Raw genomic sequence first — 57,540 nt, 5'->3', positions numbered from 1 at the left:
GATTTTATTCGTAAAAAAAATACCCATACCAATTAATGCACCTAGTATCGTTAGTACTGTTGTAAAAATACGTTTCATACCTTACCTCATCCTCCAAAGAACTTTTACATATGATACACTTATATTGTATCATAGTAGTTTAAAAAGGTGGGAGCAGGGAATGGTTCAAATACAAAAAATTACAGATGAGATGAGAGGTACGATTCGCAATATTATGTGTGAAAATTGGGGCAGCACAATGATGGTTTCCAAAGAAAGAGCCCATCAATTAGATGAATTACCAGGATTCGTTGCAATTGAAAATGACAGAATAGTAGGAATTATAACGTTTGAATTAAAAGAAAGTATGTGTGAAATTGTATCATTAGATAGTTTTACTGAAAGGAAAGGGATTGGCACGAGACTTGTAGAAAGCGTGATTACATTAGCTCGAGAGAACATGTGTAACAAAGTATGGCTAATTACGACAAATGATAATACAAATGCACTTCGATTTTATCAGAAACGCGGTTTTATCATGACAAATTTGTACGTGGATGCCGTGGAGAAGGCAAGGAAAATAAAAAAAGAAATACCGTTTTTTGGCTATGATGATATTCGTATTTTGCATGAAATTCAACTCGAATATAGATTGTAAACGGTCGTTCATGTAACAATTTTCAGAAATATAAAACAACAAACTTGACGGTATGTATTTTTTAGATTACTTTTTAGTTGTAAACTATTACCATATTAAGGGGTGACGATGTGGCAACAATACGTGATGTTGCAAAAGTAGCTGGTGTTTCAGTCGCAACCGTTTCACGAGTCATGAATGAAAAAGGATATGTTCATGAAGATACAGTGAAACAAGTGAAACAAGCAATTGAAGAATTAAACTATAGGCCTAATGCAGTAGCGAAAGCTTTATTTACAAAATCTTCAACAATTATTGCTATACTTGTGCCGAATTTACGAAATCCATCATACATAACTTTACTTCGTTTTATAGAAGAATCAGCATATCAAGAGGGGTATCAAGTTATTGTTTGCAGTGTGGAAAATAAAAGAAATTATATAGATATATTATCTCGAAATCATATAGCTGGAATTCTTATGACGGAGGAAGTCTTTCAGGAAGTAGGAGAAGTTTCAGTTCCATTTTCTGTAATAGATATGAAAATGCCGCTTTCCAAATATTATCAAAGTGCCAAAAAGGCCGTTACTATGCTTAAAGAAAAAGGATGCCATTTTCTAGCGTATATTGGAGAAAAGGATCATCGTGAAGAGATGGAGGAGCATATATCTGGCTTTTTAGATGCAGTTTGGGAAGAGAAAATACCATATCGAGTGGAATCTTTAGAAGAGGATACGGAAAAGCGATATCGAGAAGTATTACAAAAGTATCCATACGTAGACGGTATTGTCGCTTCAAGTGATAAGGATGCCATTTCTATTATTCGTGCAGCAAATTCTCTTGGCATTCATATACCGAATGAATTACAAGTTATTGGATTTCAAGGGAGTATGCAAGGAGAATGGGTAACCCCATCATTATCAACGATAGAAAACTGTTATGAAAAAAAAGTAGTGCATACCTTGCAACAATTAGTTGGAAAAATAAAGAAGAAACAAGTGAAACATGAAGTTGTGGAAACAGAGTTTGTATTTATAGAAAGAGAATCAACGAAGTGAAAAAGGTGCGCTTGAACAGCGCACCTTTTTATAGTGTAATTGCGGCAATAAATCCGAATAGAAGTAATGGAATATTGTAGTGCAGAAAAGTTGGCACACATGTATCCCATATATGGTGGTGCTGCCCATCTGCATTTAATCCTGAAGTAGGTCCGAGTGTACTATCGGATGCTGGAGAGCCTGCATCACCTAATGCCCCCGCTGTACCAATAATAGCAATTGTGGCCATTGGGCTAAATCCAAGTTGGATACAAAGCGGAACGAAAATTGTTGTTAAAATGGGAATGGTAGAAAAAGAGGATCCAATTCCCATTGTGACGAGTAATCCAATAATAAGCATGAGAAACGCTGCAAGCGGTTTGCTATTTCCGATTAAATGAGCGCTCGCTTGTACAAGTGATTCAACATGTCCTGTCTTTCTTAAGACAGCGCCGAAACCAGCAGCAGAAATCATAACAAACCCAATGAAAGACATCATCCTCATGCCGCTTGTTAAAATAGCATCTGCCTCTTTAAGAGGCAGACTTCCACTAATGGATAATACGATAATTCCCGCTAAGGCACCAAAAATCATCGACTCTGTTGTTAATTGAACAGTTAACGTTGCCAGAATAGATAATAATCCAAATATAATGCTTCTTTTTGTATAAGAACTATCTTCATTCGCTGTACCTTGAATCGTTTTCGTTTCATACGTACGTGGTTTGCGATAAGTAATGAATATAGCTATGCATAATCCGGTTATCATACCCATTGCTGGGATAGTCATCGCCTTAGGGATAAGAGATACATCAAATGTAAGTCCACTTTGCTGAGCATTTGTTTGTAATACATCATGATAAATTTTTCCAAATCCGGCTGGTATCCACATATAAGGTGTAATTAACCCAAAAGTAATGAGACATGTCACCAATCTGCGATCTATTTTCAGCTCATTTAACACTTTTAAAAGTGCTGGAATTAAAATTGGGATGAAAGCGATATGAACCGGAATCACATTTTGTGAAAAACAGGCCATTGCAAGAATAATAAATAAAATGAGTATTTTGGAATACATTTGTTTTTTTGTGTCTTTATCATTTCCAATTATGTTTAGTGCCGCGTGAATCATGGCATCAGGTAGTCCAGTCTTCGAAAGGGAAATAGCAAATCCACCGAGCATTGCATAGCTTAAAGCAATTGGTGCACTGTTTCCAAGACCAGTAGTAAATACGTTAATTGTTTCTGAAATACTAAGGCCACCGATTAGCCCACCTGTTAAAGCACCAACAATAATGGCGACAATGACTTGGACACGTAATAAACTAAGCAATAGCATGACGGCTACTGCGATAAGTACAGCATTCATAATCAATATAATCTCCTAAACTTTATTCTGTTTATACCATTTTTTACCGTAAAGAATGCGTTCGAAGCATTTAAAGTTGCGACATACCATTATAAAATGTTTTCACAAAAATGTAAAAGGGTACAAAAATGATTAATATGAAATGGACAATTCTTGTTTAATGGAATGTAAAGCGTGAGCAAATCGTTCTGGCTCTTCCAAATTCGGAGAATGTGCGGAATTTGGAAACCAAATCATTTTCTTGATTGGTGCTCGAATCCTATCACAATATTGTTGTACAAGTGTATAAGGAGTTTGATAATCGAAACGACCGGAACAAAAATAAACTGGGACCGACAATTCTACAATAGTTGAGAAAAAATCAATGGTTAGCATCTCTTCCCATAATGTTCCTGACTTTACATGACCGGCGAGAAATTTCAACCAATCAAGCCAAGTATATTCTGATGAAAAGAAGCCTTTTCGAATAAAGGAAAACGAAGAACCGTTTTGAATGGCGCCTCCAAATGTGCCAAGCCACCTTCTTTGAATCATAAGCCGTTTCATATCTAAGAAAGGTGGATTCCCTAATTTTGCAAGCGAGGTCAATGCGCGTGTATGTCCATGTTTTTGGGCGGAATGAATTAAGTGTTGAAATAAAAGTTCTTCGTTTTGTTTCATGTGTACAATTTGTCCAATACCAATATAAGCTTTGATATATTCTGGATATGCATGTGCGACGTTTAATCCAATAATGCTGCCCCATGAATGTCCAGCTAAAAATAAGTTTTTTCGGTTAAAGCGAGATAGAAGATACCGAATGACTTCTAGTGTATCTGAAACGAACTGTTCAATGGTGAAGGGAGTTTGAATATCTCGCCATGAAAAAGACTTTCCTGCCCCGCGCTGATCCCAATTGACAACGATAAAACTCTTTTCTAACTCTTTTTGAAAATGGCGAATAAATCCGATTTGCGCCATACCAGGCCCACCGTGGCACCATAATAAGATAGGGTTTGTTACGGCTCGTCCGCGTATAAGTAAAGATTGTTTTCGGTTGTTAATCATTACGCTTTCAATCGTAGCGATACTACCAGGGATGAGCTGTTTATTTTCAGTATAAAACGATGGAGTGTGGCTACGAAAAAGCATGTGAAAAACCTCTCTTTCTTCAAGCGTATATGTATCGCACAAGCTGGAAAATGTGCATATACTGTTAGAAAATCATTGTATCATAACTTACTATCTGTATTTCAAGTATGTGAGCTCTAGAGGGGGGAGAAAAAAGTGACAATTGGAGAAATTATAGATCGCTTAAATAAACGGGAACCGATTGCAATTCTTGCAAAACGCCTCGAAATGAGCCCCTATACATTGTCAAAAAAATTAAGAATGCTCGGATATGAATATGACAGTGAGCAGAAGAAACGAATATTTACTGGAGAGGGAGAAGAACCTCGACATTTATACCTCCAAGAGGCCATGGCATTGCAGTACGTCAAGACGGATTATCAAGTATTAATTTATGAGCAATTGCAGAGCATATATGAATTATTACAAAGAAGAGAGGAACGCTTTCTTCTAAAGAAAAAAGGTTGCAAGAAAAAAAAGAAACGCACGTTTTCTATATGTACGGAAGTGCTAGAGCAATTAGATGATCTATGTAGCACGAAAGGGATGCATAAATCTCAAGCAGTAGAAGAGGCGTTACAAGAATTTCTAAAAAAATATGAGGTATATGATGATTGAACGGCGAACAAGATAGCTATTTACTTTTTGAGTGGCAACTATTCTGTTATTTCCTTAAAAGAGACCTTTTCTTGGTAATGATATTACAATGCGGAGAAATCGAAAACATTTGTACGTAGTGAGACTTTCATCTTTAACGAAAGAATACACAATCAATAAAAAACCCCCTATTTTTAATAGAATAGAGGGTTTGGGAAGTTAGTTCATCCGTTGTATTCTTCCGTCAATCGTTGGTTGGATTGGTTCTTTCATTTGTTTGACGTAATCAACTAACGCTTCAAAATCAGTTGGGCCCGTTTCAGCATTTTGTCCATTTTTAAAGCTAATAAATCCATCTCCACCTGAAGCTAAAAAAGCGTTGGCAACAACACTGTATGTTTTGGAAGGGTCGAGGTCCTCTCCGTTTGCTAAACGAATCGTTGTTACTTTTTCACCATTTGGCTTATTAGCATCCCAACTATATTGAATACCAGAGATTTGTAGCATCCTTGTGATTTCTTTTTGCCATTGTTGATTTAACAGGTCACGGATATCTTGCCCTGTTAAATGTACTTTGATTAATTGGTTTCCGAACGGTTGAACTCCGTATAATTCACCCCATGTAATATCGCCTGCGTCTAAGTCGTTACGAATACCACCTGGATTCATTAGGGCAATATCAGCTTGCATAGTTGCACGCTGAGCGTCAGCAATGAAATTTCCAAGAGTAGATTCTCCAGCAGCATTTTGTTTCCGATCTAATGGGGCGTTCGTTCTTCCGACAACTTCATTGACAAGAGGCGCAATCTTTTCTTTATATTGATCAAGCTTTCGTTTCACTTGCTTATCAGGTTCTATCCCTTCATGATAGGTGGTTACAATCTCTGCTTTTTTGGAAACAATGTCTTTTGTTTTTCGATCAATTTGTATATCTACATCAGCAAAAGCTGTGCCGTATGAATGAGCTTGTACAAGCAGTTTATTGTTAACTGTTCCATTTACATAAGTGTGACTATGCCCACCGAAAATAACATCGATTTCTGGATCAGTTTCCATTGCTAAGCGAACAAGATCTCCGTTTGTTACATCATCATGATTCGTTGTACCTCCAACATGAGCGAGAACAACGATGGATTTGACCCCTAGTCTTTTTAGTTGTTTTGCAGCTTTATTAACCGCTTCAACTTCATCTGTAATTTGAACATTTTTGAGCATGGTAGGTATGACAATATTAGGGGTATCTGTTGTGACCACACCTATGAAGCCAACGGGTACTCCTTGCACCATTTTTACAGTAAATGGTGGGAGAAATAAACGACCAGTAGATTTGTTGTAGAAGTTGGCAGCGATATATGGAAATTTCGCTCCTTTAAAGTTTCCAGTCTTCTCATGATAACCGCCATAAATAAGGCGGTGCATTTCGTTGACCCCTTCATCAAATTCATGATTCCCAACTGTTCCAACATCAAAACCTAAATCATTTAAAAATTCAATCGTTGGCTCATCCTGTAATAAAGCGGAAAGAGGCGGGCTTGCTCCAACAATATCACCAGCATGTACCATTAATGTATTTGGGTTTTGTTTTTCACGGTCACGTAAATAGGTAGCTAAGTATTCAGCGCCACCTGCTTCCTTGTTATTTATTTTTTTTACCGTATCTAATTGACCATGAAAATCATTGATACCAAGCAGTTGCACATCTATGTAGCGATTTTGTTCTGAAGGTGTTTGAGAGAGAGGTGCAGCAAAGGCAGTTGAGCATGTGACCATACTAAAAATAGCAAGTGCAGGAATTATTTTTTTCCACATCATTGATTACTCCTTTTTATCATTTGACATCATACGGCATAATTTTAATAGATTAAGAGAGTTATTTCTACAAAAATAGCGAATTTTTTAATAATTAACATAGAATTATTAGTAGATTTACATTTTTACAAATTTTATATGATGTATGAAGAGAGGACCTGCTCATACGTAGAAACAATTAGGCTTTTTTAAAGCAATTTGGAAAGAGAAAATGCATCGATATAGCTTTTTTATTGTTTAGAGTAGCGCACTTACCCTATAATGAAGAAAAAAGTAAAAGGTGAGCAAGACATGAAGAAAAAGAAACAAAGACAAAATCAAATGAATCAAAAAGAAAAAGATTCTATTACAATTGGAGATCAGCTGAATGCATCATTAATGGAGCAGTTAAAAAGTAAAAAGAAAGAACTGCGAGCAAGAGTGGAAGAAAGAGAATTAAAAGAGCAAGAAAGAAAACGCCGAGAACAAAAAGAGCGTGAAAAAAATAAGTCGTTTGAAGAACTATTAAGTGAAAGTAACCTAAGTTGGAAAGACTTTAAATAGTATGAAGAAATCATCAGTAGCTTTACGCTGATGATTTTTTCCAAGTCTAGAGGAAAAAGGGGAATGAGGATGAGGAAAATTGTAGTCGTTCCATATGAAAATCATTGGGGGGAGAAGTTTCAAGCGGAGGCAAAAAGGTTAAAAGAGGCGATGCCAGAACGTGTGAAAATACATCATATTGGTAGTACATCTGTACCGGGACTCGCTGCCAAGCCAATTGTAGATATGATTATGGAAGTGGAAAATATTGAAAGAGTGGACGAGTGGAATAAGTTGTTTGAAAAGCTTGGTTATATTGTAAAAGGAGAAAATGGTATTAGTGGTCGCCGTTTCTTCATTCATGGAACAGAAGAAAAACGTTCCTATCATTTACATGTCTTTGAAAGAGGAAATCCAGAAATTATAAGGCATCTAGCATTTCGTGACTATATGATTGCACACTGCGAAGAAGCAGAAGCTTATGCAACTTTAAAAAACGAATTAGCTACAAAGTATACATATGATGGCGGAAAGTATACAGAAGGAAAAACGAAATTTATACGGAATATTGATAAAAAAGCAAAAGAATGGTTAGAAAATAACGCAAGTGAGTAGGTTTACGTTATTTTACAGGGAAGAGGAAAGAAAAAATTATGTAAACTGTGTGTATGTTTTGACTTTTTTCGTAAATCTTGTTCAAATGAAGTGAAGGTTATAAAAATGATAGAACTTGTTGATTAAGTTTTTATATTGCAGGGATAAAGAAGGAGGAGCAAGCATGTATATTCCAACAACGACACTTCATAACGGTGTGAAAATGCCAATGCTTGGTTTAGGGGTATATAAAGCCAAAGAGGGAGAGGAAGTAAAACGAGCGGTAAAAACGGCTTTAGAAATTGGGTATCGTTCTATTGATACAGCGGCAGTATATGAAAATGAAAGCGGTGTCGGTGAAGCGGTTCGTAACTCGGGTATTCCGCGTGAAGAGTTATTTATTACAACAAAAGTATGGAATGATCATCAAGGATATGAAGAGACGCTTCAAGCGTTTGAAAAAAGTTTGGAAAAGTTACAAATGGATTATGTAGATTTATATTTAATTCACTGGCCAGTTAGAGGAAAGTATATCGATACATACCGAGCTCTAGAGAAGTTATATAAAGAAGGGAAAGTGCGAGCGATTGGAGTTTCTAATTTCCATCAACATCATTTAGAATATCTTTTAGCCAACTGTCATGTGAAGCCGATGGTAAACCAAGTGGAGTTGCATCCAATGCTTGCGCAGTTTGAGTTGCGTGACTTTTGTCAAAACAAACAAATTCAAATGGAAGCGTGGAGCCCGTTAATGAGGGGGAGAGAAATATTTGAGCATCGGATTATTCAAGAGATTGCTAGTAAGTATAACAAAACACCTGCCCAAATTATTTTACGCTGGGATATTCAAAGTGGCATTGTAACCATTCCAAAGTCCGTTACACCATCTCGTATTAAAGAGAACTTTACGATCTTTGATTTTTCATTAACAGAAGATGAAATGAAACAAATTGATACATTAGATTGTAATGTACGTATTGGGACAAATCCTGATAAGTACGATACAATGTAAAAAAAGCTACCATTTGGTAGCTTTTTTATCGATGTAGTGCATATGTATCACATTTTACAGCAGCTTGGATTTGTTTATATTCTTCATTCGTTAATGAACTTTTTGAATAGGCTTGTACATTTTCTCGCAATTGTTGAATAGAGCTTGCACCAGGAATGGCAGCTGCTACAATCGGATTGTGTAAACAATATTGAAGAGCAGTTTCAGTTAATGAACGTTCTTTCGTAACTTCTTTTATCGTAGTTAAAGTGCGAGTTAATTCAGGATAAGAATAAGAAAGGTACTCTTTTTCCTTCACTTTTTCTACTTTTCTCTCATTGTCATCTGTCAATAATCCTTTTGCAAGTGAACCTCTTGCAATAACGCTAATTTGATGTTCTTGAAGCAGTGGAAACCATTCTTCAGGTCGGCGATTTAATAAGCTATATTCCATCAATACACTCACGATATTAGAGCGTTTTATATATTCGCGAATCACATTTGGACGAATAGAAGAGATACCGTAATGACGGATGATTCCTTCTTGTTTTAACTCTTCAAACGCTTCAATTATTTCTTCAATCGGATCTTCTATCGTTCCTCCATGCAGTTGATATAAATCAATATAATCGGTTTGGAGGCGTCTTAGGCTTTCTTTTACTTCTGTTTTTATATAAGTTTTAGAAGGATCCCAAGACCATCCATTTTTTTCGGATGTCCAGCGATTTCCGACTTTTGTTGTTAAAATAACTTGATCACGTTTTCCTTTCAAAGCTTTTCCGACAAATTCTTCATTTAGTCCATAATGATATAAGTCTGCTGTATCAAAAAAGTTTATTCCTAAATCGATTGCTTCATGAATAATAGAAATGGCTTGCTTTTCTTCTGTACCAAGAGACATGCAGCCAAGTCCCATCTCAGTCACATATAAATCTGAATGTCCTAATTGGCGTTTTTTCATTTGTCAACCTCCTTACTTATATTGTACGGAAGCGAAAGAAGGTTGACAAATGTTTACCTTTTTGTTTTCGTAATCCAATCTTGTACCGTTTCGTATTCTTTTCCGTATTGCTTTAATTTATTGCGAATTTGCCAAGCTTTACCGACTAATGTGACTCGATTAGGCAAAATGTATATTTTCATTTTTATCAAGCTCCTTTCATTGTGGTAAAATATATGAAGAACGAATAGGAAATAGAATTAGGGAGATGGATAAGTGTGAGTAATCTTGCAGAAAGAACGGTTGCAACGGAACCCATTTTTGATGGGAAAGTCATTAAAGTTCGCGTTGATGAAGTAGTATTGCCAAATGGCGAAATGAGTAAACGTGAGATTGTCAATCATCCTGGAGCGGTTGCGATTATTGCAATAACGGACGAAGGAAAAATCGTTCTTGTTGAGCAATATCGTAAAGCGCTAGAGAAAGAGATTGTGGAGATTCCTGCTGGAAAATTGGAGCCAGGAGAGAAACCTGAAGTAACGGCTGTTCGTGAATTGGAAGAAGAAACTGGATATGTATGTGAAAAAATGGAATTTGTTACATCCTTTTATACATCGCCAGGTTTTGCCGACGAAATTTTGTATGTATATAAAGCAACAAGGTTAAAAAGAAAAGAAGATAAAGCGGCTTTAGATGAAGATGAATTTGTAGAGCTTATGGAAGTATCATTAGAAGAAGCGATTTCACTTATGAAAAGTCAACGTATTCATGATGCAAAGACAATGTTTGCTGTGCAATATTTACAATTACAAAAATAAACACTCGCCTTAGGCGAGTGTTTTAGTTGATTTTCGCATAGACGCGTGTATCACGTAATGTACCGTCTGGAGCGAGAAAATCATTTTCATGTGTACCTTCTAAAATAAACTCAAGTCGCTCTGCTACAGCACATGCATTTGCATTTGTTGCATCGCAGCGAATTTCAAGTCTTCTAGCGCCAAGTTTATCAAATGCGAATTGAACAGCGCCTTTCACAGCTTCTGTCATATATCCTTGTTTTGTATAAGCGCTATGTAACCAGAAATGAAGCGAAAACTTTGGAATATCCCAGTTTTCTGGCTGAAGAGTAAGAGCTCCGATAAAAGTACTAGAGGCTTTATCATATAAGTGAAAGGCTAATGTTTCACGAAGTAGAAATTGTCCGTGAGCTTCTCGGACGATTTCTTCAGCCTTGTCTTCGGTGTCGATTGTAACGGGAATCCACGGTTGCAAATCTTCTAAAGAAGCTTGAATTGCTTCATAGACCTCGGATCCGTCGCCTGGAAATGGCTTGCGTACTTGTAAACGCTCCGTCTGAAATAATGTTGGAAAATCTAATAATAATGGTTTCAAAGGAAATCCCTCCTATTCTCTACTTTTAAGTTTAGCAAAGTAGGACGGAATTTCAATCTTAATTAATCATACTTTTTTTCTCTTGTTCATACATTTTTAGTAAGAGTATGAACGGAGGGAAGAAGAATGTTGCGAAAAACTTGGCAAGATCGTGTAATAGCTCATCTACAAGAAAACTCATCGCTTTATATATTTGTTTCAGTGTTACTATTGATGGGCGTCGTGTTTGGAGCAATACTTGTAAATAGCTTACAGGTGAATCAAAAGCAAGATTTATCATTTTACTTAAGTCGTTTTTTTGGACAAGTCTCAAAAGGGGAATTTGCACTTGCGAGTGAAATGTTTCGTGAGAGTTACGTTTCCCAATTGAAATATATTGGATTTATTTGGATACTAGGAATTTCTATTATTGGGTTACCACTTATTTTTATTTTATTATTTTTAAAAGGAGTCGTGATTGGGTTTACAGTTGGTTTTTTAGTAAGTCAACATGGCTGGAACGGACTATTATTAGCCTTTGTCTCCGTTTTACCGCAAAATTTAATTATTATTCCAGCATTTCTTATCATGACAACGATTGCTGCTAGTTTTTCCTTACGTATGATTAAGCATCAATTTATTCGAAAGATCAACGAGCCACTATTACCGTTATTAATTCGTTATACTTGTTTTTTTCTTATTATTGGGGCTGTACTAGCAATCGCTTCCAGTATTGAAGCATATGCGTCACCAATACTTATGAAAGAAGTCGTTGAAGTTATTAATAAAAAATAAATACTACATGAGAATAATTATCAACTTATTTTGATTGTTTTTTCTTTTGACAGAAGCCTTTCTTCTGATATAATGGTGTAAGAGTGGCGAGGAGGGAGTAGTACCGAATGGAAGAAAGAATAGAACGAATTAAGAAACAATTACATGCAGCGAGCTACAAATTAACACCACAACGTGAAGCAACGGTTCGTGTGCTGCTGGAAAATGAAGAAGATCATTTAAGTGCAGAAGATGTTTACCTCCTTGTAAAAGAAAAGTCGCCAGAAATCGGATTAGCAACCGTCTATCGAACTTTAGAGTTATTATCTGAGTTGAAAGTTGTTGATAAAATCAACTTTGGAGACGGTGTTTCACGCTATGACTTACGCCAAGAAGGTGCACAGCGTTTCCATCATCATTTAATTTGCACAAAATGTGGTGCTGTCCAAGAAATCCAAGAAGATTTGCTTGGAGAAGTGGAGGAAAAAGTAGAGCGAGATTGGAACTTTAAGGTGAAAGATCATCGTTTAACTTTCCATGGGATTTGTGAAAACTGTCAAGAAAATGAAACGAATGAAAAATAGCCTTTTCCTATCTAGCTAGGAAGAGGTTTTTTATTTGAGTGAGGTATAAATGATAGAAAGCTTGGCATATGTTGTAATAACATATAATTTGGAGGAGTTTATCATGCGCCGAGCTTTGAAATTCACTTATGATGGAATGAAAGTATTTTTATTGTTTACAAGTTGTACGATTTTGTTTTATTTCGCTATACTATGGATAAATGAAGAATATGAAAGTTATCATCGTTATGAAAAGCCAAAAGAAGAGACAGTAGAAAAAGTATCAGGGAATGAGGAACCAGCAAAAGATGCTTTCGTAAATAGAATGATTTTTTTCTATGAAAATGGGGAGTAGTGTAGATTGGAAGATCAATTAAAAGATTTTATTCATTATATGGTTGTGGAAAAAGGATTGGCCAAAAATACGGTTGTATCTTATGAAAGAGATTTAAAAAGTTATGTAAAGTATTTGCAAAAGGTGGAACAAATGAAAACTTTTCATGAAGTGACTCGTATGCAAATCGTTAACTTTTTGCAGCATTTAAGAGAGAATGGAAAATCTTCAAAAACATTAGCGCGTCATATTGCATCGATTCGTTCATTTCATCAATTTTTACTTCGTGAACGAGCTGTAGAACATGATCCGTCAGTACATATTGAAACACCACAAGGGGAGCGAAAACTGCCGAAAGTTTTATCGGTAAGTGAGGTTGAAGCATTATTACAAACACCAAAGACGACGAGTGCTTACGGTATTCGAGATAAAGCAATGTTGGAGTTATTGTATGCAACAGGACTGCGTGTTTCGGAATTAATTGCACTCAACTTAGAGGATGTTCATTTAACAATGGGCTTTGTTCGCTGCGTCGGAAAAGGAAATAAGGAAAGAATTATTCCACTTGGAAGTTTAGCTACAGAAGCAATTCAGCGTTATATTGAAAAAGGAAGAAAAGAATTGATGGGAAAAAAGGCAGTGGATGCATTATTTTTAAATCACCACGGTAATCGATTATCTCGTCAAGGCTTTTGGAAGATTTTAAAACGTTTAGCAAAAGAAGCAAATATTGAGAAAGAGCTTACACCACATACATTGCGCCATTCTTTTGCTACACACCTGTTAGAAAATGGAGCAGACTTACGTGCTGTACAGGAAATGTTAGGACATGCAGATATTTCTACAACACAAATTTATACACATGTTTCAAAAACGAGATTAAAAGACGTATATAAGCAGTTTCACCCAAGAGCATAAGATGACTTATGCTCTTTTTCGTGCCATTTCGAATCAAAACGCTTTTAAGTAGGCAGAAAGTTCCATATAGAATTTTACAAGCATTGTTTGTACGGTTGTTTTTGTTAGATTCGAAATATAGCACGTATAGAAAAGAAAGGTATTTCACAAAAACTTCACAAACATTTCGTACATTGTTTTCAGCAGAAGGCTAGAATATAACTAGTGATTTCCTCTATACTAAATAAAGTACGAAGGAGGAAAATACAATGAAAAAATTTATAATTACTTTATTTATCGCAATGCTAGCTTTGGCTGGTTGCAATACAAATAAGGAAGAATCTCCAAAAAAAGAGAAACTTGAAGAAGTGAAGGTAGCAGTTCAAACAAATCCAAAAGAAGTGAAGCCAAATGAGAAAACAGAAGTGCAAGCACTTGTCACACAAGGAAAAGAGAAAGTAACAGATGCTGACGATGTGAAGTTTGAAATTTGGAAAGATGGCGATGAAAAGCATGAAATGTTAAATGGGAAGCATAAAGGAAAAGGGGTTTATGCTGTTGAAAAAACATTCCCTTCCGATGGTGTGTACCATATTATTGCTCATACAAATGCACGTGAAATGCATGTAATGCCAGAAGTAAAAGTGGCTGTAGGAAATGCGAAAGTTGAAGATGCAAAAAAAGAACATGATGCTCATGAAGCAGGACATGGTGACCATAAAAGTGATACAATGATTCACTTTATGGCTGGTGATGTGAAAGCAAATGCTGAATCTACACTGAAAGCTCATGTGAAACAAAAAGAAGAAGCGCTAACTAAAGCAGAAGTGCAATTTGAAATTTGGAAAGATGGTGTAGAGAAACATACATTCATCACAGCAAAAGAGGATAACAAAGGTGAATATGTAGGCAAATATACATTTAAAGAATCCGGTAAATATAAAGTGAAAGTTCATGTAAGAAAAGGTGATCTTCACGAACATAAAGAAGAAACAGTAGAAGTAAAATAAAAAACAGCTCATTAGGGCTGTTTTTTTATTATTATAGTACGAAATAAGTCATAATTTTATTAGCGCTTTGCACCAGAATAGATTACAATAGAAATGTGAGGAAAATAAGAATTTCTACGAAAATGTATTAAAAAGAAAGCGCAAACATGTTATGATGTAAGTGCAAGAAGTCTGACATCTGACTTAGAAAAAACAGGAAAGTTTCTGTTTCATTTTATATCAGATGAGCAGAGTGAGAGAATGACTGAAAAATATGAGTTATATTCTTGAGCAAATGAGAGAATTCTCATTCGTAACAGTTTCACTTTACAGCGTTTTGAACATACTACAAGAAGTAGAACTGAACATATAGGAGGTTGTCATGATGCATAAATATAAACGTATTTTCCTAGTCGTAATGGATTCAGTGGGAATCGGAGAAGCACCAGATGCTGAAAAGTTTGGCGATGTAGGAGCTGATACATTAGGACATATTGCGGAGCATATGAATGGATTGAATATGCCAAATATGGTGAAGTTAGGACTTGGAAATATTCGTGAAATGAAAGGAATTTCTAAAGTAGAAAATCCACTTGGCTACTATACAAAAATGCAAGAAAAGTCCACCGGGAAAGATACAATGACAGGTCATTGGGAAATTATGGGCCTTTACATTGATAAACCATTCCAAGTATTCCCTGAAGGATTCCCAAAAGAATTAATTGATGAATTAGAGGCGAGAACAGGACGCAAAATTATTGGCAATAAGCCTGCTTCTGGAACTGCTATTCTTGATGAACTTGGCAAAGAACAAATGGAAACAGGCTCTTTAATTGTATATACTTCTGCCGACAGCGTATTACAAATTGCGGCTCATGAAGAAGTAGTACCGCTTGAAGAATTGTACAACATTTGTAAAATTGCACGTGAATTAACATTGGATGAAAAGTATATGGTAGGCCGCGTTATTGCACGTCCGTTCGTTGGTGAACCAGGAAACTTTACACGTACACCAAATCGTCATGACTATGCGTTAAAACCATTTGGTCGTACAGTTATGAATGAATTGCAAGATAATAATTATGATGTAATTGCGATTGGAAAGATTTCTGATATTTACGATGGTGAAGGAGTAACAGAAGCGCTTCGTACAAAATCTAATATGGACGGAATGGATAAACTTATAGATACATTGAATATGGATTTTACAGGTCTTAGCTTCTTAAATTTAGTTGATTTTGATGCAATGTTTGGCCATCGCCGTGATCCAAAAGGGTATGGAGAAGCATTACAAGAATACGATGCACGCCTTCCAGAAGTATTTGAAAAATTAAAAGAAGATGATTTATTAATCATTACAGCAGACCATGGTAACGATCCAATTCACCACGGTACAGATCATACACGTGAATATGTACCATTATTAGTGTATAGCCCAAGCATGAAAGATGGCGGACAGAAATTACCACTTCGCCAAACATTCGCTGATATTGGTGCAACTGTAGCAGAAAACTTCGGTGTAAACATGCCAGAATACGGAACAAGTTTCTTAAAGGAATTAAAGAAATAGGAGGATATATTTATGAATCGTGAACTTATTACAAAATCAGCAACATACTTAAAAGAGAAATTTCAAGAAACACCAAAGGTTGGATTAATCCTTGGGTCTGGACTAGGTGTACTAGCAGATGAAATTGAAAATGCAGTGAAAGTACCATATAGTGAAATTCCTGAATTTCCTGTATCAACGGTAGAGGGACATGCAGGACAACTTGTATTTGGTACACTTCAAGGTGTTACAGTAGTTGCAATGCAAGGGCGTTTCCATTATTACGAAGGATATGACATGCAAAAAGTAACGTTCCCAGTTCGTGTGATGAAAGAACTAGGTGTAGAAACAGTCGTTGTAACAAATGCAGCAGGCGGTGTAAATACATCATTTGAACCTGGCGATCTTATGTTAATTTCAGATCATATTAACTTTATGGGACATAACCCATTAATTGGACCAAATGACGCTGAAATGGGTGTGCGATTCCCAGATATGTCTGAGTCTTACACAAAAGAACTACGTGTAATGGCGAAACAAGTTGCCGAAGAGTTAAATATTAAAGTACAAGAAGGTGTATATGTTGCGATGACAGGTCCAGTATATGAAACACCTGCTGAGATTCGTATGCTTCGTACATTAGGCGGAGATGCAGTAGGAATGTCAACTGTGCCAGAAGTTATTGTAGCGCGTCATGCTGGTATGAAAGTACTTGGAATTTCTTGTATTTCAAATATGGCAGCTGGTATTTTAGATCAGCCACTTCATCATGATGAAGTGATTGAAACAACAGAACGTGTGAAAGCAAACTTCTTAGCATTGGTAAAAGCGATTGTAAAACAAATGAAGGGGTGAGCTCACTATGAGAATGGTGGACCTAATTGCCAAAAAACGTGATGGACATGCGCTAACAACAGAAGAAATTAATTTTATTGTTGAAGGATTTACAAACGGTGATATTCCTGATTATCAAATGAGCTCTTTTGCAATGGCGATTTTCTTTCAAGATATGAATGAACAAGAGCGTGCTGATTTAACAATGGCAATGGTAAATAGCGGTGATACAATTGATCTCTCAGCAATTGAAGGGATAAAGGTAGATAAGCATTCTACAGGTGGCGTTGGGGATACAACTACGCTTGTACTAGGTCCGTTAGTAGCTGCTTTAGGTGTACCAGTTGCAAAAATGTCTGGACGTGGTTTAGGACATACCGGTGGTACAATTGATAAATTAGAAGCTGTGCCAGGATTCCATGTGGAAATTGAAAATGAAGAGTTTATTCGCCTTGTAAATGAAAATAAAATTGCTGTTATTGGACAAAGTGGGAACTTAACACCTGCTGATAAGAAGTTATACGCACTTCGTGATGTAACAGCGACGGTAAACTCTATACCACTTATCGCAAGTTCTATTATGAGTAAAAAAATTGCTGCAGGTGCAGATGCGATCGTTCTAGATGTAAAAACTGGTGCGGGTGCATTTATGAAAACGGATGAAGATGCAAAACGTCTTGCAGAAGCAATGGTGCGCATTGGAAATAATGTAGGCCGTAAGACAATGGCAGTTATTTCGGATATGAGTCAACCGCTTGGTGAAGCAATCGGTAACGCGTTGGAAGTACAAGAAGCAATTGATACATTGCAAGGTAAAGGTCCAAAAGATTTAGAAGAGCTATGTTTAACACTTGGAAGTCAAATGGTATACCTTGCTGGTAAAGCATCTTCTTTAGAAGATGCACGTAATAAACTTATTGAAGTAATGAATAATGGAAAAGCGTTAGACACATTTAAATTATTTTTAGCAGCGCAAGGCGGAGATGCTTCAGTTATTGATGACCCTTCTAAATTGCCGCAAGCTAAATATAAAATTGAAGTTGAAGCAAAAGAAGACGGATATGTGTCTGAGATTGTGGCAGATGAAATCGGGACAGCAGCAATGCTTTTAGGTGCTGGACGTGCAACGAAAGAATCTGAGATTGATTTAGCGGTCGGCCTTATGCTTCGGAAAAAAGTTGGCGATAGCGTAAAACAAGGTGAATCGCTTGTAACAATTTATGCAAACCGTGAAAATGTAGAAGATGTGAAGACGAAGATTTATGAGAATATAAAAATTACAAAAAATCATGTCAAAGCACCTACATTAGTACATGGTATTGTAACGAAATAATAAGCGAAAAGCTGAGGAGAGTTCTCCTTGGCTTTTTTTATTACTTTTTGTTTATAATAGTAATGGGTGAAATTATGATTAGAATTTGTGCAATAACGAAAAAAGAAGAGATTTTATATGATGTTTCACTAGAGGAAACATCTGGTGAAGATATTATGTGGTATTGGCTTGATCTATATAAACCAACGAAAGAGGAATATACATATATTTTACAAGAGTATTTTAAATTCCATCCCCTTGCGATTGAAGATTGCCTTGAATATGTACAGAGGCCAAAAGTTGATTTTTATGATGGATATAATTTTTTAGTTCTTCATGCATTTGGAGAAGAAGGATTAGAACCGCATGAAATCGACTTGTTTGTTGGAGATCATTATATTGTTTCATTTCATTTCTCACATAATAACGCCATTGAAAGAGTGTGGAAAACACTTGGTGAAAGAAAGCGTATTAAGAAAAGTCCCCTCCATGTAGCACATACAATTATTGACCAAATCGTTGATGATTACTTCCCACCTGTATATTATATTGAGGATCATTTAAATGCAATCGATGATAATTTAACAGGGGATACAGCAGGATGTGTATTAGAAGAAGTATTTGAAATTCGTGCGGACTTATCGAAATTAAGGCGAACCATTATCCCAATGCGAGATTTATTATATCGCATTTTAAATTCAACTGGCTTTTACGGTATAAGCGATCATGAAATTTATTTTAAAGATATACATGATCATTTGCTTAAACTTACGGAAATGATTGAGACGAGCCGTGAATTAACAGCAGATATTCGAGATAGTTATTTTTCATTAAATTCACATCATATGAATAACATTATGAAAACATTAACAGTATTCTCAACAATCTTTATGCCATTAACATTTATTGCAGGAGTATATGGAATGAACTTTACACATATGCCTGAATTAGAGGGGAAGTATAGCTATTTTATTTGTTTAGCTATTATGGCATTGATAGGTGGCGGAATGATGGCTTGGTTTTATAAAAAAGGATGGTTTAAATAAAAACCACAGCTGGAAACTCCAGCTGTGGTTTTTAGCCGATAGCATGCAATACGAACATGGCTAAGAATAAACATGTAATGATGTACATAGACGGTGCGATGTCTTTACGCTTTCCAAGAGCAACTTTTAAGATAGGGTAAGCGATAAATCCGAACGCAATGCCATCGGCGATACTATATGTGAGCGGGATCATAACAATGATCAAAAACGCTGGAAATCCTTCTGAAAAATCATTCAGAGGAATTTCTTGAATGCTTGTAATCATCAGACCACCAATAATAATTAAGATAGGTGCAATGGCACTATCAGGAATGAGTTGGACAAACGGAAGAGCAAACAGCGATGCGAAGAATAACACCCCTGTAACGATAGACGTCAGACCTGTCTTTCCGCCTGCTGTAATACCTGCGGCACCTTCTACTGTTGAAACGGTTGGACTTGTACCAAATAGACCACATGTCATTGCGGAAATGGCATTCGCTTGATAAGCACGTGGGAATTTACGATTATCTTCCAATAATCCATGCAATAGTCCCATATTTTCAAAAATGAGCACCATGCTTAAAGAGAATGTTGCAATCCAAAATGGTAAGGACGAAAGCTTTCCAAATGACATGGCTCCAAATATATTACTGTAATTCGTAAATGAAAATGAGCTATTGCCTACCTCACTCGTATCAACAAGGCCGAATAGCCATGCAATGCCAGTTCCAATTGCAATTGTCCATAAAAAATTCCCACGTACGTTTCGAATAAATAGAACAAGAGCTACAATGAGAGTAAGCAGTGTAGCAAGAACAATTGGACTGCTCAATTTACCTAATGCAACAGTAGTATTCGCATTCGAAACGACTAAACCACCTTTTTGTAATCCAATAAACGCAAGAAATAAACCAATCCCAACAGTGATGGATTCTTTTAATGATTTTGGAATTGATAAAGATAGTACACGAGCAATTGGTGTAAACGCAGCTACGGCAAAAATTAGACCAGCAATGAAAACGGCTGCCAACGCTTCTTGCCAAGTTAATCCAAGCGTATGAACAGTGGTATACGTAAAGAATGCATTTACCCCCATACCTGGTACAAGAATTGCAGGTGCGTTTGCCCAAAAGGCCATCATAAGACATCCGACAAATGAACTAAAAACAGTTGCCAAAATCCCCGCTTCAAGTGGGATGCCGGCATCTGATAAAATAGATGCATTTACAATCACAATGTAAACGATTGTAAAAAATGATGTCACGCCAGCTAACATTTCTTGTTTTGGTGATGTGTGGTGTAGGTCTAATTTAAATGTTCTTTCAAGTATTCCTTTCATGTTAAACCTTCTTTTTTATATCCCTCTCCCACCCGTGATATCCCTTTTATTCAGGGCTCACCATCCTTTATTATATCAGAACATCATGTTTTTACAACAAATAAAATGAGAACGTTTACTTAAAAGTGAAATCCATTTATAAATAAGTAAAAATAGCACGAACAGAAGAAATGATTTCTAATTGTCCTGTTTGAATTGGAGGTGCTGCCTGCGCGTGTAAGGAAGTGTGAGACACCATTTCACGCGGTAGTTGTGCGGATTCTTCTGTAAGCGAGAGTGGGACGGGATTAATAGTTAAGTTATAGGTACTCGCAATGGCGCGAGCTTTTTCTACTGCACGTTGCAGAGCTTGCAGCAATGCTTGTTGATAATATTGATGTGGATGAGAAAGTTGAAAACGTAATCCTTTTGCTACATTTGCTCCGTTTGTTACAGCTATATCATATACTTCCCCAGCTTTTTGTACATTTAAAACGGTAATTTCATACAAATGTTCTACGCGGTATCCTTGTAGCAAAGCTTTATCATTTACATATTCATATTGGGGTGTAATGGTATAGGAAATTGTTTCGATGTCTTGATCTGCAATGCCAAGTGCTTTAAGGGCATCAAGGAGCTGTCTAGATTGCGTGGCATTTTCTTCTTGTGCTTGTTTTACATTTTTATGCTCAGTTCGAACGCCAATTGTTAACGTAACAATATTTGGTCTCACGCTAACAATCCCTTCACCTTGTACAGTAATTGTTGCTTTTTTATCATCATTATGGTGGCGAAGATTAGGTACATAATGGTTCATTCCACTTTGCATTTCTTTTCACCGTCCTTTTTATATGTATATGAAGGAAGGTATCTAAAAATTGTATGTAAAAAGTTACAGAAGGAAGCAGAGGTAGAAAGAAATCGTATACAATATAGGTGTTTATAGATTATAATTATGTATAAATATAATGAAAAAGGGTCGAGGATAGTGAACGAACAAAGAGAAGCGTTGATTTTAGATTTATCAGTATCATTTCGAAAGATGATACGTTTATTACAAACCGATATTAATACACGTTTTTCAGAGCATATGCCATATAATGAATTCTCTGTATTACGTGCATTATTTTTGAAGAGTCCACAAATGGCTTCGCAAATTGCGAATGAGGTAAATGTAACATCCAGCCATATTACAGCGGTAACAGATCGTCTTGTGCGAAAAGGATTTGTAATGAGAAAACGTTCGAATTCAGATCGTCGTATTGTATATTTAGAGATTACAGAACATGGACGAGAAGTAACGGAAGAACTCGAAGCGATACGTAAAGAATACTATAGAGATAAATTTAAAGATTGGAGCGACCAAGAAATAGAGATGGTATTAGAACTATTTGATCGCATATTATAATCAATTGAGGATAGGGAGCAGAAGCTTTCCTATTCTTTTTTTGAATAAAAATATTTTGAAATTCCGATACTTTAATTAAAAAGTATCGGAGGAAAAATGATGAAGCAAATGATGTCGTTTGCCATTGTGATCGGAAGTTTTTTCTGCTTTCCCCCATTGTTGTATGCGGATACTCCTCTTCAAGTTATGCAAAAAGGAACAAAGTACATCGCAGATGATAATCCGGTGTTATATTCAAAATTATGGGTTCGCTCTATGCAAAATGCGGTATTATTTCATCATAGCGACAATATTCGTCATCAAGACACACTGCACAATGTAACAAGTTCAAGTCTAGTGAAAGCAAAGAAATTATCATTTCAGAAAGCAGCAGCATATATCCCAAGATTATCTCAATATGTTTCAAAGGTTGGAAAGGAAAATATTGCGGTATACTATATCGCCGTACGTTACAAGGTGAAAAAAGAAAATCCATATCAATTAAATGGCATGAATTATTTCCTACAAGTTTTTGTCAAAGAGCAAGGGAAATGGAAAATTGCTGAAAGTGTAGTCGCGCCAACAGAGCAAATCATACGTAATGGTGATGGATTTAGGATGAAAGAGGAAAAAGAGTATGGGAATCGGAGGGAGAATGTGAAATAGACTCTTAATATATATTGAAAAAGGCATTGTACGCAAACAATGCCTTTTTATTTCGTGCATATAAGAATTAAATAATTTATAACATATTTTTTGTCATGATATCATTTTTTCAGCAACTGCTATTTAATAAATAATTTTTTATTTTACGTATAAAGAAAGTTTATGTTTTAACAGTCGATGTAACATAACATATGCTAATAGACCAGATCCTATAAAATACATATAGTAAGACGGTGGAGATTCACTGCCAAAAGCATCAGCACCAAGAAGCGCAAAACAAAGAGAAGTACAGATTAAGAAATATTTATGAAGCTTTGGATATAGGAGTATTTTTCCGTTATGTTCGTTTGGAGCACGTCTATATAAATAAACACCTAATGGAAGACAAATAAGTATATAGATAGCAGGGCTTAAAAGTGTCCAAACGGGCGGGATTTGATGATAAGTAGGTCCCGTTTGTCTGTTTCCGAATCCATCTTCAAAAGAATCTCTCTGTGAATCATAGTCGTATTCAATATGAAAATATTCTAGAGGAGCTATTATACTCGTATTTTTTGTATACGTTGCATATTTAGCATAAATATCATTAAATTCCTTTGGTGATAAATTTACATGTAATGCAAAGAAAGGAAACACTAACTGAAAGATACATAAAGGAAAAATAATCATAATACAACTTAAAACACTCTGTGAAATCACATTTCCTGTAATCGTCCCAATAAAGAGCGTAAACGTATAAATTGCAATTAGCGTCATAATTACATAAGAAAAGTATACATGAAATGGTGAAAAGGATTGATAGTGAGCATGTATCGTGTTCTTGTATATAATATACATAAGAAGCCAACTAAAGATTAGCGCACCTACAATATGCACAATACCTAGCAACCATTTTGATAAAAATAAGTGTGAGCGCTTAAAGGGCATAGACCAAAGGAAATCAATTGTTTGATTGTTTCGTTCCCAGCCTATTAAGAGAATGGCTAATCCTATTAATAGAAGCGCCGGAAACAGTATAGGCTCAGCTCCATGTAAAGAATACATATAATAAGGATCAGATTTTTTTAAATGTAAATATTTGGCTATCTGTTCTGCACGTATATAATATTTATAAGGAAATATGTATAAAGTACTGAGCCAAAATAGCCAGATTACATATTTTCCTTGTTTGTAATTTCGTATCCATAATGCTTTTTGAAACATATATTTCACCTCAATTCATCTTTATCACACTATGTTAAGATAGTAAGACAGGGATACAAGGAAGAAGCATTGATGCTTGTACTCGTCCGATTGGTGAGGGCTGTTAATCAGTAAAGATGAAGAAAAAATTCACTGATTAAATTTTTACTTTATTTTCCATTGAGGGAAAACTTCCATTTTAATAGACGAGTAAAAAGAACATAGCTTATAATAGCAGCTAGGAGAAAACCAATATAATAGGAAAGAAGTGCATCTCGCCCTCCTAATATTCTGCCCCCAAGCAGTCCAAAACATAGAACGGTACAAAGGACGAACCATTTTTGTAAGTTAGGAAATAATAGTATTTTTCCATTTTGTTCGTTCGGCGAGTACGTATATAGAACAACTGCCATTGATAAAAAGATAATCATGTATGCAAGTGGTGTTAATAATGTCCAAAGAGAAGGTATGGAAATATATTCTATAGGATTGTTCTGTTGTACACTAGAAACTTTATTTCCTTCGTCATCAAATATTTCAATCGGATGGTAATCATAATTAATAGAAAAAGGCTCTAATGGAGAAACGATACTCATATGTCGTAAATATGTGTGAGTCTGAGATTCGATTTCTCCTAATGCTTCTACTGCTCCTTGTGTATGTGTGTAAATAAATCCAGAAATCAATAAACTTAAACCATAAGGTAAAAATAATAAAATGGCAGTTAAACTACTTTGAGCAAAAATATTTCCAGTAATGGTTCCGATAAATAGAGTGAACGTATAAATAGCAATGAGTACAACTGTAGCATATAAAAAATAACTATGAAACGGAGTGAAAGTTTGATATTCGTTATGAAACGATAGATGTTTGATTCCATACATAGCTAGCCAACAAATAATATGTACGATAATAATATGCAAAACGCCAAACAACCATTTTGTTAAAAAGATATTTTTTCGCTTAAAAGGCATGGAGAATAGAAAATCAGTGGATTGATTGTTTCGTTCCCATCCAATTAATAGACATGCCAGTATACTGATAATGATTCCTTGTTTAAAGAGGGTATCAAAAGTGTCAAAATAGTAAGAGTAATAATAAATATGGTCATTGATTTTTGCTTTTGAAAGGCGGAATTCTAGTTGTGCTGCCTTATAATATCCGTATGGTAGCAGATACAAACTACTTAACCAAAACAATAGAACAACATATTTCCCTTGCTTCCAATTTCGCATCCATAAAGCTTTATGAAACATAAACATCCTCCTCAAATGTCGTAACAAATATATCTTCAAGCGACATGGCCAATTCTTCAATAAGAAGTGGCTGCTCTTTATAAAATTTCTCAAGAGTTGCAGCTACGTTTCCCTCTATTAAAATGGTATATACCTTTCCGGTTTGATTTAATATTTTAATATTGCTTAAGTTTTCTAGTTTTTGAGGAAGGGATCGCTCATAAGCAACTTGGATTTTCGCATATCGTGCTTTTGCATCATCTAATGCGGTAATCGAAGAAATGGTATGATTTTTTAAGATGATAATTGTATCAGCAATTTTTTCAACTTCATCTAAATGGTGAGTAGAAATCAAAATCGTCATTTCTTTCTCTGCCACTTCTTCAACAAGAAATTGTAAAATTTGTTTTTTTACAATAGGATCCAGTCCATTTGTTGGTTCATCTAAAATGATATAGTCAACTTTTGAAGCAAAAGCTAAAATGATAGCTAGTAAAGCTTTCATTCCTTTTGAATAACTGCGAATCCGTTTGTTTGGCAAGTGAAAGCGCTCTAATAGTTCGTAGAAATATTGTTCATCAAATGCTTTATAGACTGCTTTGTAAAACTTCACAATTTCTTTTACTGTATATCCGTTTAAAATATTCGTTGAATCAGGTACATAGGCCACTTTTTGTTTGATTTCTGGTTGTTTATGAACATCTACTTTTTCATATGTAACGGTTCCTTCGTCAGGGTTTAAAATTCCAACTAACATTCGAAGTAAAGTTGTTTTCCCTACTCCGTTTCGGCCGAGTAATCCAACGATACTTCCTTTTGATAAAGTAAAAGATATATTCTCTAAAATAACTTGATTATCAATTGTTTTTTTCACATTTTTCACTGTTAACATTTGTATTTCCTCCTAACTCCTTATAATAAGCATCAATCCAATCATGAATTTTTTCTTTCGTAATCCCAAGGTAAGAAGCCTCTAATAATAATTGTTGGAATTGCTTTTCAACCATAGTGAGTTTCCTTTCGTCTAATGTTGGTGTAATCGATTGGGAGACAAATGTTCCTTTTCCACGTAATGTTTCAATAATTCCTTGTCGCTCTAAGTCTTGGTATGCTTTACTCACTGTATTTGGGTTCACAATAAGTAAAGAAGCGAGTTCGCGTACAGAAGGGAGTTTCTCGTTTGGAGATAATATGTTTTTTAATATGAGTTCTTTTATATTTTGAACAATTTGTTCCCATATCGGAGTGCTGCTTCTTGGATCAAGTTGAATATGCAAGAGCAATGTCTCCTTCCTGATGAGTGTCTAGTGTACTAGTTTGTGTAGTACACTTAATACAATATATACAATAAAATAATTTGTCAACAGAAAATGATAGAAAAATATGGTATGAAACATATGTAAACTGGAAAAAATAGGCTTGATATAGAATGGAGGGTTAGTCATGAAGCGAGTTTTTGGAATACTTGTTTGTTGTATGTTATTGCTTTCTCATACTTCAGTTAGTTTTGCAAAATCGGAGAAAGCAATAGAAGAAACAAAGCCGAAGTTAGCAGAGCAAGCCTCGTCAGCGATCGTAATTGAGCAAGATACAGGTAAAGTTTTATTTGAAAAGAACCCAAATGAAAAATTACCACCTGCTAGTATGACAAAGATTATGACAATGTTACTTATTATGGAACAAGTAGAAAAAGGAAAATTAAAGCTAGAAGATAAAGTAAGAACGAGTGAGCATGCGGCTTCAATGGGAGGATCGCAAATTTTTCTTGAACCTGGTGAAGAAATGACAGTAAATGAGATGCTAAAAGGTATTGCAATTGCATCAGGAAATGATGCTTCTGTTGCAGTTGCTGAGCATATTGCTGGGTCAGAAGAAGGATTTGTCAACATGATGAATAAAAGAGCGAAGGAACTAGGTTTAAAAAATACACATTTTCAAAATCCAACAGGCCTTCCTGCAAAGAATCATTATTCGACAGCAATTGATATGGCAATTATAGCGAAAGAATTAATGAAATATCCGCTTATTCGTAAATATACCGGAAAGTATGAGGATTATTTACGTGAAAACACGGATAAAAAGTTTTGGCTTGTTAATACAAATAAATTAGTTCGTTTTTACCCAGGAGTAGATGGAGTGAAAACTGGATTTACGACAGAAGCGAAGTATTGTTTAACAGCATCGGCAGAAAAAAATGGCATGCGTGTTATTTCTGTTGTAATGGGAGCACCTACATCGAAAGAGAGAAATAGTCAAGTGACAAAGCTTCTTGATTATGCTTTTGGACAATATACAACGAAGAAGTTATATAAGCGCGGGGAAAAGATTCAGACCGTACAAGTAGGAAAAGGAAAAAAAGAAAAAGTGGATTTAGTTGCAGCTGATAATGTTTCCCTTCTGATGAAAAAGGGCGAAGATATGGACAAGATCAAGAAAGAAATTATTGCTGAAAAGAAAGTGAAAGCGCCGATTAAAAAAGGGGATGCACTTGGTACGCTTGTAATTACAAAAGATAGAGAAGTGTTATTAAAACAGACCATTGTGGCAAAAGAAGATGTCGACGCAGCAAGTTGGTGGGAACTTTTTAAAAGAAGTTTTGGGATATTTTCAACATCAAAATAGTAGTCAATCTTTTGTGTGATTCGATCAGAATAGAGGAAATACGTAGAATAATGGCACAAAATCTACACATTATGGCGAAATAGTACTTCTTTTGTCATGAGGAAGGATTCTTATTTCTATTCACGAAAATCTTATGTAAATGAGTAAAGTTTGAGCATAAGGAGGAAATTGTGTGAGTCTTTCCGTGCATTTAGAAGTAAAGCGTGACGTTTTATGTGTTAGATTAGCAGGCGAGTTAGACCATCATACTGCTGAAGAGTTGCGAGCGAGAGTAACCGATAAGATTGAAACACATAACGTCCATCATATTGTATTGAACTTAGAAGAATTATCATTTATGGATAGTTCTGGATTGGGCGTTATATTAGGGAGATATAAACATGTAAAAAGTTTAGGAGGGGAAATGGTTGTTTGTGCAATTTCACCTTCTGTCAAACGTTTATTTGAAATGTCAGGTTTATTTAAAATCGTTCGTTTAGAAGAAAGTGAAGCGCATGCGCTTGCGACATTGGGGGTGGCGTAGATGAGAAATGAAATGAACCTTCAATTTTCAGCATTAAGTCAAAATGAGTCGTTTGCTCGCGTTACAGTGGCTGCTTTTATTGCACAACTAGATCCAACAATGGAAGAATTAACAGAAATTAAAACAGTCGTATCTGAGGCGGTCACAAATGCCATTATCCATGGATATGAAGGGAATCCAGAAGGGATTGTTTACATTTCTGTTATTTTGGAAGAAGCCATGGTGAAACTTACGATTCGAGATGAAGGGGTTGGTATTTTTAATCTCGATGAAGCGCGGCAGCCCCTTTTTACAACGAAACCTGAATTAGAGCGTTCCGGAATGGGATTTACTATCATGGAAAATTTTATGGATGAAGTAGAAATTATTTCAAACGAATCTTTCGGGACAACAATCCATTTGACAAAATATTTATCAAATAGTAACGCTCTATGCAATTAAGGAGAATTGCCTATGGACATAGAGGTCAGAAATGAGAAGAAGAAGCCTCAGTTAAAGGACCACGAGTTAAAAGCGTTAATTCAAAAAAGTCAAGATGGAGATCAAGGGGCGAGAGATACGATTGTTCAAAGTAATATGCGCCTTGTATGGTCAGTTGTACAACGTTTTCTCAATCGAGGATATGAACCCGACGACTTATTTCAAATTGGCTGTATTGGCCTCTTGAAATCAGTAGACAAATTTGATTTATCTTTTGATGTGAAGTTTTCAACTTACGCAGTTCCAATGATTATTGGTGAAATTCAACGTTTTTTACGTGATGACGGTTCAGTAAAAGTGAGCCGATCGTTAAAAGAAACGGGTAATAAGATTCGAAAGATGAAAGATGAGCTTTCGAAAGAATACGGAAGGGCACCAACCATTAATGAAGTTGCAGAGGCGCTTGAACTAACACCGGAAGAAGTTGTTCTGGCGCAAGAGGCAAGTCGTACGCCATCTTCTATACATGAAACTGTATATGAAAATGATGGTGATCCAATCACGATTTTGGATCAAATTGCGGATCAAGCGGAAACGAAATGGTTTGATAAGATTGCTTTAAAAGAAGCAATAAGAGAACTAGATGAGCGAGAACGCTTAATTGTATATTTGCGCTATTATAAAGATCAAACTCAATCGGAAGTAGCAGAGAGAATTGGAATTTCACAAGTGCAAGTTTCGAGGTTGGAAAAGAAAATATTGAAGCAGATGAAAGATCGGATAGATGAGTAGGTATCTATCCGATTTTTTTCTGTTATTTCAAGGTAGTGAGACTCCCGCATTAAGCTCATGTAGAGGGAAAGGAACGAGTTAAATAAATCGGATTTATAAAAAGTTTACAGAATTTATTGATAATTTAGTAAATTTAAAATATAATCCTAGTATAAACTTGTCATAAAGGGGGAAGAAAAACATGGAATCAAGGCAACAATGGGGCTCAAGAGCGGGTTTTATATTTGCGGCAATTGGTTCAGCTGTTGGATTAGGGAATATATGGCGCTTTCCATATACAGCTTATGAAAATGGAGGAGGAGCCTTTTTTTTACCGTACTTATTTGCATTATTAACAACAGGTATTTCATTGTTGGCTTTTGAATTTGCCCTTGGTCATCGGCATCGTGGGTCATCACCACTTACGTTTTTTCGCATTCATCCGCGTGCAGAGTTTATCGGTTGGTGGCAGATGGTGGTTACTTTTATTGTTTCAACCTATTATGCTGTTATTATTGCATGGTCGCTTTCCTATACATATTTCTCTATAAGTGGAGCGTGGGGAAAGGATACGGAAGCTTTTTTGTTTAAGGAATATTTGCATGTTGCTGATAAACCAGGTCAATTTGGCGGTCTTGTTCCCGAAGTGTTAGTTCCATTGGCACTCGTTTGGATTATCGTACTCGGTGTAGCGTTTAAAGGCGTTAAGAAAGGAATTGAAGTTGTCAATCGGATTTTCATTCCTTTACTTGTATGTATGTTTTTAATTATTGTTGTTCGTGCTGTGACGATGGAAGGGGCCATGCAAGGGCTTGATGCTTTTTTTAAGCCAGATTGGAACCGGATTTTGGATGGGAAAGTATGGCTTGCTGCATATGGACAAATCTTCTTTAGTTTATCGCTAGCGTTTGGAATTATGATCACATACTCTAGTTATTTGCCGAAAAATTCTGATACAACAAATAATGCTTTTATAACGGGATTTGCAAATTCAGGGTTTGAATTGTTAGCAGGTATTGGTGTATTTGCTGCCCTTGGTTTTATGGCAAACAATATGGGGGTATCGATTGATAAGGTAGCTAGTGCTGGTGTAGGGCTTGCATTTGTTGTATTTCCACAAATTATTAATCAATTGCCGATGTCACCATTTTTTGGTGTGCTATTTTTTCTTTCTTTAACGGTAGCTGGTATTACGTCGCTTATTTCACTAGCGGAAGTATGTTTTGCAGCTGTATCTGAAAAATTTAATTTAAGCCGGAAAAAAACAATTGGAATTATGGGTGCGCTTCTCGTATTGGTTTCGCTTGTATTTGCAACGCGTGGTGGGCTCATGTTCTTGGATCTTGTAGATTACTTTGCAAATAACTTTGGATTAATTTTAATTGCTTTAGCAGAAGTTACGACAGTGGGACTAATTCTGCGTCGCTTACCGGTGTATCAAAATCATGCCAATTTTGTATCAGATATTAAGTTAGGTGCATTTTGGAAGGTAAGTTTGCTTGTTATTACACCACTTATGTTAGGATACATGCTCATAGATGGCACGATACAAAATATTCAAAAGAACTACGGAGATTATCCGACGCAGTTTGTTGTGACATATGGATGGTCTTTGGCGGCGGCATTTATTATTGTAGCATTCATGATTAGCATTAAAAAATGGAGTGCGCAAATACATTTAGATTCTGCCAAGCTTGAAAAAGAATGGAAAGATCGGGGTGTTTCGTGATGAGTGCATCAGCAATCATGATGATGGTGATTGGAATTGTAGTGATTTGGGGCGGATTAGCATTAAGTATCGCAAACCTTTTTAAGAACAAGAAGGTGTGAGCAAAAACATCTGTACCGTTTTGGTACAGATGTTTTTTTCTGAAAAAAATTGTATTAGAAAATTTTTCAGAAACCATACTACAACTACGAGGATAGTAAAGAGGTGAATCGAGGTGGAACAAACAGTTTATCTCAAAATGCGAAATCGCCTGCAAGTGTCTCCTTCGTATGAATTGAAGATACATGATATTGCTCAAATTGTTGGGGACCCTAATGTAATAAGCAAGATAGGAAATGAGATTGTCTATAAAATAACAACTCGTGATAAAACACATGTTGTTATTGATGCGATGAAGGTAATCGATATTATCCAGAAAAAATTAGAGCAAGTACAGATTAATTTACTTGGTCCTGGACAAACACTTGTTGAAATTGTATATGGAAAAAAGAAGGTGAATCCTATTTTTTTCGGGCTTGTTTGGATTTTGCTATTTGTAGGAGCGGCGCTTGCAATTATTTATTTTCATGAAGATGTTAGCATGCAGCAAGTGCATAGCCGCTTATATTACATGGTTACGGGAGAGAGAAATAACCAACCGCTTTTATTTCAAATTCCATATTCGATAGGGCTTGGATTAGGGATGATTTTATTTTTCAATCATGTATTTCAAAAGAGAATTAATGAAGAACCAAGTCCATTAGAAGTTGAAATGTTCCAGTATCAACAGTCTCTCGATCAATATGTTGTAGTTCATGAAAATCAAGAAAGTAAAAAAGAAATTTCAGATGATTGAATATGCTTTCGTAATTATGATAGGGCTGGCTGGTGGCCTTGCAGTTGGTGGGGGGTATGTGGCATTTTTAGCAGTGCTTGGTGTAATTCCACGTTTAGTGCAATTAACAAAAAGTTGGAAGTATATTCAAGTTTTTGAATGGGCGGTTATTGGTGGAACGTTAGTAGGTGCTTGGTGCAGTTTAAGGAATATTACATTTCAAATATCTCAGTATTGGCTTATTGTATTAGGGATATTTTGCGGAACTTTTATCGGGATGTTGGCAGCGGCATTAACAGAAGTATTAAATGTTTTGCCTATACTGGCTAAGCGAATCAGAATAGATGAAAAAATCGTACTGTTACTTATAGCGTTAGTACTCGGAAAAGTAGTCGGATCATTGTTTCATTGGATTTATTTTGTGAAGTAGGAGGTGAGAGAAAGTGAAAAAGTTGAAAAACGATTACAAAAATAAAGTGAAAGATTATCATCCGAAGCCGAACTATATGATGAATTGCGTAAAGGCATTTCTTGTAGGAGGAGTCATTTGTACAGTAGGGGAAGTCTTGATGAAAATGTATATACATTATTTTCACTTGAGTGAACAGAATGCTGGGAATATAACCATTGTAATATTAGTGTTATTATCTTCCATTTTAACTGGTTTTGGAATATACGACAAAATAGGGCAATTTAGCGGTGCGGGATCTTTAGTTCCTGTAACAGGGTTTGCAAATTCTATGGTTAGTGCTGCAATGGAACATCGCAGTGAGGGAGTTGTCCTTGGTATTGCTACCAATATGTTTCGATTAGCAGGAAGTGTAATTGTTTTTGGCGTTGTAGGAGCTTATATTGTTGGCTTGATTCGGTACTCACTTAAAGTTTGGATATCTTAAAGGAGGATAGAAATGAGATTGACAGGGAAACAAACATGGGTATTCCAAAATCAAATATTTGTGAATGCAACAGGTACAGCTGTCGGTCCTAAAGAAGCTAAGGGTCCTCTTGGAAAATATTTTGATGTTTCATATGACGACTTACATTGCGGGGAACAAAATTGGGAACTTGCTGAAAGAAAATTGATGAAGAATTCTATTGAGAAAGTGGTGCAAAAAGGAAATATAATGAATTCTCAAATCGATTTTTTTTTAGCGGGGGATTTATTAAATCAAATGGTGACAGCTAATTATGTCGCTCGTGATATGGGAATTCCTTTTTTGGGAATGTTTAGTGCATGTGCAACATCGATGGAAACGTTAGCGATTGGATCAGCCTTTATTGATGGGGGATTTGCAAAGCGTATACTTGCGACGGTTAGTAGTCATAACGCTACTGCTGAAAGGCAATTCCGCTATCCGACAGAGTATGGTGGACAACGGCCGAGTACAGCGACTTCAACTGTTACCGGTGCTGGCTCCATTATGATTAGTACCGAAGAGAGCGACATTAAAATAACAGCTGCAACGATTGGAAGAGTACAAGATTTAGGGATAGCAAATCCTTTTGATATGGGATCCGCTATGGCCCCGGCAGCGGTTGATACCATTCAACAACATTTTGAGGATTTAGGAAGAAGTGCTGCGGACTATGATTTAATTGTCACAGGTGATTTATCGGGTGTAGGAGCACCGATTGCAAAACAAATGTTATTAGAAGAAGGTTATGATTTAGGAAATATATATAATGATTGCGGATTAATGATTTATGATGCAAAACAAGAAGAAGTCTTTGCAGGTGGGAGTGGATGTGCTTGTTCGGCAGTTGTGACTTATGGATATTTATTGGAAGAAATGAAAAAAGGAAATTTGCAACGGATTTTTGTTATTGCAACAGGAGCTTTACTCAATCCAATGATGATTCAACAAAAAGAAACAATTCCAGCGATTGCACATGGAGTAGTATTTGAAAGAGTAAAAGGGGGGTGAATGGTGGACTTTATATATGCATTTCTTGTTGGCGGGGTTATTTGTGTAGTAGGTCAGCTTTTATTGGATTTTGCAAAGCTAACATCTGCACATGTAATGGCAACTTTTGTAGTGGCAGGAGCTGTTTTAGACAGTTTTGATCTTTACGATAAATTGATAAAGTTTGCAGGAGCTGGAGCAATCGTTCCGATTACAAGTTTTGGCCATTCTTTATTACATGGAGCAATGGAAACTGCTGAAACATATGGCTATCTAGGAATAGGAATTGGGATGTTTCGCTTAATATCTGCAGGAATTTCAGCGGCAATATTGTTTTCTTTTTTAACTGCACTTATATGTAAACCGAAAGGATAAATCAAATGAGAAGAAGGGTTATTTTGGTAACAGATGGAGATGAATATGCAAAGCGAGCAATTGAGATGTTAGCGAAGGAATTTGGCGGAAGGTGCATTTCGGCATCGCAAAGTAATCCAACGAGCTTGACGGGAAAAAAGATTGTTGAGCTAATTATGCAAACGCCATATGACCCTGTATTCGTCATGTTTGATGATAGTGGATTTATTGGAGAAGGTTCGGGGGAGAAGGCGTTAAAATATGTGGCGACTCATAAACAAATTGACGTTCTTGGAATTTTAGCTGTGGCATCCAATACCCATAATTGGGAATGGGCGCGTGTAGATGTCAGCATAGATCGAGAGGGAAGATTGACGGAGTATGGCGTTGATAAATTTGGTCTTCCTGATGGAGAGATTGGCAGGATTAGCGGCGATACAATTTATTGCTTAGATGAATTGAATGTTCCGGTCATTATTGGAATTGGAGATATCGGAAAAATGTGTGGAAATGATGAATGGAAGCGAGGTGCTCCCATTACGAAAAAGGCAATTCAATTCATTTTAGAAAGGAGTGGTTTTTATGACGAAAGAGAAGGCAATTAAAATCCCAATTTCTTCGTTCATAAGTGATAATGAAAATTATTTAAAACAAACAGCTGGATTAGGCGTAACATTCGATGTTGGAATTCGTAAATTTCATATTCTCGATAAAGAAATTGGAGTATTATTTGTAAATGGATTGTGTGATACAAACTACATTATCCCTATTCTAGAAGAAGCAGTAGATACAAATGAAATAAGAAATGCAGATGAAAATACTGTTACACTTTTAGAAAATCGCCTGATTCATCAACAAGTAAGTAAGGTCAAGACGATGGATGAGGTAATGGTTCAAGTATTATCCGGCCTTGTTGTTATTTTTGTAGAAGGTGAAACAGAGGCTTTTGTAATAGATGTTCGCAGTTATCCAGGACGAACTCCGACAGAACCGGATACGGAAAAGGTGGTGCGCGGGGCTAGGGATGGATTTGTTGAAAATATTGTTGTGAATACAGCATTAATTCGTAGGAGAATTCGTGATCCACGCCTTAGAAATGAAATTATTCGCGTAGGAGATAGGTCGCAAACAGATATTTGTATTACATATGTTCAAGATGTTGCTAATCCAGATTTAGTAAAAATTATAAAACAAGAGTTAAGCAATATTGAAGTAGATGGTATTACAATGGCAGACAAAACAATTGAAGAATTTGTGGTCAAACAAAGCTATAATCCCTTTCCGCTTATTCGATATACAGAAAGACCGGACGTAGCAGCCAATCATTTGTTGGAAGGTCATGTATTAGTGATTACGGATACATCGCCAAGTGTTATGATTACACCTACAACATACCTTCATCATTTACAACATGCGGAAGAATTTAGGCAAAATCCAGCAGTAGGTACATTTTTACGCTGGGTACGATTCTTAGGTGTGCTATTTTCTTTATTTTTATTACCATTTTGGTTAGTATTTGTATTTGATCCAACATTGTTACCAGAGAAACTTGCGTTCATTGGGCCGAACAAAATGACACATTTACCTATTTTATTACAAGTGTTATTGGCAGAGATTGGGCTTGAATTTTTAAGAATGGCAGCCATTCATACTCCGACCCCGTTATCATCTGCTGCCGGCTTAATTTCAGCAATTTTAATTGGGCAAATCGCAATTGATGTTGGATTATTTGTTCCAGAGGTTATTTTATATGTAGCAATCTCAATGATTGGCTCATATGCGACACCGAGTTATGAATTAGGGCTTGGCAATAAAATTGGAAAGTTATTTGTCATCATTTTAACGGGCTTATTTCATGAAATGGGGTTTGTCATTGGGATGACAATATTAATTTTATTTTTAACATCTATAAAAAGTTTACAAACACCATATTTATGGCCATTTTTACCATTTGATTGGGGAGCATTAACCAAAATTTTACTTCGACCAACGATGTCAAGTTTAAAAGTGCGTCCAAGTATAGTCCGACCACAAAATATACGCAGGCAAAAATAAGCAGAGAATTCTCTGCTTATTTTTCATGATAAATTTATTGTTTTTTAACAAAAAGCCAACATTTTTTTCGTACACTTAGAGTAGATATTGTGTATGAAAGGGGAAGAGGCATGATTAAATTATTTGTAAGTGATTTAGATGATACACTCGTTTATAATGTGAGCCATATGCACGAAGCGGATAAAAAAGCGATTCAGTGGTTAGCGGATAAAGGAACAAATATTTGTTTTGCCTCAGGTCGTTTTACACATCGAATTCACGAGGTAGTAGGTAGCTTTGAATTTCCATATTACATAACCGGTCTCAATGGTGCTATCATGTTGTTACCAGATGGACAAATATTTCATGAATCAAAATTTGATAATAAAGTTGTCCAGGAAATATATCAATATATTCATGAAAAACAACTAGCTGATATTGTCTGTGCAAAAGAGAACAGATATACAAAAAAGAAAAATGAACATCATCACAATTTTGAGAAGGATATGGGAGTCCAGATTACTGAAATTGAGACGCTTGAGGATGAATTTGGTAAAACAGTTTATCCAGCAAAATTATTTATATATGGAGAAGAAAAAAAGATTGAAAGGTTAGACCGAGAGCTGAGAGAGAAATTTCATAAGGTTGCTGAAGTTGTGATTTCTGGAAAGTGTTATGTTGATATTATGCCGACAGGAGTCAGTAAAGGGAATGCTTTGAAACGTTTAATCAACCATTTAGGGATTGAAGAGAATGAAGTTGCTTGTATCGGAGACTCCTTTAACGATATTTCGATGTTCGCCGTAACGCCACATTCATTCACACTTCATCATGCCCATCCGTATGTGAAAGAGAAAGCGAGTTATATTGTACGTTCAGTAGAAGAAGCTATTATGAAATTACCATTGCTTGCATAAGAGAAGAAGCTCGTCATTTGACGAGCTTCTTCTTATTTAAATAATGATTTTATAAAATCGATGATACTAGAGAAAAAGTCTTTTACTTTATCTAGAAAGCTTTGTCCTTCTTCAGATCCTAAGAAAGCTGATACATGATCTTTTGCTTTATTTAATTGGCTACCAACTTGATTCCAATCAATATTTAAGTTTTTCATTTTATCAAATAATGAAACTAAACTATCTAATTGTTCATCAGTTAGTGTAATACCAAGTTGATCAGCAATTTTTTTAATTAATGAACGTAAGTCTTCGGTTGTCTTTGGCTGTTCTTTTGCAATTTCTTCTTTTACTTTTGCAACAAGTTGAACTGCTTTGTCATCGCCGATTTTGTCACCAAGTTTTGCTGTTTGTACCATTTCTTCATTTGCTACCTTTTTCACTTCTTCTGGAATTTCTTTTTTTGAAGTTGTTTCGTAAGCTTTCATCAGCCCTGTCAATGCAGCAGTTCCTGATACTTTAAATGGTGCAGTAATTTGAATTTCGGCATCTTTTACACCTGCTGTGATCAGTGCATTTGTATACATTGCATCTGTTACCCAATTAATGTTTTTTGCACGTACAATGATACCTGATCCTGGCTTTGTATACGTAATCATGGAAGAGGAAATGGCCCGTGTACCAATTTGGGCTTTTGGAACAATTCCCTCTAGAAATTTATGTTCTTCCGCATTAGATACAGTAATAATTTGTGCATCTTTTGGTGCTTTCATTTCTTTTAAAAGATCTTGTTTTTGTTGTTCAGATAAATTTTCTCCTAATGTAACGATAGATTCTCCCTCAATTACATCTGCAAATGAAGCTGTTGGAATCATAAAGACCATAACAGCTAATAGCAGAGCTACTAATTTCGTTTTCACGAACAATCGCTCCCTTTCTTTTTCTGAAATTTACGGGCAACACAGTTATTATAGTATATTTTTCTGATTTGTCATCTTTCTTCTTCTTTAATTGAAGAAAGATGTATCTATATTGTCGGATTCTTTTTGTTTCTGGTCGTGAATATGGTAATATAGTGCTGAGATACTTGAAAGGAGATATATACGTATGAAAACTTTAGGATACATATTAATGGAAAATGGGGAGAAAATTGAACTAGAGTTTTTTCCAGAAGAAGCACCAACAACAGTTGAAAACTTTAAAAAACTAGCGATGCAAGGATTTTACGATGGTGTTACATTCCACCGCGTTATCCCTGGGTTTGTAAGTCAGGGTGGAGATCCAACAGGAACAGGTGCAGGCGGCCCAGGTTATACAATTCCATGTGAAACAGATGGTAATCCTCATCGTCACGTTGTAGGATCGCTTTCTATGGCACACGCTGGCCGTAATACAGGTGGTAGCCAGTTCTTTATCGTTCATGAGCCACAACCACATTTAGATGGCGTTCATACTGTATTTGGTAAAGTAACAAGCGGTATGGAAACGGTACTCAATATGCGTCAAGGCGATGTAATGAAAGAAGTTAAAGTTTGGGAAGAATAAGTGAGAGGCTGTGCCAAAAGGTCGTGAACAGCGACCTTTTGGAGACAGCTTTTTTTTGCTTTATTATTGAAAGTGTAAATTTAAAAAGATGATATTCAAGATTGAAAATTTCCGTATGAAATGATACAGTCGTTTGTGCTTGGACAGGAAAATCGACCGTAAGGAAAGTTTTTTACTTGAAGAAAAGGAATTGATGAGTGCGACGCAGTACATGATAAGTAGAGCGTATCAGTGTCATATAAGGAACGACTTTTACAAATGGACATAGAATATAGCGGGGATATAGAGTAGTATTGATGTGTAGTGGTATGATGGTATAAAATAAAGTTTTTAGTTTCCTTTTGTTAGGGGAATTGAGTTCTGCTGATAGCCCTTCTCACTATAGGAAAAATATTGTAGAATAGATGTGATATAAAAAGAGCGATTGAGGGGACGAAAGGATTATAACTTTTGTAAGAAGGGATAAGGTTTATGTTAATTCGTTTTAAAAAAAGTTATGAAAAGATTGCAATGGGACTTCTTTCTTTTATGCCGAATGAAAAAGATGTAAAAACATTACAGTTGACAATGAAAGAGTATGAAACAAAGGACGATTGGCAATTGTATTTATGGAAACAAAATGAGGATTTTGTTGGAATTATTGGGGTTGTAGAAAAGGAAGAGCATTTGTTAGAAATTCAGCATCTTAGTGTGAATCCATCTCATCGACAAATGGGAATTGGAACAGAAATGGTAAAAGAATTACAAGAGAAGTTTGCTGATTATACGATTTGTGGGAATGAACAAACAGCAAGCTTTTGTGAGAAATGTAAAAATGTAGAGCAGAATATACATTCATAAAAGCAGAGATACAATTTTTGTTATCTCTGCTTTCTTTTTTTTAATTGTTCATGTCGCTCTGCAATTACAGGTTCTCTATTGCGTAATGTATGTTTATGAATGATATATTCACTAGGTGCTAGATGAGTATTTTTCCAAGAAAGCCCGCTTTTAGTGCATAAGTCCATACATCTGTTTTCTAGTGTAGGATCTAAAAAAGGTAAAAATAACGGTTGAAAATCTGCTTTTTTCTGGATAGATTGCAATTGTTTTTTTAGTAAGGTTAAAAGTTGTTGATGATGTAGTCCTAAGGCATGTATAGGTTCACGTTCTTTTTCTAAGATGGCAATGGCACGTTTTATCATTTTGGCGGCCCCGTTCCAATTTAAGCGTCGTTGATGGTATAAAGAAACTGCAATTTGAATAAGACCAACCCAATGATGATCACGCTTACCTCGTGGTTTTAATTTCCAATACTCTTCTAAAACTTCATGACATTCAAAATAATCGTAGTCTCCATGAAAATGGATGAGAAATTGTATGTATGCTTTCGGATACATTTCGTTCGCTCCTGTCCGTGTTTTTATGTAATATAGTTTATCATATCGCTGAAATTTCCATCAGTGATTTTTCATCCTCATTGTCGCCGATTAGACAGTTACAGATCGTCCTATTATTAATAGCGGAATAAATAAGAAACGGCTAGGGCCATTATTCCCTAGCCGTTTCTTGCACTCTACATTAGCAGAAGCAAGCTGCTCCCACAATAATCAGTAGAATGAATAAGACAACAAGTAAAGCGAACCCACTGTTAAAACCGCAATCAACATTGCCCATAGTTTTTGTACCTCCTACATTGTTCTAACTACATTGTTATCATATGAAGGGGTGGGCGTCTTTGCATGGGCAAATATCTATTTTTCATTAAATTTCTTAAAAAGGTTGGATAGAACATAAGTATGCTCTATACTTATGTTGTTATAGAAAAAATGTGGTGGGATGCTTTGTGCAATATAATTTTAAAGTAGAGTCATTTGAAGGGCCTTTAGATTTATTATTACATTTAATTCATCGTTATGAAATCGATATATATAATATTCCTGTGGCAGAAATTACAGAACAGTATTTATCTTATATTCATACGATGAAAGAATTACAATTAGATGTAGCGAGTGAGTATTTAGTGATGGCGGCAACGCTATTACAAATTAAAAGTAAAATGTTGTTACCGAAACAAGAAGAAGATGTACATGATAGTGGAGAGGACTTTATAGATGATCCCCGTCAAGAATTGATGGAGCGATTAATTGAATATAAAAAATATAAGCAGGTGGCTGCAGAGTTAAAAGAAAGAGAGCAAGAAAGAGCGCAGCTATATACACGTCCACCGATTGATTTTACATCGTTTCAGCAAGAAGAGGCGGCGAATCTGCCTCTTGATGTTACGCTATATGATATGTTAGCTGCGTTTCAAAAAATGATGCGTCGCAAAAAATCCAAGCGTCCTGTAACAGCGCGGATTACCCGTCAAGAAATACCGATTGAACAGCGTATGACCGATATTTTACAAAAGTTAGAAACGCTAGGTGGTCGTCAAAGTTTTTACGATTTATTTGCTGATGAAGAGCGTGAAGTGATGGTTGTAACATTTTTAGCCATATTAGAGCTTATGAAACATCAACAAATTGTTATTGAGCAAGAACAAAACTTTGATGAAATCTTTTTGTCGTGTGCAAATCATAATTCAAAATAAAATTTGAGCGTGAGAACAAATGAAGAAGATAAGACAAGTGATAGCAGTAAGACTTCCATCTTAAGATTCAGAGGGAAGCAAGGAAGATAGGTAAGAGCTCATAATCAGTGGGAGACCGCTGGTTTAAGTGTCACTTTATCTCGCTATTTTAGGGAAAGAAAACTCCTGCCCCACGATTTCGCGGAAGTAAAAAGGTTGGGGAGGGGTAGACTTTTAATTAGTAGGGATAAAGAACAAACATTGATTCAAGTTTCGCTATACTAAAATCGTTGTTAAGTAAAGTGTGAAACAATAAAAAGAAAGACCAAACCGGAAGCACTTAACTGTGATTCGGTTTTTTTATGGGGATTTCGGATGAAATAATTTGAGGAAGGAGATTGTACGTTGGAAAGAAAAGAACAGATGGCAATTACTGAAGGGCTTCTTTTTGTCGCGGGTGATGAAGGAATATACCCAGAACAAATAGCAAAAGTACTTGAGATTGAAGAGGAAGATGTTATTAAAATCGTTGAAGAAATGCAAGAGAAATGGGAAGGTGAAGGGCGTGGATTGCAAATTGTACAATTTGCGAAAGCATATCGCCTTGCTACTAAGAAAGAACATGCACCTTACTATCAAAAGTTAATGGACACGCCAACAGCTGCTTCGTTATCACAAGCAGCGCTTGAGACGCTAGCCATTGTTGCTTATCGTCAGCCGATTACGAGAATGGAAATGGAAGAAATTCGTGGTGTGAAAACAGAGAGAGCATTACAAACATTAGTTTCACATCTTCTTATCAAAGAGGTTGGGCGCGCGGAAGGACCAGGACGCCCGATTTTATATGGGACAACCAAAGAGTTTTTAGATACATTTGGATTACAAACGTTAGATGACTTACCTGCTCTTTCAGAAGAAAATGAACAAATGAATGAAGCTGATTTATTCTTCGATTCGTTGCAAGAATTATCAAAATGAAAGCTTAGCACTTCGCTAAGCTTTTTTTGTATATGAAATACATAGCGTGTCATACTAAATGAAAAAAGGAGGCAAGTTATGAAAGGGGTACGGAGTATTCTTTTGCTAGTTTCTGTTTTATTATGTTTTTCATTAAACAGCACATCGGCGAAACGATATATGATGTCTATTCATGCGGCATCCTTTTTTTCTATGCAACGTCCGCATCTTGGGAAAATGAAAGTAAGTTTTTTTAAAGTTGGGCAAGGGGATGCAACATTGATTACATTGCCAAATGGTCAAACGGTATTAATTGATGGAGGACCTTATGAAGCAGGAGAAGTCCTTATTCAAAAGTTACTTGAAAAAGGAATTAATCATTTAGATGTTATAGTAGGAACTCATCCGGATATGGATCATATAGGTGGGCTAATTCCAATTATAGAACAAATGCCTGTAGCACTTGTATTAGATAGTGGAAAAACGTATAGTTCTCTTACATATCATACGTATAGAAATCATATTAAAAAGAGAGGAATTCCATTTGTTCGTGTTAAACAAGGGCAATATCTCCCGTTAGATCCTCATGTGTCCATTCAAGTGTTGAATAATGGAAAATCAAAAGATGAGAATAATGAATCTTCAATTGTATTAAAGGTTCGTTATGGGAAAGCGGATTTTTTATTAATGGGGGATGCAGATATACGGACGGAAAATAAAATAGTAAAGCGATATGATGTCCATGCAGATGTGTTAAAAGTAGGACATCATGGCTCCTATACATCAACAGGCGAAGCCTTTTTAAAAAGGGTAAATCCTCAATTTGCTATTCTTTCTTATGGGAGTAAGAATCCATATGGTCATCCGCATCAAAGTGTAGTCAAAAGATTAAAACGGCATGGTGTGATGATGTATGGGACAAATAAAAGAACAGTGGAGATTGAAACGGATGGAGAGCATATTAAAATGTGGTCCAATGCTCCACTCCCATTATTAAAGTAACAAAGAGCAATTTCCTTTTTTAACAATAGAAAAGGAAATTTCACTTAAATGTATAGACAACTACTCGTGTGTATATTAAGATGGAGTTAGGCAAATAGATAATTATAACAAGTAGGTATTTTATGGGAAAGGGTCGATGGAAATGAAAACGCAAGTTGTCATCAACGCCAAAATTTATACCGGTCAAGAAGTAATAGAAAGTGGATTTATTCGTTATGTAAAAACAATTACAGAAATTGGTTTGATGGCTCAATATGTACCACAAGAAGATGAAGTTGTTTTTGATGCAGAAGGAAAGATTATCATTCCAGGTATGATCGATGTTCATATTCATGGTGGATACGATATTGATGCGATGGATGCAAATAGCGATGGTTTAGTAACCCTTGGTCAAGAAATGTTAAAAGAAGGTGTTACAACTTACTTCCCAACAACAATGACACAAGCTCCAGAAGCGATTGAACGTGCGTTACGCGCTGCAAAAGAAGCGAAAGAAAAAGGAGCGCATTTTGAATATATTCATTTAGAAGGACCGTACGTTTCTAAAAAACGTGCAGGAGCACAACCGCTTGAACATATTGTCCCAGCGAATATTGAGCAATTTAAAAAGTGGCAAGAGGCAAGTGGGAATTTAATTAAATTGGTAACATATGCACCAGAAGAAGAAGGTGCAATTGAATTTGAAGAGTATTTAGCTGAAACAGGTGTTGTTGGTACGATAGGGCATACTGATGCAATCGATGAGCAATTAAAAAATAGAAAAATTACACATGCAACTCATTTATATAATCAAATGCGCGGTTTACATCACCGTGAGCCAGGAGTAGTTGGTCATGTGTTATTAAATCCAGAGATAATGGTTGAAATAATTACAGATGGTATTCATATTCACCCTGATATGGTGAAATTAGCATATAAATTAAAAGGCCCTAAAAAAATTAGCGTTATTACGGATGCAATGCGTGCAAAAGGTCTAGAAGATGGATTGTACGAGCTTGGTGGGCAACCAGTGCATGTAAAAGACGGAAGTGCTCGATTAGAAGATGGCACGTTAGCAGGTAGTATTTTGAAAATGGACCAAGCGTTTCGCAATGTAATTCAATTTACAGGATGTTCAATTGAAGACGCGGTACTGATGACATCAGTGAACCAAGCAGAAGAGTTTGGATTAACAAATAAAGGTGCATTAGCAGTAGGAAAAGATGCAGACTTCGTTGTAATGAATGAAGATTTACATGTATATGATACAGTTCGTTTAGGAATTCATATGAAGAAAGGGAAGGAATAAGATGAATATTCTTGTTGTAGAATCTCAAGAAAAATTAGCCGAAGCAGGTTATAAATTAATCGAAAATGTTGTAAAATCAAAGGGAAATCCAACTTTAGGAATGGCTACAGGAAGCTCTCCACTTGGAATTTATGCAGAAATAAGAAAAAATAAACTTGATACAAGCCATGTAACCACTGTAAACTTAGATGAGTACGTAAACTTACCACATGAAGATAAAAACAGCTATCATTATTTTATGAAAGAACAGCTGTTTGATCATCTTCCATTTAAAGCAACTTATGTACCGAACGGGATGGCAAACGATTTAGAGGAAGAGTGCAATCGTTATGAAGGCATTCTAGCAGCTAACCCAGTTGACTTACAGATTCTTGGAATCGGTGAAAACGGTCATATCGGATTTAATGAGCCAGGAACGCCATTTCATTCTCGAACTCATATTGTAGAATTAACTGAGTCTACACGCCAAGCGAACCGCCGCTTTTTTGAAAAAGAAGAAGATGTACCAACGCATGCAATTACGATGGGAATTGGAAGCATCATGAAAGCAAAGCAAATTCTACTTGTTGCTATGGGACCGAAAAAGGCGGAAGCAGTTAAAGAATTATTGCAAGGAGAGTATAGCGAAGCGTGTCCTGCTACAGTTCTGCAACGTCATCCGAATGTAACCGTAATCGCTGATCAAGAAGCTCTATCTTTATGCAGTGAGGCGATTGCTGATGAACATCGACAAGTATTCACCATTTCCGATCTATTATCAGATTCAAGAGTGGGTGAAACAGCTAATTGAGGACGGTGAATGGAAGCCGGGAGATAAAATTCCATCTGAAAATGAACTTTGTGATAAGTTTGAAGTAAGTCGTATGACAATTAGACAGGCAATTAATAACTTAGTGGAACAAGGGTATTTATATCGAAAACGTGGAATTGGAACGTTTGTTCAACTTCCAAAAGTGGAGCAAAAACTGCAAGGGATGACGGGATTTACTGAAGATATGTTATCCCGTGGGATGAAACCGAGCAGTCAATTATTAAGTTTTCAGCTAGTTCCTGCTACTGCTAAAATAGCAGAGCGACTTAGAATACAAGAGGGAGAGTCGATTTATGAAGTGAGGCGTATTCGCTTAGCTGATGATGAACCGATTGCTTTTGAGACAACATATTTGTCGCCAACTCTTGTAAAAGATATTAACGAAGAAATTTTGCAACAATCTTTATACGAACATTTAGAGAAAAAATTAGGTTTTAAACTTGTTCGTGCTACGCAAACAATTGAAGCTTCAATTGCAACAGATGATGAAGCTGAACATCTGCACATACCTAAAAAAGCACCTGTGCTTGTAATGAGACAATGGTCATATGCAGAAGGAGAATTACCATTAGAGTACGTAAAATGCATTTATCGTGGTGATCGTTATAAGTTTATTACGAATATTTCACGAAATAAGTAATTTTACTTTGTGCAATATAAAAATACGACTCGTCCCTACTTGGAACGAGTCGTATTTTTATGTTGTGTAGCATTATAGTGTAAAACATGTTTTACAGCATCTTTTACAGAAGGAACAACATGTTTAGCATGCTTTTTCACTTCTTCATCAGCTTGTGACATGGCAAAACTGTGAGGTGTAAGGTGAAACATAGGGATATCATTGTAAGAGTCACCAATACAAGCGATTTCTTCAGGGTTGATTTGGAATTCTTCTGATAAAACGGAAATTGCTGAACCTTTACTGATATTTGGAGGCATAACATCTAAGCATTGTTCAGCAGAGATAAACGTGCTAACTTTGTTTTTAAATGTTTCGTTAATTTTCTTTTGAAGAATTTGTAAATCTTCTTTTGTACCACCCACAGAAATTTTATTTGGAAAAATCGTGTCATCAATTTTTTTTAATAAATTAGGTTCTTCAATGGAAGTCATTGTAACTTGTTTTTCAAGTTCATGGATAAAAGGTGTTTTTTCTTCAATGTAATAATTATGCTCATCACTTACATAACGAAAATAAGGTTCTTCATTTGTCATAGATAACAGATCAGGTAAAATTTCAGAATCAAATGTGGCAGATAATAATTGCTTATTTTCGTGTGTATATACAAAGACACCATTTACACTGATACGGTGGAAATGAGTGCCAACTTCTTTCATTAAATCAGCAATTTCATTATCTAGTCGACCAGAAGCAAAACAAAGAATTATATTGTGCTCTGCGAGGCTGCGAAGTGCCGCAATATCTTCTTTATCAATCAAGCCTCCATGCTGCATCATCGTACCGTCAATATCACTTACAAACATTTTAATCATTGTAGTCGTACTCCTTTCTACGTACGGTTGCTCTTACCATTATACGCATCTTGTGCAAACATGTCTAAAAAACGACTTTTTCGCGTACAGTAGATGTTTTCATTGACGAAAAAGAAGGATGTTCTGTAACATAAAGGCAGGCTATTTAAGGACGAGGGTGGTGTTATATGAATAATTGTCTAGAGATAAAAAAAGTTTTAAATAATAATGTTATCATCGCTAACCATCCTGAACATAAGGAAGTAGTAGTGATTGGTAAAGGGATTGGATTTGGAAAAAAAGCAAAAGATGTGCTCGAGCAGCAACAAATTGAAAAAATGTTTGTTTTAAAAAATGAACATGATCGTGAACAATATAAACTTTTAGTACCGCATGTAAGTGAACAGTTCATTGCACTAATGAATGATATTATGCTTTTTATTCAAGAAAAAGCACAAGCACCATTAAATGAACATATTCATATTGCTCTAACGGATCATATCTCTTTTGCGCTGAAAAGGCTAAAACAAGGTTTGACAATCGATAATCCTTTTTTAGTAGAAACGAAAATGCTGTATCCAAAAGAATATGAAATTGCCGCAGGTGTCGTGCAAATGCTGAATTCTCGTTTGCAAATTACATTGCCAGAAGGAGAAATAGGGTTTATTGCACTTCATATTTATAGCTCGCTTACAAACTCTGAGTTAGCTTCTGTAAATCAAAATTCCCGTCTTATTGTCCAATTGGTAACTTTAATTGAGACAAATTTACATCTTACATTAGATCCAGAAAGCATTCATTATTTACGTCTAATTCGTCATTTACAATATGCAATTGAACGGGTAAAAAAAGGGGAAAAAGTAGAAGAAGCACAAGGGTTTGCCGATTTATTAAAGGCTGAATATCCAGTTTACTATAATCTAGCATGGAAACTTGTTAAAGTCATGCAAAAGGAATTGCAACTCCCTGTATATGAAGCAGAAAGTATATATTTAACGATGCACTTGCAACGATTAGTAAAGGCAGAACGCGTCTAACAAGTATATAATTTTGTCTAAAATGAAAACGTTGAAAAAAATGATTGAATCGCTTACAATTGTTTTGTATAATAGGTTCTGCAAAGTTATACAAAATTCGACAAACAAATTAAAGCGAGTAGTAAAAATCTTTGCTTTAATAATAATGAAATTATACGTAAACTTATTTTTGACACGTGTTACTGATTCGATCAGGCATGAGTAGAAAAAAGTAAGGAATGTAAGCTAAAGAAAGGGATATACTACCCTTTGTATAGTTATCGTTCTGTCTTTTTTCCTCATGCCTTTTTGGCGTTTGTCGAAAAGTACAATATAGATAAGAGAGGAAGGTTTTCCATGTTTAAGAAGATCTTTGGTGTTCTTCAAAAAGTCGGAAAAGCGCTTATGCTTCCAGTAGCGATTTTACCGGCGGCAGGGATTTTACTTGGATTTGGTAACGCATTTCAAAATGAACAGTTAACAAATCTAATTCCTGCTTTAAAGGCAGATTGGTTTGTCATGGTTGCAAAAATCATGGAACAATCTGGCGACATTATATTTGCTAACCTTGCGCTATTATTTGCAGTTGGGGTAGCAATTGGTCTTGCAGGTGGAGACGGGGTAGCTGGATTAGCAGCATTCGTCGGCTACTTAATTATGAACAAAACGATGAGTGTGTTCTTAGAAGTAGACAAGTTCGTGAAAGTAACAAGTACAGGGACGGATCCAGTTAAAATTGGTTTCGCAGATCCTGCGTATGCAAATGTATTAGGGATTCCAACACTGCAAACAGGGGTGTTTGGCGGTATTATCGTTGGTATATTAGCAGCTTATTGCTACAATAAATATTTCAATATTGAATTGCCACCATACTTAGGTTTCTTTGCAGGTAAGCGTTTTGTACCAATTGCAACTGCAACATTTTCATTAATTTTAGGAATTTTAATGTGCTTTGTATGGCCATATATTCAAACTGGTTTAAATACATTCTCACATCAAATGATTGATGCGAATAAAACGTTAGCAGCATTTATTTTCGGATTAATTGAGCGATCATTAATTCCATTTGGATTACATCATATTTTCTATTCACCGTTTTGGTTTGAATTTGGTCAATACACAAATGCGGCAGGAGAGCTTGTACGCGGTGATCAAAAAATCTTTATGGCACAGTTAAAAGATGGTGTAGAATTAACAGCAGGTACATTTACAACTGGTAAGTATCCATTCATGATGTTTGGTCTTCCAGCAGCAGCATTAGCAATGTATCATGAAGCTCGTCCAGAAAATAAAAAATTAGCAGCTGGTATTTTAGGTTCTGCTGCGTTAACATCATTCTTAACAGGTATTACAGAACCGCTTGAATTCTCATTCCTATTCGTAGCACCAGTACTGTTTGGAATCCATGCAGTTTTTGCAGGTCTATCATTCATGACAATGCACATTTTAGGTGTTAAAATTGGTATGACATTCTCTGGTGGTTTAATTGACTTCTTACTATTTGGCGTGCTACCAGGACGTACACCATGGTGGTGGGTAATTATTGTCGGTCTTGCACTTGCAGTAATTTACTACTTCGGCTTCCGTTTTGCAATCCGTAAATGGAATTTAAAAACACCTGGCCGCGAAGTAACAACAGATACGAACGGTGCAGGAAAAACAGAAGCAGGAGAACTTCCACGTGAAGTATTAACAGCGCTTGGCGGTAAGGAAAATATTGCTTCTTTAGATGCTTGTATTACACGTTTACGTGTTCAAGTTAACGATCAAAAAAATGTAAATAAAGATCGTCTAAAAGAGCTTGGAGCAGCTGGAGTACTTGAAGTAGGAAATAATATTCAAGCAATCTTTGGACCGAAGTCTGATACGTTAAAATCACAAATTCATGATATTATGTCCGGCCGTACACCTCACGTAGAGAAAGAAGAGCCTGCAAAGGTAGAAGAAGTTGTACAAAAGTCTGATACAAATGAAACGCTTGTATCTCCAATGGAAGGTAAAATTTTACCGATTACAGAAGTACCTGATCAAGTGTTCTCAGGTAAAATGATGGGAGATGGCTTTGCGATTGAACCAACAGAAGGAGTAGTCGTATCCCCAGTAGATGGTGAAATCGTCAATGTATTCCCAACAAAACATGCAATTGGTATTCAATCTGAAGGCGGAAAAGAAATTTTAATTCACTTTGGTATTGATACTGTAAAATTAAATGGTGAAGGCTTTGAAGCTCTTGTTGCACAAGGTGATAAAGTGAAGCAAGGACAACCTTTATTAAAAGTAGATTTAGCATTTGTAAAAGAAAATGCACCGTCTACGATTACACCAGTTGTTTTTACAAATTTACAGCAAGGACAACAAGTGATATTGAAAAAAGAAGGAACTGTCAAGAAAGGCGAAGCCGCTATTATTGACATTCAGTAAGAAATTGACGCAAAATGTTTATAATTATAGTAGGTGATGTGGTTGACCGAACATCACCTATTATATAAAATAGATAATGTAGTACTCACGTCTATACAACTAAAAATAATGTATTTAAAGGAGATAAATAACTATGGAAAAAATTTTTAAAGTAACTAGTGACTCAGGAATTCATGCTCGTCCAGCAACTCTACTTGTAAATACAGCAAGTAAATTCGGTGCTGACATTAACTTAGAATACAACGGAAAAAATGTTAACTTAAAATCAATCATGGGCGTTATGTCTTTAGGCATTCAACAAGGCGCGGAAATTAAAATCACTGCAAATGGTGATGATGCAGCTCAAGCACTAGCAGCTATCGAAGAAACAATGAAAAACGAAGGATTAGGAGAATAATGACTCTTCATATTCAAGGGATTGCTGCATCAAGTGGGATTGCTATTGCGAAGGCTTTCAGACTTGAGAATCCTGAATTTAACATTGAAAAGAAAACGATTACGGATGAAGCTGCAGAAATTACACGCTTAGAAGCTGCGTTAGAGAAGGCGAAATCTGAATTAGAAGCAATCAAAGACCACGCTTTCGCTGAGTTAGGTGCAGATAAAGCGGCTATCTTTGAAGCGCATTTACTAGTATTGAATGATCCGGAGTTGGTAAACCCAGTAAAGGATAAAGTGAAAAACGAAAAAGTAAATGCTGAATTCGCAATGGATGAAGTTGCAACGATGTTTATTACGATGTTTGAAAACATGGATAATGAATATATGAAAGAACGTGCAGCTGACATTCGTGATGTAACGAAACGTGTTCTTGCACACTTACTAGGAGTTAACTTCTCAAATCCAAGCACAATTTCCGAAGAAGTGATTATTATTGCTGAAGATTTAACACCATCTGATACGGCACAATTAAATCGCGCATATGCAAAAGGCTTTACAACTGATATCGGTGGCCGTACATCTCACTCTGCAATTATGGCTCGCTCTATGGAAATTCCAGCTGTTGTTGGTACGAAAGTAGCTATGGAGAAAATTCAAAATGGCGATATCGTAATCATCGATGGATTAGATGGAGAAGTCATTGTAAACCCATCTGAAGAAACTCTTCGTACTTTTGAAGAAAAGAAAATAAAATTTGAAGAGCAAAAAGCTGAATGGGCGAAATTAAAAAATCAAGCTACTGTGACAAGCGATGGACATCATGTTGAACTTGTTGCAAACATCGGTACGCCAAATGATGTACAAGGTATCATTGACAACGGTGGAGAAGGCGTTGGTTTATACCGCACAGAATTCTTATATATGGGCCGTGACAACCTTCCGACAGAGGAAGAACAGTTCGAAGCATATAAAGCTGTTCTGGAAGGAGTAAAAGAAGGTCAACCAGTCGTTGTTCGTACACTTGACATTGGTGGAGATAAAGAGCTGCCATACTTACATTTACCAAAAGAAATGAACCCATTTTTAGGATACCGTGCAATTCGTTTATGCCTTGAAGAGCAAGATGTGTTCCGCACACAGCTTCGTGCATTACTTCGTGCTAGCGTATACGGTAACTTAAAAATTATGTTCCCAATGATTGCAACTCTTGCTGAATTCCGTCAAGCGAAAGCAATCTTATTAGAAGAGAAAGAAAAGCTTGTTAAAGCTGGTACAACAGTTTCTGATTCTATTGAAGTAGGTATGATGGTAGAAATACCAGCTTCAGCAGTATTAGCAGATCAATTTGCTAAAGAAGTTGATTTCTTCTCAATCGGAACTAATGATTTAATTCAATACACAATGGCTGCGGATCGCATGAATGAACGTGTATCTTACTTGTATCAACCATATAATCCAGCTATTTTACGTCTTGTAAAAATGGTAATCGATGCTGCTCATAAAGAAGGAAAATGGGCTGGTATGTGTGGTGAGATGGCAGGAGATTCACTTGCAATCCCGCTATTATTAGGTTTAGGATTAGATGAATTTAGTATGAGTGCAACATCTATTCTTCCTGCAAGAACACAATTAAGCAAATTGTCAAAAGCAGAAATGGAAGAGTTAGCACAAAAAGCATTAATGATGTCAACGGCTGAAGAAGTTGTTGAATTAGTAAAAAGTATTTAAGTACAAAAAACCTGAGGCCAATGAAATCGGTCTCAGGGCTTTTTTTGTACATAAAGTAGACAAGAGATTATTAGATAGCGATAGCAACAATATCATCTAGACAAACGCGTAAAAGTCCTGTGAAGTCATCTTCAAATCCATCTTCGCCGGCAGAGAATAATGCAACTCCATTGCAAAAACCTTGAAATATTACGTTATTGAATGTTCCGTTGTCTTTTAACGTAAGAAGGGAAATGTTAGTTCCTATTGCAACATTTTCAAGGACGTTGCATACAGAGAATCTTCTATCAAAGTTTCTATTAAAACGTCCCTTAAAATCTTCTTTTTCATGATGATGGCGATCTCTTTCTTTAAAGTTGTCACAACACCCAAAAGATCCAAACATACTCTTCATCACCCCTTTCATATTTATAATGTATGTGTTTTGTATAGGGGATGATTGGACAAAGCGTGCAGTTTTTACTAGGATATTTTCTTATTTTCATTCACTTGAAGTAGAGATAGTTTGAAGAGAAATATAAAAGGTTATTTTCTACATAAAATAAAGACCACCATAATAAAAGAAACAGGTAGTCTTTACGCTTTTTTACTTTTATATAAAACGATGACATATACGGGAAGGGCTAAAAGTAATGGTACGATAGATCGCGAGGTATGTACTCCCTCTTCTAGCTGGAATGCTTTTTCTTTTGAGAATTGCAATATTGCAATGTTTGTAGCATCGCCAATAAAGTATAGAAGTAACACAGTAACGGCATAGCTTAAAAATGCAATAAAGCTTCCACATGAATTCAATTAAAATCCCTCTCTTGTTATCTATTTGTTACTATTGTATCATAATTGTAACAAAAAATCACCCTTATATTCCAAATAGACGACGAAATTCGACATAATCCCTTGTTTTTTACTAAGCATAGATAAGTTTATCGCATGATTTCTAATAATGATGTCGAATTCAAATAACATATATTACAAATAGATGAAATAAAAAAACGAAGGGATTCACCTTCGTTTTTTTATTTTGCCCATTCTGTTACTTCTTCAACACTCATACGTGGTGCAGGATGACCTTTTAGGCTAGATTCACCAATTGTAATAAGCATAATTGGGACATAACGAGAAGAAATATGAAACTCTTCTATTAATGCTTGTGAATTAAAACCACCAATTGCACAAGTATCCCATCCAGTTGCTTTTGCTGCAAGCATAAGTTGCATTGCCGCTAAAGATGCATTTGAGAAAGCTGCATCTCGTGGATATTGCTCACGATTGTATGCAGATTCAATATTTTGAGCTAATCGCTCTTTCGCTTCTACTTTCATCAATCCTTGTTCCACAAGTGGGTTGTAGACCGTTTCCACGTTCTTATATGCTTCTAAATCACCTAAAATGGCTACTACAGCAGAGGCATCAAGAATTTGTTGTTGATTGTATGCGATTGGATGTAGGCGACTTTGAACATCCTTTCCTTGAAAAACAAGGAATTTCCAATGTTGTAAGTTCCAAGCAGATGGAGCTTGTGCAGCTGCTTTTAAAATTTGATGAAGTTCTTCAGCGGAAATCTCCTTTTCTGGATTGAATGCGCGATTCGATGTACGCTCGTATAAAACACTAAAGAAATCTTGCTTTGTCATGATATTTCCTCCAAATTACATATCAATTGTATAAAATAATGTCTATAAATTACTTATATTTAGTAAGTTGTCACTGTAAAGAATATAATATCTCTATTTTAATTGTCAAGTTTCTCGAATAGGAAGAAAGAGGGCGTTCGTACAAACGATATCCTTTGTGTAATCATACAATAGAAAGATAATTCACATTGGAGAATAGGGAAAATATAGCTCCTATCAGTAGGAGAATTCTTCGTCCTGCTGACGATTAAACCTCACCAATCAGGTTCTTTTGATGACAGTTTCCTTAAAGTAAGAAATTTCATTAATGAAGTTGTATAGGGGGCTTAATTCATTCATCAAGTTGTTACTGTCCTAAAATAGCGAGATAAAAGAATCGTGAGGAATTCAGTAGAACAAGATATATGAAGTGAGTGAAGAACAGTGATAAACATACTACATTTTTTATTAGAGAATACGGTTTTTCAAAATGTGTTGCAAGATCTGCGGTTGAATGTACTTTATATAGAAGAAGGCTGTAAACATCAACATGCAATAGAAAGTGTACATCCTAAATGTATGTTTATAGCTAGCAGTTTTGCAGAAGGGGAGAGATTATTTGAGAGGGTTCAGCCACAAGTTGTCATCATATATGTATCAGATAGTATACAAGTCGAACATATAAAACGGATATATGATTCGCAGATTGCTTTCATTGTAATTTGGGATCAGCCTGTGACAGCAAAATTTGTAGATATGTTGAAAATAGGGATACGGAACATGGTTCTCCCCCCAGTAACGCCACAAGCTGTATTAGAAGAAGTGAATAGAGGGCTCTATCAATTATCTTTACTACAGCAACTAGGCTTACAACAAGAGCTGTTGCAAATGATGTTTGATTTTCAAAATGATTTGTTATTTATTGTTGAAGATGATGAAATTATTGATTGTAATACGAATTTTTTGCACTTTTTTGGATATGAAAATTTGATGGCTTATCGTGAAAATCATATCGTGTTTGCAGAACATTTTATTCAAGAACATGGTTATTATGCTACAAACCATGACATAACTTGGCTCGATGATTCTTTATTACAAGCTAGAAAAATCAAAATGTATAATGATAAGGGAGAGGCGTTTGTTTTTTTATTACGTGCAGCTGCTTTACCAGAAGATGTATCTAGATTTATTGTAAAGTGTACGGATATTACAGAATTAGATGAGTTATATCAGGAACAAGAACGTCTTGCTACAATTGATACTTTGACAGAAATATATAATCGTTTAAAGTTTCAACAAATATTAGAAGAAGTGTGGAAAAGTGCTCAGCGTAATCGTCAAAAAATAGCACTTATTTTCTTTGATATAGATGATTTTAAGAAGGTAAATGATACGTATGGGCATGATTTTGGTGACTTGGCCTTAATTCAGTTAGTCGAGCTGGTGAAAACAAAAATTGATTCCAAATATACGTTTGCGCGATGGGGGGGAGAAGAATTTGTTATACTCGTAACCGATACAACGGAAAAAGAAGCGTTTCAAGTTGCTGAATCATTACGTTTTTTTATTGAGACAAAACAATTCTCCAGTATTTCAAAGCTCACGGCGAGTTTTGGGGTTGCATTATACGAACAAGGGATAACGAAAGAAGAACTCATACAGCGCGCGGATATTGCGTTATATGAGGCGAAACAAAATGGGAAAAATCAAGTTCGTATATATAGAAAAGGAAAAATGTAATTTTTTCGCAACAAAGTGTTGCGATTTTTTTTTGTTGCTTGATAATAGATAGGAGAGGAATCGTTTATAATGGAATAACCGTGGAGGTTTTGAAATGATAAAAAAGGTAGTTATTATGTTTTTGCTGTGTTTTCTCGTATTTGGGAGTGTATACTATTTTTGTAGAGAACCAAAAGAACAAAAATTACTAACTTCAAAGGTGACTCCTTCTGTACAATCTGAATTGCATGATTCTATAGAAGAAAAGAAGGAGTCACCGATTGATTATGCTAGTATCGCGCAAAAATTAGACCAATATTTAAAAGATAGAGCTTTTAATGGAACCGTTCTTGTTACAGATAAGGAACATATTATATTAAACAAGGGTTATGGGTATGCAGATGTTCAAAAGAAAATTGAAAATACACCACAAACGAAATACCGCATTGGTTCGATCACAAAAACTGTTGTTGCAACTTCAATTTTACAGCTTCAAGAGCAAGGGAAATTAAACATTCAAGATAATGTACATACATATATCCCTTCATTTCCAGCGGATAAAAATATTACATTATATCACTTGTTGACACATACTTCCGGTTTACCGGAGAAAGGGAAGGGACGAGTAAATCCTGCATCTCGTTTGAACTTAGTGAATTGGATTGGAAGTCAACAGCTAGAATTTCCAGCAGGAACAGGATGGAGATATACAGATTATAATTATATGGTGCTTGCCTATATTGTTGAAACGATATCCCAAAAGCCTTTAGGTGAATACATAAAAGAGAATATATTTGGACCAGCTGAAATGCATGAATCTGGGATGGGGAATGCGGTGCCCGGAGAGCAGCATTTAGCCAAAGGATATAAAAAGCAAGATAATCTACTCGTACTTGCACCAAAATTAGGAATGGATTGGTTATATGGATGTGGTGAGATGTATACGACTGTTGGAGATATGAAAAAGCTAGATGAGGCAATTATAAATGGGAAACTTCTATCAAAGAAAAGTAGACAAGCGATGTTCACTCCTTCGCCTGAGCGCAAGTACGCATATAGTTTCTATATATATAATGATTATTTTCATAATCACGGCGTACTTGCTGGTTGGAATACATTTAATAACTTTAATAAAGATAAAGGGATTTTTGTTATTTTATTCTCGAATGTAAAAAATAGTATGGATGATGATTTTAATAAAGAGTTCCGAAAAATGGTTAGCGATTTATTAGAACAAAGGGGATGAGAATATGGAGCGTAACATTTCATCAATTGGTTTTATTGGAACAGGTGTAATGGGAAAAAGCATGGTACATCATTTATTAAAAGGTGGTTATACAGTATATGTGTATAATCGTACGAAAGAAAAAGCAACTTCTTTAGTAAGAGAAGGGGCGAAATGGTGTGGTACGCCGAAAGATTTGGTGAAAAATGTTGATGTTGTTATGACAATGGTAGGATATCCACATGATGTAGAAGAAATATATTTTGGAGTAGATGGAATTTTAGCAAATGCAAAGGAAGGGACGATTGCGATTGATTTCACTACTTCTACACCAACATTAGCCAAAAGGATATATGAAGTTGGGAAAGAAAAAAATATATATGCTTTAGACGCTCCAGTCTCAGGAGGAGATATTGGTGCAAAGGAAGGGAAACTTGCTATTATGATTGGTGGAGACCAAGAAGTATATGAAGTTTGTTTCCCGCTTTTTAACATGCTAGGTGAAAATATTCAATTGCAAGGGCCAGCTGGGAGTGGTCAACATACAAAGATGTGTAATCAAATTGCAATTGCATCGAATATGATAGGTGTTTGTGAAGCGGTAGCATATGCACAAAAAGCCGGTTTAGACCCAGAGAAAGTATTGCAAAGCATTGCAACTGGAGCAGCTGGAAGTTGGTCTTTAAGCAATTTGGCTCCGCGTATGTTAAAAGGAGATT

At 35.9% G+C, this 57,540-nt stretch carries 67 protein-coding genes (2 of these 67 cut by a window edge); 47 read left to right on the top strand and 20 right to left on the bottom strand.

Features of this window, described 5'->3' with window-relative positions:
• A protein-coding gene (locus MR056_RS01500) for an alpha/beta hydrolase (protein ID WP_048721719.1) crosses the window boundary here: on the bottom strand, positions 1-78 show its 5' portion. Its footprint begins 846 nt before the window's first position; the window shows 78 of its 924 coding nt (coding positions 1-78); the start codon lies at positions 76-78; its stop codon lies off the left edge, out of view.
• A gap of 82 nt (positions 79-160) precedes the next feature.
• On the opposite strand from MR056_RS01500, the gene MR056_RS01495 reads away from it, so the two are divergent.
• Together MR056_RS01495 and MR056_RS01490 are read left to right on the top strand one after the other, a co-directional pair.
• A complete protein-coding gene (locus MR056_RS01495) occupies positions 161-637 on the top strand; it encodes a GNAT family N-acetyltransferase (RefSeq protein ID WP_012095263.1) in 477 nt (158 codons plus the stop codon).
• Positions 638-747: 110 nt separating this feature from the next.
• Entirely contained in the window at positions 748-1,674 is a 927-nt protein-coding gene (locus MR056_RS01490; protein WP_012095262.1) for a LacI family DNA-binding transcriptional regulator, read from the top strand.
• Positions 1,675-1,702: 28 nt separating this feature from the next.
• Here MR056_RS01490 and MR056_RS01485 read toward each other — a convergent pair whose 3' ends face one another.
• Positions 1,703-3,022 (bottom strand): Na+/H+ antiporter family protein, encoded by a 1,320-nt coding sequence (locus MR056_RS01485; RefSeq protein WP_012095261.1) that lies wholly within the window; start codon positions 3,020-3,022, stop codon positions 1,703-1,705.
• A 132-nt stretch (positions 3,023-3,154) separates the two neighbouring features.
• Entirely contained in the window at positions 3,155-4,153 is a 999-nt protein-coding gene (locus tag MR056_RS01480; RefSeq protein WP_048721723.1) for an alpha/beta fold hydrolase, read from the bottom strand.
• Positions 4,154-4,288: 135 nt separating this feature from the next.
• On the opposite strand from MR056_RS01480, the gene MR056_RS01475 reads away from it, so the two are divergent.
• Positions 4,289-4,750, top strand: coding sequence for a ribbon-helix-helix domain-containing protein (locus MR056_RS01475; protein ID WP_012095259.1), 462 nt, complete (start codon positions 4,289-4,291; stop codon positions 4,748-4,750).
• Between the two features lie 198 nt (positions 4,751-4,948).
• On the opposite strand, the gene MR056_RS01470 is transcribed toward MR056_RS01475, so the two are convergent.
• Complete coding sequence (locus MR056_RS01470) at positions 4,949-6,538, bottom strand: bifunctional metallophosphatase/5'-nucleotidase (RefSeq protein ID WP_048721725.1); 1,590 nt, start codon at positions 6,536-6,538, stop codon at positions 4,949-4,951.
• 291 nt (positions 6,539-6,829) lie between these two features.
• On the opposite strand from MR056_RS01470, the gene MR056_RS01465 reads away from it, so the two are divergent.
• The 3 genes from MR056_RS01465 to MR056_RS01455 all read left to right on the top strand — a co-directional run bounded on the left by MR056_RS01465 (position 6,830) and on the right by MR056_RS01455 (position 8,666).
• Complete coding sequence (locus MR056_RS01465; protein WP_012095257.1) at positions 6,830-7,081, top strand: YqkE family protein; 252 nt, start codon at positions 6,830-6,832, stop codon at positions 7,079-7,081.
• Positions 7,082-7,150: 69 nt separating this feature from the next.
• Entirely contained in the window at positions 7,151-7,675 is a 525-nt protein-coding gene (locus MR056_RS01460; protein ID WP_048721741.1) for a GrpB family protein, read from the top strand.
• A gap of 163 nt (positions 7,676-7,838) precedes the next feature.
• Complete coding sequence (locus tag MR056_RS01455; protein ID WP_048721743.1) at positions 7,839-8,666, top strand: aldo/keto reductase; 828 nt, start codon at positions 7,839-7,841, stop codon at positions 8,664-8,666.
• A gap of 25 nt (positions 8,667-8,691) precedes the next feature.
• Here MR056_RS01455 and MR056_RS01450 read toward each other — a convergent pair whose 3' ends face one another.
• Together MR056_RS01450 and mciZ are read right to left on the bottom strand one after the other, a co-directional pair.
• Positions 8,692-9,606 carry an aldo/keto reductase gene (locus tag MR056_RS01450; RefSeq protein ID WP_012095254.1) on the bottom strand — a complete coding sequence of 305 codons (915 nt, stop codon included), beginning with the start codon at positions 9,604-9,606 and terminating at the stop codon, positions 8,692-8,694.
• Positions 9,607-9,659: 53 nt separating this feature from the next.
• Positions 9,660-9,788: a Z-ring formation inhibitor MciZ gene (gene mciZ, locus MR056_RS01445; RefSeq protein WP_012095253.1), complete on the bottom strand. Its 129-nt coding sequence runs from the start codon at positions 9,786-9,788 to the stop codon at positions 9,660-9,662.
• Between the two features lie 75 nt (positions 9,789-9,863).
• On the opposite strand from mciZ, the gene MR056_RS01440 reads away from it, so the two are divergent.
• Entirely contained in the window at positions 9,864-10,403 is a 540-nt protein-coding gene (locus tag MR056_RS01440) for an NUDIX hydrolase (protein ID WP_048721747.1), read from the top strand.
• Between the two features lie 22 nt (positions 10,404-10,425).
• Here the strand turns inward: MR056_RS01440 and MR056_RS01435 are convergent, their stop codons facing one another.
• A complete protein-coding gene (locus tag MR056_RS01435) occupies positions 10,426-10,977 on the bottom strand; it encodes a GNAT family N-acetyltransferase (protein WP_048721749.1) in 552 nt (183 codons plus the stop codon).
• Positions 10,978-11,103: 126 nt separating this feature from the next.
• On the opposite strand from MR056_RS01435, the gene spoIIM reads away from it, so the two are divergent.
• From spoIIM to corA, 9 genes are all read left to right on the top strand, one after another.
• Complete coding sequence (spoIIM, locus tag MR056_RS01430) at positions 11,104-11,751, top strand: stage II sporulation protein M (RefSeq protein WP_012095250.1); 648 nt, start codon at positions 11,104-11,106, stop codon at positions 11,749-11,751.
• A gap of 107 nt (positions 11,752-11,858) precedes the next feature.
• Entirely contained in the window at positions 11,859-12,314 is a 456-nt protein-coding gene (fur, locus tag MR056_RS01425; RefSeq protein WP_012095249.1) for a ferric iron uptake transcriptional regulator, read from the top strand.
• Between the two features lie 103 nt (positions 12,315-12,417).
• Complete coding sequence (locus tag MR056_RS01420) at positions 12,418-12,648, top strand: YqzK family protein (protein ID WP_041809982.1); 231 nt, start codon at positions 12,418-12,420, stop codon at positions 12,646-12,648.
• 6 nt (positions 12,649-12,654) lie between these two features.
• Entirely contained in the window at positions 12,655-13,545 is an 891-nt protein-coding gene (gene xerD / locus MR056_RS01415; protein WP_012095247.1) for a site-specific tyrosine recombinase XerD, read from the top strand.
• Positions 13,546-13,793: 248 nt separating this feature from the next.
• Complete coding sequence (locus MR056_RS01410) at positions 13,794-14,534, top strand: FixH family protein (protein ID WP_048721753.1); 741 nt, start codon at positions 13,794-13,796, stop codon at positions 14,532-14,534.
• A gap of 364 nt (positions 14,535-14,898) precedes the next feature.
• Positions 14,899-16,083, top strand: coding sequence for a phosphopentomutase (gene deoB, locus MR056_RS01405; RefSeq protein WP_041809978.1), 1,185 nt, complete (start codon positions 14,899-14,901; stop codon positions 16,081-16,083).
• A 12-nt stretch (positions 16,084-16,095) separates the two neighbouring features.
• The gene (locus MR056_RS01400) at positions 16,096-16,917 is read left to right on the top strand and encodes a purine-nucleoside phosphorylase (protein ID WP_048721756.1); all 822 of its coding nucleotides are present in this window, start codon (positions 16,096-16,098) and stop codon (positions 16,915-16,917) included.
• A 7-nt stretch (positions 16,918-16,924) separates the two neighbouring features.
• Positions 16,925-18,229, top strand: coding sequence for a pyrimidine-nucleoside phosphorylase (locus tag MR056_RS01395; RefSeq protein ID WP_012095243.1), 1,305 nt, complete (start codon positions 16,925-16,927; stop codon positions 18,227-18,229).
• 62 nt (positions 18,230-18,291) lie between these two features.
• Positions 18,292-19,254 (top strand): magnesium/cobalt transporter CorA, encoded by a 963-nt coding sequence (gene corA / locus MR056_RS01390; protein ID WP_048722051.1) that lies wholly within the window; start codon positions 18,292-18,294, stop codon positions 19,252-19,254.
• 31 nt (positions 19,255-19,285) lie between these two features.
• Here the strand turns inward: corA and MR056_RS01385 are convergent, their stop codons facing one another.
• Both MR056_RS01385 and MR056_RS01380 read right to left on the bottom strand, forming a co-directional pair.
• The gene (locus tag MR056_RS01385; RefSeq protein WP_048721760.1) at positions 19,286-20,575 is read right to left on the bottom strand and encodes an NCS2 family permease; all 1,290 of its coding nucleotides are present in this window, start codon (positions 20,573-20,575) and stop codon (positions 19,286-19,288) included.
• 136 nt (positions 20,576-20,711) lie between these two features.
• Positions 20,712-21,383: an SIMPL domain-containing protein gene (locus tag MR056_RS01380; protein WP_012095240.1), complete on the bottom strand. Its 672-nt coding sequence runs from the start codon at positions 21,381-21,383 to the stop codon at positions 20,712-20,714.
• A gap of 159 nt (positions 21,384-21,542) precedes the next feature.
• On the opposite strand from MR056_RS01380, the gene MR056_RS01375 reads away from it, so the two are divergent.
• Both MR056_RS01375 and MR056_RS01370 read left to right on the top strand, forming a co-directional pair.
• The gene (locus MR056_RS01375) at positions 21,543-21,962 is read left to right on the top strand and encodes a MarR family winged helix-turn-helix transcriptional regulator (RefSeq protein WP_012095239.1); all 420 of its coding nucleotides are present in this window, start codon (positions 21,543-21,545) and stop codon (positions 21,960-21,962) included.
• A gap of 99 nt (positions 21,963-22,061) precedes the next feature.
• Positions 22,062-22,607 (top strand): hypothetical protein, encoded by a 546-nt coding sequence (locus MR056_RS01370; RefSeq protein ID WP_048721762.1) that lies wholly within the window; start codon positions 22,062-22,064, stop codon positions 22,605-22,607.
• A gap of 138 nt (positions 22,608-22,745) precedes the next feature.
• Here MR056_RS01370 and MR056_RS01365 read toward each other — a convergent pair whose 3' ends face one another.
• The 4 genes from MR056_RS01365 to MR056_RS01350 form a co-directional block, all read right to left on the bottom strand.
• Positions 22,746-23,810, bottom strand: coding sequence for an ABC transporter permease subunit (locus tag MR056_RS01365; RefSeq protein ID WP_087099065.1), 1,065 nt, complete (start codon positions 23,808-23,810; stop codon positions 22,746-22,748).
• Between the two features lie 149 nt (positions 23,811-23,959).
• Entirely contained in the window at positions 23,960-25,045 is a 1,086-nt protein-coding gene (locus tag MR056_RS01360; protein ID WP_087099063.1) for an ABC-2 transporter permease, read from the bottom strand.
• Positions 25,035-25,916: an ABC transporter ATP-binding protein gene (locus MR056_RS01355; protein ID WP_048721767.1), complete on the bottom strand. Its 882-nt coding sequence runs from the start codon at positions 25,914-25,916 to the stop codon at positions 25,035-25,037. Before MR056_RS01355 ends, MR056_RS01360 begins: the two co-directional genes overlap by 11 nt.
• Positions 25,882-26,301, bottom strand: coding sequence for a GntR family transcriptional regulator (locus MR056_RS01350; protein WP_048721769.1), 420 nt, complete (start codon positions 26,299-26,301; stop codon positions 25,882-25,884). Before MR056_RS01350 ends, MR056_RS01355 begins: the two co-directional genes overlap by 35 nt.
• A gap of 166 nt (positions 26,302-26,467) precedes the next feature.
• Between MR056_RS01350 and MR056_RS01345 the strand changes: the two genes are divergently transcribed.
• From MR056_RS01345 to MR056_RS01280, 14 genes are all read left to right on the top strand, one after another.
• Positions 26,468-27,646, top strand: coding sequence for a D-alanyl-D-alanine carboxypeptidase family protein (locus tag MR056_RS01345; RefSeq protein WP_012095233.1), 1,179 nt, complete (start codon positions 26,468-26,470; stop codon positions 27,644-27,646).
• Between the two features lie 172 nt (positions 27,647-27,818).
• Positions 27,819-28,169, top strand: a complete 351-nt coding sequence (spoIIAA, locus tag MR056_RS01340; protein ID WP_012095232.1) for an anti-sigma F factor antagonist — start codon at positions 27,819-27,821, stop codon at positions 28,167-28,169.
• On the top strand, positions 28,170-28,610 hold the full coding sequence (spoIIAB, locus tag MR056_RS01335) for an anti-sigma F factor (RefSeq protein WP_012095231.1): 441 nt from the start codon (positions 28,170-28,172) through the stop codon (positions 28,608-28,610). It begins immediately after the preceding gene.
• A gap of 12 nt (positions 28,611-28,622) precedes the next feature.
• Positions 28,623-29,381 carry an RNA polymerase sporulation sigma factor SigF gene (sigF, locus tag MR056_RS01330; protein ID WP_048721771.1) on the top strand — a complete coding sequence of 253 codons (759 nt, stop codon included), beginning with the start codon at positions 28,623-28,625 and terminating at the stop codon, positions 29,379-29,381.
• A 181-nt stretch (positions 29,382-29,562) separates the two neighbouring features.
• On the top strand, positions 29,563-31,089 hold the full coding sequence (locus MR056_RS01325) for a sodium-dependent transporter (protein WP_048721773.1): 1,527 nt from the start codon (positions 29,563-29,565) through the stop codon (positions 31,087-31,089).
• Positions 31,089-31,190 (top strand): methionine/alanine import family NSS transporter small subunit, encoded by a 102-nt coding sequence (locus tag MR056_RS01320; RefSeq protein ID WP_041809971.1) that lies wholly within the window; start codon positions 31,089-31,091, stop codon positions 31,188-31,190. Before MR056_RS01325 ends, MR056_RS01320 begins: the two co-directional genes overlap by 1 nt.
• Before the next feature lie 113 nt (positions 31,191-31,303).
• Positions 31,304-31,924, top strand: coding sequence for a stage V sporulation protein AA (locus MR056_RS01315; protein ID WP_012095228.1), 621 nt, complete (start codon positions 31,304-31,306; stop codon positions 31,922-31,924).
• Complete coding sequence (locus MR056_RS01310; protein ID WP_012095227.1) at positions 31,917-32,333, top strand: stage V sporulation protein AB; 417 nt, start codon at positions 31,917-31,919, stop codon at positions 32,331-32,333. The genes MR056_RS01315 and MR056_RS01310 overlap by 8 nt, the downstream gene beginning before the upstream one ends.
• 13 nt (positions 32,334-32,346) lie before the next feature.
• On the top strand, positions 32,347-32,799 hold the full coding sequence (gene spoVAC, locus MR056_RS01305) for a stage V sporulation protein AC (protein WP_048721775.1): 453 nt from the start codon (positions 32,347-32,349) through the stop codon (positions 32,797-32,799).
• Between the two features lie 12 nt (positions 32,800-32,811).
• Positions 32,812-33,828, top strand: coding sequence for a stage V sporulation protein AD (gene spoVAD, locus MR056_RS01300; protein WP_012095225.1), 1,017 nt, complete (start codon positions 32,812-32,814; stop codon positions 33,826-33,828).
• Between the two features lie 3 nt (positions 33,829-33,831).
• The gene (gene spoVAE, locus MR056_RS01295; protein WP_041810525.1) at positions 33,832-34,182 is read left to right on the top strand and encodes a stage V sporulation protein AE; all 351 of its coding nucleotides are present in this window, start codon (positions 33,832-33,834) and stop codon (positions 34,180-34,182) included.
• A gap of 5 nt (positions 34,183-34,187) precedes the next feature.
• Positions 34,188-34,766 (top strand): stage V sporulation protein SpoVABEA, encoded by a 579-nt coding sequence (gene spoVAEA, locus MR056_RS01290; protein ID WP_012095223.1) that lies wholly within the window; start codon positions 34,188-34,190, stop codon positions 34,764-34,766.
• Positions 34,744-36,216: a spore germination protein gene (locus tag MR056_RS01285; protein ID WP_048721777.1), complete on the top strand. Its 1,473-nt coding sequence runs from the start codon at positions 34,744-34,746 to the stop codon at positions 36,214-36,216. Before spoVAEA ends, MR056_RS01285 begins: the two co-directional genes overlap by 23 nt.
• 110 nt (positions 36,217-36,326) lie before the next feature.
• Positions 36,327-37,112 (top strand): Cof-type HAD-IIB family hydrolase, encoded by a 786-nt coding sequence (locus MR056_RS01280; protein WP_012095220.1) that lies wholly within the window; start codon positions 36,327-36,329, stop codon positions 37,110-37,112.
• A gap of 32 nt (positions 37,113-37,144) precedes the next feature.
• Here MR056_RS01280 and MR056_RS01275 read toward each other — a convergent pair whose 3' ends face one another.
• Entirely contained in the window at positions 37,145-38,011 is an 867-nt protein-coding gene (locus MR056_RS01275) for a DUF1002 domain-containing protein (RefSeq protein ID WP_012095219.1), read from the bottom strand.
• Positions 38,012-38,198: 187 nt separating this feature from the next.
• Between MR056_RS01275 and MR056_RS01270 the strand changes: the two genes are divergently transcribed.
• Both MR056_RS01270 and MR056_RS01265 read left to right on the top strand, forming a co-directional pair.
• Positions 38,199-38,636, top strand: coding sequence for a peptidylprolyl isomerase (locus tag MR056_RS01270; protein WP_012095218.1), 438 nt, complete (start codon positions 38,199-38,201; stop codon positions 38,634-38,636).
• Between the two features lie 471 nt (positions 38,637-39,107).
• Complete coding sequence (locus MR056_RS01265; protein WP_012095216.1) at positions 39,108-39,476, top strand: GNAT family N-acetyltransferase; 369 nt, start codon at positions 39,108-39,110, stop codon at positions 39,474-39,476.
• A 20-nt stretch (positions 39,477-39,496) separates the two neighbouring features.
• Here the strand turns inward: MR056_RS01265 and MR056_RS01260 are convergent, their stop codons facing one another.
• Together MR056_RS01260 and MR056_RS01255 are read right to left on the bottom strand one after the other, a co-directional pair.
• A complete protein-coding gene (locus MR056_RS01260) occupies positions 39,497-40,015 on the bottom strand; it encodes a DUF309 domain-containing protein (RefSeq protein WP_012095215.1) in 519 nt (172 codons plus the stop codon).
• Positions 40,016-40,196: 181 nt separating this feature from the next.
• A complete protein-coding gene (locus MR056_RS01255; RefSeq protein WP_081428399.1) occupies positions 40,197-40,292 on the bottom strand; it encodes a YjcZ family sporulation protein in 96 nt (31 codons plus the stop codon).
• A gap of 169 nt (positions 40,293-40,461) precedes the next feature.
• On the opposite strand from MR056_RS01255, the gene MR056_RS01250 reads away from it, so the two are divergent.
• The 6 genes from MR056_RS01250 to phnF all read left to right on the top strand — a co-directional run bounded on the left by MR056_RS01250 (position 40,462) and on the right by phnF (position 45,885).
• Positions 40,462-41,208, top strand: coding sequence for a segregation/condensation protein A (locus MR056_RS01250; protein ID WP_012095214.1), 747 nt, complete (start codon positions 40,462-40,464; stop codon positions 41,206-41,208).
• A gap of 384 nt (positions 41,209-41,592) precedes the next feature.
• Positions 41,593-42,165, top strand: a complete 573-nt coding sequence (gene scpB, locus MR056_RS01245; protein WP_012095213.1) for an SMC-Scp complex subunit ScpB — start codon at positions 41,593-41,595, stop codon at positions 42,163-42,165.
• 78 nt (positions 42,166-42,243) lie between these two features.
• Positions 42,244-43,146, top strand: coding sequence for a ComEC/Rec2 family competence protein (locus MR056_RS01240; protein WP_012095212.1), 903 nt, complete (start codon positions 42,244-42,246; stop codon positions 43,144-43,146).
• A 142-nt stretch (positions 43,147-43,288) separates the two neighbouring features.
• Positions 43,289-44,434 carry an N-acetylglucosamine-6-phosphate deacetylase gene (gene nagA, locus MR056_RS01235; RefSeq protein ID WP_048722059.1) on the top strand — a complete coding sequence of 382 codons (1,146 nt, stop codon included), beginning with the start codon at positions 43,289-43,291 and terminating at the stop codon, positions 44,432-44,434.
• 1 nt (position 44,435) lies between these two features.
• Positions 44,436-45,224 carry a glucosamine-6-phosphate deaminase gene (locus MR056_RS01230; protein ID WP_012095210.1) on the top strand — a complete coding sequence of 263 codons (789 nt, stop codon included), beginning with the start codon at positions 44,436-44,438 and terminating at the stop codon, positions 45,222-45,224.
• Positions 45,154-45,885: a phosphonate metabolism transcriptional regulator PhnF gene (gene phnF / locus MR056_RS01225; protein WP_081428398.1), complete on the top strand. Its 732-nt coding sequence runs from the start codon at positions 45,154-45,156 to the stop codon at positions 45,883-45,885. Before MR056_RS01230 ends, phnF begins: the two co-directional genes overlap by 71 nt.
• Positions 45,886-45,920: 35 nt before the next feature.
• Here the strand turns inward: phnF and MR056_RS01220 are convergent, their stop codons facing one another.
• Positions 45,921-46,739: a Cof-type HAD-IIB family hydrolase gene (locus MR056_RS01220; protein ID WP_048721783.1), complete on the bottom strand. Its 819-nt coding sequence runs from the start codon at positions 46,737-46,739 to the stop codon at positions 45,921-45,923.
• A gap of 167 nt (positions 46,740-46,906) precedes the next feature.
• Here MR056_RS01220 and glcT point away from each other — a divergent pair, with 167 nt between their 5' ends.
• The 4 genes from glcT to ptsP all read left to right on the top strand — a co-directional run bounded on the left by glcT (position 46,907) and on the right by ptsP (position 52,264).
• A complete protein-coding gene (gene glcT / locus MR056_RS01215) occupies positions 46,907-47,755 on the top strand; it encodes a glucose PTS transporter transcription antiterminator GlcT (RefSeq protein ID WP_048721784.1) in 849 nt (282 codons plus the stop codon).
• A gap of 336 nt (positions 47,756-48,091) precedes the next feature.
• Entirely contained in the window at positions 48,092-50,155 is a 2,064-nt protein-coding gene (ptsG, locus tag MR056_RS01210; RefSeq protein ID WP_048721787.1) for a glucose-specific PTS transporter subunit IIBC, read from the top strand.
• Positions 50,156-50,288: 133 nt separating this feature from the next.
• Complete coding sequence (ptsH, locus tag MR056_RS01205) at positions 50,289-50,552, top strand: phosphocarrier protein HPr (RefSeq protein WP_000411078.1); 264 nt, start codon at positions 50,289-50,291, stop codon at positions 50,550-50,552.
• Entirely contained in the window at positions 50,552-52,264 is a 1,713-nt protein-coding gene (gene ptsP / locus MR056_RS01200) for a phosphoenolpyruvate--protein phosphotransferase (RefSeq protein WP_012095205.1), read from the top strand. Before ptsH ends, ptsP begins: the two co-directional genes overlap by 1 nt.
• Before the next feature lie 70 nt (positions 52,265-52,334).
• Here ptsP and MR056_RS01195 read toward each other — a convergent pair whose 3' ends face one another.
• The 3 genes from MR056_RS01195 to MR056_RS01185 form a co-directional block, all read right to left on the bottom strand.
• A complete protein-coding gene (locus MR056_RS01195) occupies positions 52,335-52,649 on the bottom strand; it encodes a DUF3915 family protein (RefSeq protein WP_048721790.1) in 315 nt (104 codons plus the stop codon).
• A 191-nt stretch (positions 52,650-52,840) separates the two neighbouring features.
• Positions 52,841-53,059: a hypothetical protein gene (locus MR056_RS01190; protein ID WP_012095203.1), complete on the bottom strand. Its 219-nt coding sequence runs from the start codon at positions 53,057-53,059 to the stop codon at positions 52,841-52,843.
• Between the two features lie 221 nt (positions 53,060-53,280).
• Entirely contained in the window at positions 53,281-53,898 is a 618-nt protein-coding gene (locus tag MR056_RS01185; protein WP_012095202.1) for a nitroreductase family protein, read from the bottom strand.
• Positions 53,899-54,324: 426 nt separating this feature from the next.
• Here MR056_RS01185 and MR056_RS01180 point away from each other — a divergent pair, with 426 nt between their 5' ends.
• The 3 genes from MR056_RS01180 to MR056_RS01170 form a co-directional block, all read left to right on the top strand.
• Complete coding sequence (locus MR056_RS01180) at positions 54,325-55,617, top strand: GGDEF domain-containing protein (protein WP_048722061.1); 1,293 nt, start codon at positions 54,325-54,327, stop codon at positions 55,615-55,617.
• A gap of 94 nt (positions 55,618-55,711) precedes the next feature.
• Complete coding sequence (locus tag MR056_RS01175; RefSeq protein ID WP_048721792.1) at positions 55,712-56,842, top strand: serine hydrolase domain-containing protein; 1,131 nt, start codon at positions 55,712-55,714, stop codon at positions 56,840-56,842.
• Positions 56,843-56,846: 4 nt separating this feature from the next.
• Positions 56,847-57,540, top strand: partial view of an NAD(P)-dependent oxidoreductase gene (locus MR056_RS01170; RefSeq protein WP_048721794.1) — the 5' portion only. 185 nt of this gene lie beyond the right edge of the window; the window shows 694 of its 879 coding nt (coding positions 1-694); it begins with the start codon at positions 56,847-56,849; the stop codon falls past the right edge of the window.

Origin of the sequence: Bacillus cereus group sp. BfR-BA-01360, from assembly GCF_022663595.1 — a bacterium.
In the GTDB taxonomy this organism is placed as follows: Bacteria; Bacillota; Bacilli; order Bacillales; family Bacillaceae_G; genus Bacillus_A; species Bacillus_A cytotoxicus.
Note: the sequence above shows the minus strand (reverse complement) of the source record. Positions and strands in the feature narration are given on the sequence as shown.

Excerpts from the sequence above, each read along its gene's own strand:
- MR056_RS01495 (WP_012095263.1), top strand. The coding sequence starts at position 161 with ATGGTTCAAATACAAAAAATTACAGATGAGATGAGAGGTACGATTCGC.
- MR056_RS01485 (WP_012095261.1), bottom strand. The coding sequence starts at position 3,022 with ATGAATGCTGTACTTATCGCAGTAGCCGTCATGCTATTGCTTAGTTTA.
- MR056_RS01480 (WP_048721723.1), bottom strand. The coding sequence starts at position 4,153 with ATGCTTTTTCGTAGCCACACTCCATCGTTTTATACTGAAAATAAACAG.
- MR056_RS01470 (WP_048721725.1), bottom strand. The coding sequence starts at position 6,538 with ATGTGGAAAAAAATAATTCCTGCACTTGCTATTTTTAGTATGGTCACA.
- MR056_RS01465 (WP_012095257.1), top strand. The coding sequence starts at position 6,830 with ATGAAGAAAAAGAAACAAAGACAAAATCAAATGAATCAAAAAGAAAAA.
- MR056_RS01460 (WP_048721741.1), top strand. The coding sequence starts at position 7,151 with ATGAGGAAAATTGTAGTCGTTCCATATGAAAATCATTGGGGGGAGAAG.
- MR056_RS01455 (WP_048721743.1), top strand. The coding sequence starts at position 7,839 with ATGTATATTCCAACAACGACACTTCATAACGGTGTGAAAATGCCAATG.
- MR056_RS01450 (WP_012095254.1), bottom strand. The coding sequence starts at position 9,606 with ATGAAAAAACGCCAATTAGGACATTCAGATTTATATGTGACTGAGATG.
- mciZ (WP_012095253.1), bottom strand. The coding sequence starts at position 9,788 with ATGAAAATATACATTTTGCCTAATCGAGTCACATTAGTCGGTAAAGCT.
- spoIIM (WP_012095250.1), top strand. The coding sequence starts at position 11,104 with ATGTTGCGAAAAACTTGGCAAGATCGTGTAATAGCTCATCTACAAGAA.
- fur (WP_012095249.1), top strand. The coding sequence starts at position 11,859 with ATGGAAGAAAGAATAGAACGAATTAAGAAACAATTACATGCAGCGAGC.
- MR056_RS01420 (WP_041809982.1), top strand. The coding sequence starts at position 12,418 with ATGCGCCGAGCTTTGAAATTCACTTATGATGGAATGAAAGTATTTTTA.
- MR056_RS01410 (WP_048721753.1), top strand. The coding sequence starts at position 13,794 with ATGAAAAAATTTATAATTACTTTATTTATCGCAATGCTAGCTTTGGCT.
- deoB (WP_041809978.1), top strand. The coding sequence starts at position 14,899 with ATGCATAAATATAAACGTATTTTCCTAGTCGTAATGGATTCAGTGGGA.
- MR056_RS01400 (WP_048721756.1), top strand. The coding sequence starts at position 16,096 with ATGAATCGTGAACTTATTACAAAATCAGCAACATACTTAAAAGAGAAA.
- MR056_RS01395 (WP_012095243.1), top strand. The coding sequence starts at position 16,925 with ATGAGAATGGTGGACCTAATTGCCAAAAAACGTGATGGACATGCGCTA.
- corA (WP_048722051.1), top strand. The coding sequence starts at position 18,292 with ATGGGTGAAATTATGATTAGAATTTGTGCAATAACGAAAAAAGAAGAG.
- MR056_RS01385 (WP_048721760.1), bottom strand. The coding sequence starts at position 20,575 with ATGAAAGGAATACTTGAAAGAACATTTAAATTAGACCTACACCACACA.
- MR056_RS01380 (WP_012095240.1), bottom strand. The coding sequence starts at position 21,383 with ATGCAAAGTGGAATGAACCATTATGTACCTAATCTTCGCCACCATAAT.
- MR056_RS01370 (WP_048721762.1), top strand. The coding sequence starts at position 22,062 with ATGAAGCAAATGATGTCGTTTGCCATTGTGATCGGAAGTTTTTTCTGC.
- MR056_RS01365 (WP_087099065.1), bottom strand. The coding sequence starts at position 23,810 with ATGTTTCAAAAAGCATTATGGATACGAAATTACAAACAAGGAAAATAT.
- MR056_RS01360 (WP_087099063.1), bottom strand. The coding sequence starts at position 25,045 with ATGTTTCATAAAGCTTTATGGATGCGAAATTGGAAGCAAGGGAAATAT.
- MR056_RS01355 (WP_048721767.1), bottom strand. The coding sequence starts at position 25,916 with ATGTTAACAGTGAAAAATGTGAAAAAAACAATTGATAATCAAGTTATT.
- MR056_RS01345 (WP_012095233.1), top strand. The coding sequence starts at position 26,468 with ATGAAGCGAGTTTTTGGAATACTTGTTTGTTGTATGTTATTGCTTTCT.
- spoIIAB (WP_012095231.1), top strand. The coding sequence starts at position 28,170 with ATGAGAAATGAAATGAACCTTCAATTTTCAGCATTAAGTCAAAATGAG.
- sigF (WP_048721771.1), top strand. The coding sequence starts at position 28,623 with ATGGACATAGAGGTCAGAAATGAGAAGAAGAAGCCTCAGTTAAAGGAC.
- MR056_RS01325 (WP_048721773.1), top strand. The coding sequence starts at position 29,563 with ATGGAATCAAGGCAACAATGGGGCTCAAGAGCGGGTTTTATATTTGCG.
- MR056_RS01320 (WP_041809971.1), top strand. The coding sequence starts at position 31,089 with ATGAGTGCATCAGCAATCATGATGATGGTGATTGGAATTGTAGTGATT.
- MR056_RS01310 (WP_012095227.1), top strand. The coding sequence starts at position 31,917 with ATGATTGAATATGCTTTCGTAATTATGATAGGGCTGGCTGGTGGCCTT.
- spoVAD (WP_012095225.1), top strand. The coding sequence starts at position 32,812 with ATGAGATTGACAGGGAAACAAACATGGGTATTCCAAAATCAAATATTT.
- spoVAEA (WP_012095223.1), top strand. The coding sequence starts at position 34,188 with ATGAGAAGAAGGGTTATTTTGGTAACAGATGGAGATGAATATGCAAAG.
- MR056_RS01285 (WP_048721777.1), top strand. The coding sequence starts at position 34,744 with ATGACGAAAGAGAAGGCAATTAAAATCCCAATTTCTTCGTTCATAAGT.
- MR056_RS01280 (WP_012095220.1), top strand. The coding sequence starts at position 36,327 with ATGATTAAATTATTTGTAAGTGATTTAGATGATACACTCGTTTATAAT.
- MR056_RS01270 (WP_012095218.1), top strand. The coding sequence starts at position 38,199 with ATGAAAACTTTAGGATACATATTAATGGAAAATGGGGAGAAAATTGAA.
- MR056_RS01265 (WP_012095216.1), top strand. The coding sequence starts at position 39,108 with ATGTTAATTCGTTTTAAAAAAAGTTATGAAAAGATTGCAATGGGACTT.
- MR056_RS01260 (WP_012095215.1), bottom strand. The coding sequence starts at position 40,015 with ATGTATCCGAAAGCATACATACAATTTCTCATCCATTTTCATGGAGAC.
- MR056_RS01255 (WP_081428399.1), bottom strand. The coding sequence starts at position 40,292 with ATGGGCAATGTTGATTGCGGTTTTAACAGTGGGTTCGCTTTACTTGTT.
- MR056_RS01240 (WP_012095212.1), top strand. The coding sequence starts at position 42,244 with ATGAAAGGGGTACGGAGTATTCTTTTGCTAGTTTCTGTTTTATTATGT.
- nagA (WP_048722059.1), top strand. The coding sequence starts at position 43,289 with ATGAAAACGCAAGTTGTCATCAACGCCAAAATTTATACCGGTCAAGAA.
- MR056_RS01230 (WP_012095210.1), top strand. The coding sequence starts at position 44,436 with ATGAATATTCTTGTTGTAGAATCTCAAGAAAAATTAGCCGAAGCAGGT.
- phnF (WP_081428398.1), top strand. The coding sequence starts at position 45,154 with ATGAACATCGACAAGTATTCACCATTTCCGATCTATTATCAGATTCAA.
- MR056_RS01220 (WP_048721783.1), bottom strand. The coding sequence starts at position 46,739 with ATGATTAAAATGTTTGTAAGTGATATTGACGGTACGATGATGCAGCAT.
- glcT (WP_048721784.1), top strand. The coding sequence starts at position 46,907 with ATGAATAATTGTCTAGAGATAAAAAAAGTTTTAAATAATAATGTTATC.
- ptsG (WP_048721787.1), top strand. The coding sequence starts at position 48,092 with ATGTTTAAGAAGATCTTTGGTGTTCTTCAAAAAGTCGGAAAAGCGCTT.
- ptsH (WP_000411078.1), top strand. The coding sequence starts at position 50,289 with ATGGAAAAAATTTTTAAAGTAACTAGTGACTCAGGAATTCATGCTCGT.
- ptsP (WP_012095205.1), top strand. The coding sequence starts at position 50,552 with ATGACTCTTCATATTCAAGGGATTGCTGCATCAAGTGGGATTGCTATT.
- MR056_RS01195 (WP_048721790.1), bottom strand. The coding sequence starts at position 52,649 with ATGTTTGGATCTTTTGGGTGTTGTGACAACTTTAAAGAAAGAGATCGC.
- MR056_RS01185 (WP_012095202.1), bottom strand. The coding sequence starts at position 53,898 with ATGACAAAGCAAGATTTCTTTAGTGTTTTATACGAGCGTACATCGAAT.
- MR056_RS01175 (WP_048721792.1), top strand. The coding sequence starts at position 55,712 with ATGATAAAAAAGGTAGTTATTATGTTTTTGCTGTGTTTTCTCGTATTT.